Here is a 43,070-nt window from a genome sequence, read left to right on the forward strand (position 1 = left end):
CCCCGGTTGAGGTGGATCATCTGGCGGCTCATGTCGGTGAGGATCAGCGCGCCGAACGGGCGGTCGCCGGCCTCCTTGGCCGCGTGCAGGGCCAGCACGTAGTACTTCTGCGCGCTCGGGTGCATCCCGACGTCGTACGACATCCACCCGGCCAGGTGGGCGAGCTCGGCGGTGAGCCGGAACAGCCGCCGGGTGGTGTCCTCGTTGTACGTCTCCTGGAGCAGGTCGGTGACCTCGTGCAGCTGGCCGACGACGGCCTTGCGGCGCAGCCCGCCGCCGTTCTGGGCGTCCCACTGGCGGAACATGACCGTGGTCTGCTCCAGCAGTTCCAGCTCGGGCTCGGAGAGCCGGCCGGTGAACGCCTCGCCGCCGTTGGCCGCGGTGAGGATCGGGGTGGGGATGCCGGTCGGGCCGGGGGTCAGCCAGCGCTGCATCGGCTCGATCAGCGCGGCGCCGGCGGTCAGCGCCAGCGAGGTGCCGAGGAAGCCCCGGCGGTTGAGCATCAGGTCGCTGCGGGAGTAGTCACTGATCAGCTGGACGGTCTGCGGACCGCTCCACGGCAGGTCGACGCCGCCGCCCACGGTGGAGACCGGGATCGCGGCGCGCAGGCCGAGGTCCTCGATCGAGACCACCGAGCCGAAGCGCTCGGAGAAGAGCTCGGACATGATCTTGGGGATCGGCTCGCGCGGCTGCTCGCCGTCGAGCCAGCGGCGCACCCGGGAGGTGTCGGTGGACACGTGGTGGGCGCCGATCTGCCGGGCCCGTCGGTTGACCTGACGCGCCAACTCGCCCTTGGACCAACCGCTGCGGGCGAACCACGTGGTCAGCTTCTCATTGGGTTGCTTCTCTGCCATGGGAACGTCCCATCCCGCCCGGCCCCTCGCGGGGCCCCCGATCGTGACCGCCCGACGGTTGCGGGCTCTTGCCAGACGTGCCTGCCGTGCGTGCTGCCTGCCGCGCCCGTGGTGGTGCCGTACCGCGCCCTCGCACTGGCGTGCCATCGTCGCGGACGATCCGTCAGATTCCCAACTCCCGCTCTCCGGCGGCCCGGAGCGGGATCCCGACGGCATCCGCGTGCTGAACGTAATGCCCCGCGAGGTGCCCGCGGGAGCGCCCCTGGCGAAACGCCACCTTTCGCCACCCCCAGGAGTGAACCGAAGTCAGGGGGCACACGCTTCACTAGGTAGTCCCGACGGTCCGGCATATGCGGGCCGCCAAGTCGCCCGGACCATCCCGGGGGACCCGGCAGGACCAGCAATCCACCGCAGCCACAGGCGAGTTCAGCGCCCACTCCGGGCGGCAACAGTCTCGCGCACACGACGATCCGGCATCCGCGCCGCCCCCACAAGGCGGCGCCCGAGGCGCACCACCGGAACAGGCGCACGCCACGCGCTGCGCGCCGCCACCGCACTACGCACCACACACCTGACAATCGACACACAGTCACCGTCCCGTAACCATCGGCAACGAGAACCTGTTGGGGGAGGCATGGACAACCTGTTCGGCGAACTTCGACTGGGGAGCCTGCGGCTGGCACCGCTGGGCGCGCGCCGCCGCACCAAGGTCACCGCGTCCCAGGCCGCCGCGGAGTACACCGGCCGCTGGGGCTGGGCGGTCGCCACCGGCGACCCGGCCACCGGCACCCCGGGCTCCGGCGCCACCGCCCCGACCCGCTGTCCCTGCGGAGCCGCCCGCTGCGCCGCGCCCGGCCTGCACCCCGTGCCGGGCGGCGAGGGCCGGGCCCGCACCGGGCGGGCCGAGGCCTCGGTCCTGTTCCCCACCGGCCGGGCCTTCGACGTGCTGGACGTCCCCGAGCAGGCCGGCCTGCAGGCGCTGGTCCGGCTGGAGCGGATGGGCACCCAGGTCGGCCCGGTGCTCTCCGCCCCCACCGGACGGCTGCAGTTCCTGGTCGCCGCCGGCACCGCCCGCCGCCTGCCCGACCTGCTCTACCGGATGGGCTGGGACGACGCGGCGCTCGACCTCACCTGCCACGGCGAGGGCAGCTACGTCGCCGCCCCGCCGACCGTCCTCGGCGGCCTCGGCCCGGTCCGCTGGCTGCGCCGCCCCACCCGCGACAACGCCGGCTGCCCGCCCGAGGCCCGGCTGCTGCTCGGCACCCTCGCCTACGCGTGCCACCGCGGCCGCGAGCGCACCGCCGAGCCGGCCTGGATCGCCTCCTAGCGGGGCCCGCCCGGACCCGGGCAGCCGGAAGGGCCCGCCCCGAGCGGAGCGGACCCTTCGGAAGAGCGGCCTGCGGGAGGCCGGCGGGGAGCCTCAGTCCCCGATCAGCGCGTCCACGAACGCGCCCGGCTCGAACGGCGCCAGGTCGTCCGCGCCCTCGCCCAGACCGATCAGCTTGACCGGCACGCCCAGCTCGCGCTGGACCGCGACCACGATGCCGCCCTTGGCGGTGCCGTCCAGCTTGGTCAGCACGATGCCGGTGATGTCGACCACCTCGGCGAACACCCGGGCCTGGATCAGGCCGTTCTGGCCGGTGGTGGCGTCCAGCACCAGCAGCACCTCGTCCACCGGGCCGTGCTTCTCGACGACCCGCTTGACCTTGCCCAGCTCGTCCATCAGGCCGGTCTTGGTGTGCAGTCGGCCGGCGGTGTCGATCAGCACGGTGTCCACGCCCTCGGCGATGCCCTCCTTGACCGCGTCGAAGGCGATCGAGGCCGGGTCCCCGCCCTCCGGGCCGCGCACGGTGCGCGCACCGACCCGCTCGCCCCAGGTCTGCAGCTGGTCGGCGGCGGCGGCACGGAAGGTGTCGGCGGCACCGAGCACCACCGTGCGGCCGTCGGCGACCAGCACGCGGGCCAGCTTGCCGGTGGTGGTGGTCTTGCCGACGCCGTTGACGCCGACGACCAGGACCACGGCCGGGCCCTCCTCGTGCTTGGTGGAGCGGACGCCGCGGTCGGCGTCCTTGCCGATCAGCTCGACCAGCTCCTCGCGCAGCAGCCCGCGGAGCTCCGAGGGCGTGCGGGTGCCGAGCACCTTCACCCGGGTGCGCAGCCGCTCGACCAGCTCCTGGGTGGGGGCTACGCCGACGTCGGCGGTGAGCAGGGTGTCCTCGATCTCCTCCCAGGTGTCCTCGTCCAGGTGCTCGCGGGAGAGCAGCGAGAGCAGGCCCTTGCCGAGCGAGTTCTGCGAGCGGGAGAGCCGCGAGCGCAGCCGGACCAGCCGGCCGGCGGTGGGCTCGGGAACCTCGACGGCGGGAGCCGCCTCGGCCTCGGATGGCTCGACCTCGACGACCTCGACGGCCTCGGGAGCTTCGGGAGCCTCGGCGGCCGGAGGCTCCGCCGGGAGTTCCACCTCCTCGACGGTGCGCCTGGGCTCCTCGGTCGGCGGCGCGGACTCCTCGCCGACCTGGGGCTCCTGCGGGGTGGGCTTCGGCGCCGTGATGACCGGCGCCTGCGACTTCGGGGGCAGCTGCTGGCGTCGTCTGCCGGAAACGACGAGGCCCGCGATCGCACCGATGGCGATCACGGCGATGACTACGGCAAGGATCACGTATTCCATAACGCCAACCAGTATCCGCGACCGGAGCCCGGATGGACCGCAGCCGGACTACGCCGATACGGTCCGAACCGTCCGCGGCCGCCGTTCCCGGTGCTCCTCCCGCAGCCGCTGGCTGATCACCTGCGAGATGCCGTCGCCCTTCATCGTCACGCCGTAGAGCGCGTCGGCGGACTCCATGGTCAGCTTCTGGTGGGTGATCACGATCAGCTGGGAGCTCTCCCGCAGCTCCTCCATGATCCCGATCAGCCGGCGCAGGTTGGTCTCGTCCAGCGCCGCCTCCACCTCGTCCATCACGTAGAACGGGCTGGGCCTGGCCTTGAAGATCGCCACCAGCAGCGCCACCGCGGTCAGCGAGCGCTCGCCGCCGGACAGCAGCGACAGCCGCTTGACCTTCTTGCCCGGCGGGCGGGCCTCCACCTCGACCCCGGTGGCGAGCATGTCGTCCGGGTCGGTCAGCACCAGCCGGCCCTCCCCGCCCGGGAAGAGCCGGGCGAAGACGCCCTCGAACTGGGCGGCCGTGTCGTGGTACGCCGAGGTGAACAGCTGCTCGACCCGCTGGTCCACGTCCCGGACGATGTCCAGCAGGTCGCGCCGGCTGCGCTTGAGGTCGTCCAGCTGCTCCCCCAGGAACCGGTGCCGCTCCTCCAGCGCGGCGAACTCCTCCAGCGCCAGCGGGTTGACCTTGCCGAGCTGCTGGTACGCCTTCTCCGCGGCCTTCAGCCGCTTCTCCTGCTCGGCCCGGACGTACGGGTACGGCTCCCCCGGCTCCTGACCCTCCTCGGGCGTCGCGGGCGGGACGGGCCGGTCCGGTCCGTACGCGGCGAGCAGCTCGCCGCCGTCGATGCCGAACTCCTCCAGCGCGCGGGCCTCCAGCTGCTCGATCCGCAGCCGCTTCTCCGCCCGCAGCACCTCGTCCCGGTGCCCGGCGTCGACCAGCTTGTCGAGCTCCTCCTTGAGGCCGCGGCCGTGCTCGCGGTGCTCCCGCAGCTCCTCCTCGCGCTCGGCGCGCGCCCGTTCGACGGCCTCCCGCCCGGCGTCCGCGCGGGCCAGCGACACCTCCAGGCAGGCCAGCAGCTGCCGGGCGCCGGCCGCGACGGCGTTCGCCACCCCGGCGTCGTGCTCGGCGCGGCGCCGGCGCTCCGCGGCCCGGTCGCGGGCCTCGCGCTCGGCCCGGGCGGCCCGGTCCAGCTGGTCCGCCCGCCCGGCCAGCGCGCGGACCCGCTCCTCGTGGGTGCGCACCGCCAGCCTGGCCTCCAGCTCGGCCTGCCTGGCGCTGCTCGCGGCCTCCGCCAGCCGCTGCTGCTCGGCGGTGTCCGGCTCGTCCTCCCCCGCGTCCGCCGACTCCTCGGCCGCGGCCAGGCGCTCCGCCAACTCCTCGGCGGTGTCCAGCAGATCGGCCAGGCCCTGCTCGGCGCGCGCGGCGGCGGCCGACAGCCGGTCGGCCTCCCCGGCGGCGGCGCGGGCCTGCCCGCCGAGGCGGCCGAGCGCGCCCGCGACCCGGGCCCGCTCCTTCTCCGCCTGCCGCCGCAGCTCGCCGAGCCGTTCCAGCTCGGCGGCCGACTCCCCGCGCCGGTCGGTGAGTTCGGCCAGCAGCTCGGCCGACTCGGCGCAGCGGACGGTGAGTTCCCCGATCGCGCGGGCCGCCTCGTCCACCGCGGCCTGGGTCTCCAGCAGGCTCGGCGCGCCGCCGGACCCGCCGTGCGCGAAGCCGGCGCCCAGCCGGTCCCCGTCTGAGGTGACGGCGGTGACGACGGGCAGCGCACGGCACCCGGCAGGCTCTGCCGGCCCTGCGGGCTGCCCGGCGACCAGGCGCAGCGCCGCGTCCAGGTCCGCGACCACCGCCACCCCGGCCAGCAGCTGCCGCACGGCGGCGAGCAACTCGGGCGGACCGTCGACGAGTTCGGTGGCCCAGCGGGCCCCGTCCGGCAACTCCCCTGCCCCGTAGGCCACTTCGCCGGCACCGGCGATCAGCAGCGCGGCCCGACCGGCGTCGTCGGCGCGCAGCAGCCGCAGCGCCTCGGCGGCGGCGGTCGGCGATTCCACGGCCACCGCGTCGGCCGCCGCGCCGAGCGCCGCCGCGACCGGCACCTCGTACCCGGCCTCGATCCGCAGCAGCGCCGCGGCCGGGCCGAGCAGCCCGCCCAGCCGCTCCCCCGCCGCCAGCAGCGCGCCGGTGCCGTCCTTGCGGCGCAGCCCCAGCGAGAGCGCCTCGTGCCGTGCGGTGAGCCCGGCCCGCTCGCGCTCGGCGGCGCCGGCCGCCTCCCGGGCGGCGGCGAGCTCCCGTTCGACGGCGGCCAGGCGCTCCCGCGCCTCCCGGTGCCCGGCCTCGGCCTGCTCGTCGTCGCCGGCCGCACCGTCCACCTGCTGCTGGAGTTCGTCCAGCTCGCCCTGCGCGGCCTCGGCTCGGAGCAGCGCCTCGTCCCGGGCCTCGGCGAGCCGTCCGATCTCGGCCTGGGCCGCGGCGGCCTCGGAGCGGGCGGCGGCGGCCTGCCCCTGCAGCCGGGCCAGGCCCTCCCGCCGGTCGGCGATGGCCCGGGCGGCGTCCCGCAGCCGGCGCTCCTCGGCGGCCAGCTCGCGCTCCAGCCCGTCCTTGCGCTCGACCGCCTCGGCCAGCGCGTACCGGGCCTCCTCCAGCGCTTCGGCCAGCGCCGCCTCCTCCTCGCGGATCCCGGCGGCCTCCCGCTCCAGCTCCTGCGGGTCGCGTCCGCGCCGCTCCTCGGTCCGTCCCCCGGCGGCGGCGTGCCGGGCCCGTGCCTCGGCCAGCCCGACGGTGCCGCGGGTGCGCTCGGCGAGCGCGGAGAGCCGGTACCAGGTCTGCCGGGCGGTCTCCAGGCTCGGCCCGAGCTGCCGGACCTGGGCGTCCAGGACGTGCTCGCGCTGCACCGCGCTGGCCAGCTCCTGCTCGACGGTGGTCCGGCGCAGCCGCAGCGCCAGCTCGTCCGCGACCTCGGCCTCGACGGCCCGGCGCAGCGTGGACAGGTCGTCGGCGAGCAGGCGCAGCCGCGCGTCGCGCAGCTCGGCCTGGATCCCGGCGGCCCGGCGGGCGATCCGGGCCTGCCGGCCGAGCGGCCCGAGCTGGCGGCGCAGCTCCGCCACCAGGTCCTGGACCCGGTTGAGGTTGACCTGCATCGCGTCCAGCTTCCGCAGCGCCTTCTCCTTGCGCTTGCGGTGCTTGAGGACGCCGGCCGCCTCCTCGATGAAGGCGCGCCTGCCCATCGGGTCGGCGTGCAGGACGGAGTCCAGCTGGCCCTGCCCGACGATGACGTGCATCTCGCGGCCGATGCCGGAGTCGGAGAGCAGTTCCTGGATGTCCAGCAGGCGGCAGGTCTCGCCGTTGAGCGCGTACTCGCTGCCGCCGTTGCGGAACATCGTCCGGGTGATGGTCACCTCGGCGTAGTCGATCGGCAGGGCGCCGTCGACGTTGTCGATGGTGAGGCTGACCTCGGCGCGGCCGAGCGGGGCGCGCCCGCTGGTCCCGGCGAAGATGACGTCCTCCATCTTGCCGCCGCGCAGCGACTTGGCCCCCTGCTCGCCCATCACCCAGGACAGCGCGTCGACCACGTTCGACTTGCCGGAGCCGTTCGGCCCGACCACGCAGGTGATGCCCGGCTCGAAGCGCAGGGTGGTGCTGGAGGCGAAGGACTTGAACCCGCGCAGCGTCAGACTCTTCAGGTGCACGCGGCCGGTCTCCTCATCGCTCGCCGGGGCCCAGCGAGCGACTGTATCCGGAGTCGGACACGACGAAGGGACGCCACATCAGGGCGTCCCTTGCAAGCTGCGTCCCTTTCGGGGCGGCTCAGTGCACAGCGGCGTCGATCTGCGAGGACCGGGCGGGACTCAGGTGAGAGCCGGCTCCCGCTGATCCAGATCGATGCTGTTGAGCAGCGAGTGCTCGTCAGCGACAGCGGTGAGAGCGTCGTTCTCAGCCTGCATCCGAAGGAGCTCGGCTTCAAGGTCCTGGACGCGCTGCTGGAGCCGTCGCATCTCGGAGAGCATTCGCGGGTCGGGGCCGCCGACGTACCCGAGAAGCGCCTTTGCCATGATGAATGGTCCTCCACGCTGAGTGACCGAACCGGAACGGTTCAGGTCTAGGGGGAAGGGGGACGCACGCGCGGCGCGCCGCCGGAAGTGCTGGCTGGGCACTACGGCACAACCACCGTGAGCTGGGCTCACGGGGGCATGCGCCTGCCGGACTGACGCGGTCGTGTGCGCGGGCTTCCAGCGTCTCACCAAAGACGGAAAGGGTCAACACGATCACCGCACGCTACCGCGCCCCTGTCACCTGCCCGGCGGTGTGGTCACGCCTGGGGGGTCTTCGGGAGGGGTCCACCACGTGCTCGTGGATCATCGTTCGATGCGGAGTCAACCACGAGTCTGCCCGGATGGCAACCTCGTGACACCGCCGGTTCCGGATCTTTTCCCGACGGGCCCGGCGGCGGGCCCGCGGGCGGCGGCTCAGCGGATCTCGAAACCCTCGTAACCAGGGCCGACGGCCGTCCAGATCTCGGTCACGCCGCTGACGTTCCCCGGGGTCCCGGGGCCGCGCAGCCGGGCCAGCAACTGCTCGCAGTCGGCCGCGAGACCCTCCGCGACGACCTGCACCCGGCCGTCGCCGAGGTTGCTCGCGTAGCCGGTCAAGCCGATCTCCAGCGCCCGTGCCCTGGTCCACCAGCGGAACCCGACCTGCTGGACCTTCCCCCGGACCCAGGCGGTGACCCGGACCGGTTCCTCACTGTGGGCGTCGCGACCGTGCATGCCCCGACCCTAGCCGCCCGCGCGCCCGGCCACCGCCCGGGCCGGGCCCCGCACACGGGAGCGGCCCCGCCGGAGGAACCGGCGGGGCCGCGTGGGGTCGAGCGAGCGGGTCGGGCGAGCGGGCCGGGATTACCAGTCCCCGCCGCCTCCGAAGTCCCCGCCGCCGCCGAAGTCACCACCCGAGTCGCCGCCGAAGCCGCCGAAGTCACCACCGTTGAAGTCGGCGCCGGTGTAGTCGCCGCCCTCGTGCTGGTCCTGGTAGCCGTGGTTGTGGCCGCCGTCCATCATCGGCGACGCGTAGGCCGGGGTGCTCATCATCGAGCCGAGCATGGTGCCGACCAGCAGGCCGGGCAGCAGGCCGCCGCCGAAGCTGCTGTAGTAGCCGCCCGCGTACGGGGCGTACGCCGGGCCGGCGTTCCAGTACGGCTGCGGGCCGTACTCGGTGTCCACGGTGCGGACCGCCGGGTCGAGGCCGGCCGCCACCCGGTCCGCGTCGGCCTGGCAGACCGGGACGGAGCGGGCGGAGCCGCCGGCCGGGGCCCAGTCGACGTCCTTGACGGACGGGCCGTGGCGCGGGTCCATGAAGCACGGGGGGCGGCGCTCGGGCAGCGGGCGCCCGCCCCGCCGGGCGCTCAGGGTGGCCAGCGCGAACCGGCCGTCCTCGATCGCCTCGGTGACCTGCTTGACGTCCTCCGGCCGCTTGGCCTCCTCCATCAGGCGCTTGGACTTCTCGTACGCGTCCAGGGCGTGGGTGTAGTCCGTGCGCTGGGCGTCGTCGGCGTCCGCCGCGGCCGGGTCGAAGTCGAGCCGGTCCAGTTCCTCGCCGAAGGCGGTGATGTCCTCGTCGACCACCCGGCGCACCTGCTCCAGCTCGGCCCGGGCCTGCTCCTCCTTGCGCTTCTTGGCGCGGCGGAAGAGGAGGAAGACTCCGGCGCCCGCCAGGGCCACCAGCACGACCGGGATGACCACCCAGGCGATCGAGGTGCTGTGGTTGACGCCCTCGCCCTTGGTCTGCGGGGCCGCCTGGTCCACGAAGTCGTTCAGGGTGGCGTCGATGTCGCCGTTGTGGGCGCGGAAGGCGGCGCCGGAGATCCGCTCCGGGAGGCCGGCGCCCAGCGCGCCGCGGTCGGCCCGGGCCGCGAACTGGTTGCCGCGCCAGATCCCGTAGACGCCGTCGACGCCCACCATGGTCCGCAGGTCCTTGAAGACGGTGTCCTTGCCGTAGGCCGGCGAGTCGGGCACGACGGCGATGAAGATCGGCTTGTCGGCCTTGTCGATCTTCTTGGTCAGGGCGTCCGCCTGGGCCTGGCTGAAGCGGTCGGTCATCGCCGGGTCGACGTAGACCTTGCCCTTCTTGAGGGCGGCGGAGGCGTCGCTCAGCCCGCCCGCGGCCGAGGCGGCCGGCGCCAGCAGGAGCAGCAGCCCGAGCAGCGCCGCCACCAGGGCAAGCGGCCCGGTGCCCCGGGACCGTCGTGCAAGGGTTCTCATGTCCCCGACGCTACCGTGAGCGGCGTCGGAGCACGCCATACCCTTCGCATACTGGTAGGGACGGAACACCCCGCCGTCCGCCGGGTCAGGTCCCCTTCCCGGGGATGATGTTCCCCCCGGCCGACCCTGACGCGGGCGGGGCGGGGGAACCGCCGCAGGCCCCCGGACGTAGGTCCGGGCGGGCCCGGCCCGGCTCCGGGGCGCCGCAGGGGGCGTGCCGACCGTACCGGGCGAACGGGCATAGTGGTCCCGGACCACCGTCCCATTGCCTTTCCTTTACCCAGCCCGTCCTCTACCCACCTCCGATCGGAGCACTTGGTGATCATCGGCCTCGTCACCGCCGTGGCGGCATCCGCCTGCTACGGCACCGGCTCGGTCCTGCAGGCCGTCGGATCCCGCCGTTCCGCCCGGGAGGAGGCCGCCAACGGCGCCACCACCTCGACCACCGAGCACGGCGGACCGAGCCTGTCCTCGACCGCGAAGGCCGCCGTCACCTGGGAGTTCATCCTCGGCACGGTGCTCGACCTGATCGGCTTCGGGCTCGGCGCACTGGCCGCCCGGCTGCTGCCGCTGTTCCTCTCCCAGACCATCATCAGCGCCAACCTGGTGATCACCGCGCTGCTCAGCATCAAGCTGCTGGGCCTGCGGCTCAAGCAGCTGGAGTGGGCCTCGATCGGCGTGCTCTGCTCGGCGCTGGTGCTGCTGGCCGTCTCGGCGGGCCCGGAGGGCGGCCACCACGCGGCGATGTCCTTCCACTGGTGGCTGCTGATCATCACCACCGTGGTGCTGGGCGGCGGCAGCCTGCTGGTGCGCCGGATGGGCGCGAACGGCGCGATCGTCGCCGGTCTGCTCTCCGGCCTCGGCTTCGGCGCCCTGGGCGTCGGCGTGCGCATCCTGAACGGCGTCGACCCGTTCGAGCTCGGCGCCCTGCTGTCCGACCCGGCGCTGTACGCGATCCTGGTCGGCGGCCTCGGCGGCATGTACATCCACACCGTGGCCCTGCAGATCGGCTCGGTGAACGGCGCGACGGCCGCACTGGTGGTCGGCGAGACGGTCCTGCCCGGCGCGGTCGGCGTGATCTGGCTCGGCGACTCCTCCAAGGCCGGCCTGGGCTGGCTCGGCGTGGTCGGCTTCCTGCTCGCGGTGGTGTCCGCGGTCGGGGTCGCCTACTTCGGCCAGGACACCCACGGCGCCCCCGACGGGGCGGACGCCGGGCATCCCGAGCTCGCCGGCCGCAAGTAGGCCGGGTCAGCCCCCGCTGCGGGCCCGCGGCACGCGCTGGCAGCGGGGGCAGAAGTAGCTGGAGCGGTTCATCCAGGCCGCCCGCCGGATCGGGGTGCCGCAGCGGCGGCAGGGCTCGTGCTCGCGGCCGTAGGCGTCGAGGTCCCGGGAGAAGTAGCCGCTCTCGCCGTTCACGTTGACGTAGAGGCTGTCGAAGCTGGTGCCGCCGACGGCGAGCGCCGCGCTCATCACGTCCCGGGCGTTGGCCAGCAGGACGGCGGCCTGCGGGCGGGTCAGCGTCGGCGTCGGGCGGTCGTAGTGCAGCCTGGAGCGCCACAGCGCCTCGTCGGCGTAGATGTTGCCGACACCGCTGATCAGGGTCTGGTCGAGCAGCGCGCGCTTGACGGTGGTGCGCTTGGCGCGCAGCGCGGCCACGAAGGCCCCGTCGTCGAAGCGCGGGTCGAGCGGGTCGCGGGCGATGTGCGCGATGGAGACGGGCGTGCCCTCCGGGTCGCCCTCCTCGGCCTCCTCGACCGCCAGGCCGCCGAAGGTCCGCTGGTCGACGAAGCGCAGTTCGCGCCCGCCGTCGGCGAAGCGCAGCCGGACGCGCAGGTGCGTCTCGTCCGGCACCGACGGGTCCTGGACGAGCAGCTGGCCGCTCATCCCGAGGTGGCCGATCAGCGAGAAGCCCGTGCCGGTGCCCGCCAGGGGCACCCACAGGTACTTGCCGCGCCGCTGCGCGGTGCCGAGGGTGGTGCCGGTCAGCCGGGCCGTGAAGTCGACCGCGCCGGCCGGCTGGCGGCGCACCGCGCGCGGGTGCAGCACCTGGACGTCGGCGACGGTCCGCCCGGCGACCCAGGCGGCCAGACCGCGGCGGACGACCTCGACCTCGGGGAGTTCGGGCACGGGAAGGAGCCTCCTGCTTCGATACGGATCCGCAGGAGGAAAGGCTACTTCGCGATCACGCCCCGGCGGGAAGCCGGTCGGCGTACTTCTCCTTGATCGCGCGCCAGGCGCTCTCGGCGGCCTTCTGCTCGGCTTCCTTCTTGGACCGGCCGACGCCGCTGCCGAAGTCCTCGCCGGCCACCCGGGCCGCTGCGGTGAAGGTCTTCTCGTGGTCCGGACCGGACTCCATGACCACGTACTCGGGAACCCCGATGCCCACCGAGGCGGTGAGCTCCTGCAGGCTGGTCTTCCAGTCCAGGCCGGCGCCCAGCTGAGAGGACTCCTCGATCAGCGGGTCGAACAGGCGGTGGACGAAGTCGGTGGCGGCGTCCAGACCCTGGTCCAGGTAGACGGCCCCGATCACGGCCTCGACGGTGTCGGCGAGGATCGACGACTTGTCGCGGCCGCCGGTGCCCTCCTCGCCCTTGCCGAGGCGGATGAACGTGCCGAGGTCCAGACCCCGGCCGACGTCCGCCAGCGCGCGGGAGTTGACCACCGCGGCGCGCAGCTTGGCGAGCGTGCCCTCCGGGACGTCCGGGTGGACGCGGTAGAGGGTGTCGGTCACCACGAGGCCCAGCACCGAGTCGCCGAGGAACTCCAGGCGCTCGTTGGTGGGCAGACCCCCGTTCTCGTACGCGTACGAGCGGTGGGTCAGTGCACGTACCAGAAGGGCGCGCTCAAGCGTGTACCCGAGGCGCCCTTCCAGGACGTCGTATTCGGTCGAAGCCGGCCCGCCGGCCTTGCCGCCGCCCGAAGAACCCTTCGGGGCGGAGGACGCCTTGCGGGTGGAGTTACCGTCCGACATCGATCCGTACACCCCGCCGATCAGACCGAGAGGACCTGGCGACGGTTGTACGTGCCGCAGCTCGGGCACGCGATGTGCGCGAGCTTCGGCTCGTGGCAGCGGTCGCACGCCACGAGGGCCGGGGCAACGGCCTTCCAGTTGGACCGGCGGTGGCGCGTGTTGCTGCGCGACATCTTCCGCTTCGGAACAGCCACGGCTACTTCTCCTGGTTCTCGGCGAGACCCTCACGGGTGTCGCTGGTCTTGATCCCGTCACCCTCGTCGCCGGGGGCGGCGGAGAGTCCCTGCAGAGCCGCCCACCGGGGGTCGACGGCGTCGTGGTGGTGCGTCGGGTCGTCGCTCAGGCGCGCTCCGCATTCGGAGCACAGGCCCAGGCAGTCTTCCTGGCACACCGGCTGCAGCGGCAGTGCGAGCACCACCGCGTCACGCAGCACCGGCTGGAGGTCGAAGAAGTCGCCCTCCAGGCGGTAAGTCTCTTCTTCCGGGTCCTCGTCGAGGTCCTCGGTCCCGGTGGTCCGGGCGCGATGGCGCTCGTCGGACTCCGGGTAGTAGTACAGCTCCTGGAAGTCCACGTCGACGTCGAACTCGACGGGCTCCAGGCACCGGACGCACTCGCCCTCGACGTGGGCGTCGGCGGTGCCGGTGACCAGCACGCCCTCGACCACGGACTCCAGGCGGAGCTCCAGCTCGATCGGGCTCTTCTCCGGAACACCGATCACATCGATGATCCCGAAGCCCTCGGGAGCCTCCAGGGTCCGGGACACCTTGCGCATCGAACCCGGGCGACGACCGAGCTCGTGCGTGTCGAACACGAGGGGGTCGCGGTGGTCGAGGCGGTTCACGGTGTCCTGACTTCCATTGGAAACGATCGAGAGATTCCCCATACAGGTCGACCTTGCGCGGGCAAGCCGACGGCCGGACATGGGGATGCCGGAGTGGTCAGACTACCGGAGTCTCCCGCCAGGCCCAACTTCGGTCCCGTCAGGAGACTCCGCGACGGTCCGCTCAGCGGCCACCGAGCTCCCGCAACCTGGTCATGTCGATCACGCTGGTGTCGAAGAAGCTGGTCTCGTCCAGGCCCTGCTGCTGCTGCGGCACGGCCGGCGGGGCGGCGGGCGGCTGCGGGTAGTTGTAGCCGTCGTACTGCTGCGCGCCGTAGCCCTGCTGCTGGTGCTGGTGCTGCTGGTAGGCGTAGCCGTCCTGCTGCTGGGCCGGGTAGCCCTGCTGCTGGTAGCCGTCCTGCTGCCCGCCCCACTGGGTGTTGTACGGGTCCCCCTGGGCGGCCGGGTCGTAGCCGCCGCCGTACACCTCCGCGTACTGGCCGCCCTGCTGCTGGGCGGCGGCCGCGTACTGGTCGGCGCCGGGGTCCTGCCAGCCCGCCGCGGCCGGGGTCTGCTCGGGCCAGGTCTGCTGCTGCGGGACGTCCTCGCGGTACCAGGCGATGTCCTCGCCGTCGGCGTCCGTGGCGAAGCCCGCCGCCACCGCCTCGGCCCGCTCCTTGGCCTGCTGCGCCTCGTCGGCGGCGGCCAGGTAGGCGCCCAGCTCGTCGATGGGCCGCTTGCCGAGCAGCTTGTCGCGGCCCTTGCCGACGGCCTCCAGGGTGGCGCTGAGCACGTTCTCCAGCGTGGCCAGCTTCACATCGACGTACTCGTCGACCTCGGGGCTCGGGCTGATCCGCTGCGGCCGGAACTCCTCGCCGTCCGTCTCGCCGTCGTGCTCGGTCTCGAAGACGCCGGAGTCCCCGCGCAGCTTGGTGCGGCCGCGGCCGACCGCGCCGAGCGTCTTGGTCAGCACCACCTCGAAGTTGGCGAGCTTGCTGTCCACGTAGTCGTCGGCCTCGGCCCGCTTGGTGTCGACCTCGGCCCGCGCCTCGGCGAGGATCCGGTCGGCCTGGGACTGGGCCTGGCGGACCACCTCGGTGTCCGAGATCAGCGAGCCGCGCTCGGCGTGCGCGCCCTGGATGATCAGCTCGGCCTCGGCCTGGGCGCCGGCCACCACCTGCTCGTGGTCGGCCATCACCGACTGGGCCTGGGCCAGTTCGGCGGGCAGGGCCGCCTTGAGGTCGTTGAGCAGGCCGATCAGCTCGGCCCGGTTCACCACGCAGGAGGCCGACATCGGCATCGAGCGGGCGTTCTCGACCGCCGCCACGATCTCGTCGACCTTGTTCTGCACGTCCACGGGGCTTCGTCTTTCCGTGTGCCGCCGACGGTCCGGCGGAGGCAGGCCCGGCGCGGTGGACCTCACCGCAGGGCAGGGACTACAGACTGTACGGCCACCTCGGGGCACGGTCACAACACCCGAGCCGAACCGGCCTCCCGGCCATCGGACAAGACGTGACGAACCGGCAGAAAGGGACGTCCTGCCCCCGGGAGGCCGACCGGCCGCCCACCGCTCCGCCTACTGCTCGGCCTTGCGCTCCGCGATCCGCTCGACCAGCCGGCGGTGCACCGTCTCGGGCAGCAGGTGCGAGACGTCGCCGCCGTACGAGGCGACCTCCTTGACCAGCGTCGAGGAGAGGAAGCTGTAGGTCGGCGAGGTCGGCAGGAACAGCGTCTCGACGCCGGTCAGCCCGTGGTTCATCTGGGCCATCTGCAGCTCGTAGTCGAAGTCGCTGACGGCGCGCAGGCCCTTGACGATCGCCGGGATGCCGCGCTCCCGGCAGAAGTCCACCAGCAGGCCGAGGTGCGACTCGACCACGATGTTGCCGTACTTGGCGGTGGTCTCCTCGATGAGCTCGATCCGCTCCTCGATGGTGAACATGCCCTGCTTGTTCCGGTTGATCGCGACCGCGACATGCACCACGTCGTAGAGCTTCGAGGCCCGCTCGATGATGTCCAGGTGACCGTTGGTGATCGGGTCGAACGACCCGGGGCAGACGGCTCGGCGCATGGCGTGTGTGCTCCCTCGTGGGGTGACGGCTCTTGCGGGCCCGCGGCCCGCTACTCCTGCTGGTCGGCCGCGGCGGCGCGACCGTACCAGAGCGTGCCCTCGCCGTAGCGGCGGGAGCGCAGTCCCTCGAAACCCCCGGGCCAGTCGAACTCGCCGCCGCGGGTGCTGCGCTCCACGGTGACGAGTGTGTCCTCCGCCAGCCAGCCCCCGGCCAGGAGTGTGATCAGCATCTCGCGGAGTTCCGCGTCCGTCACGGCGTACGGCGGGTCGAGGAACACAAGGTCGTACGGGCTCTGCGGGGGCGGCCCGGCGATCACCTTCTCCGCCTTCGCGGCCCGCACCTCGGCACCCGGGAGGCCGAGCGTGCGGACGTTCTCCCGGATCACCCGGGCCGCCTGGTTGTCCGCCTCGACCAGCAGGACGTGCTCGGCGCCGCGCGACAGCGCCTCCAGCCCGACCGCGCCCGATCCGCCGAACAGGTCGAGCATCCGGGCCCCGTGCACCGTGCCGCGCAGCGCCTCCAGGGTGGAGAACATCGCCTCGCGGGCCTTGTCGGAGGTCGGTCGGGTGCCCCGGCCGGGCGGTACGGCCAGCCGGCGGCCGCCGGCCGCCCCGGCGATCACGCGGGTCATGGTGGTGGGAGGTCCTTTCGTCGCTGCCCGACCACGCTATCCCGCCCGCCGCACCGGCCCCACACCGAGCGGGTGCGGCCCGGTGGACGGCTCCACCGGGCCGCACCCGCGCACTCGGGTGGTCAGCTCGCCTCGGAACCCACCGACTGGCCCGGGACCGACCCGCCGAGGAGGGCCGGCGAGGCGTAGCGGGACCAGGACAGGCAGCCGTCGGGCGGGCAGAACTCGGGGCGGCGCGGGTCGTGCCCGAGCTCGCGCAGCTTGGTCCGGACGGAGTCGGGCGTACGGCCGAAGCGGGCGGCGATCCGGGCGACGGTCTCGCCGTCGTGGAAGCGCCGGACCAGCTCCTCCTCGTGCTGCGGCACCCAGGGGGCGCCGTGGCCGGGGTACAGCTCGCGCAGCACGTCGCGGTCGGGGATGGGCTCGGAGACGTCGGCGACGATCGCCAGCGCGCGCAGCGCGCGGTTCAGCGCGATCCGCAGCGAGGCGACGTCCTCGACCGGCAGACGGAGCTTGCCCGAGGCGAGCGGCGCGGCCGCCGCCCCCTCGCGCCAGCCGGTGAGGGTGAGGGTGACCTCGCGGTCGTCGTCGCTGGCGAGTTCGATCCGGAAGACCTTGTCGCCCAGCGGGAGCTCGTTGAGATGACGGAATGCCATGGCAGGACCCCCAAGTGTCGTGCCAGGTACGCACCTTGGAGGTGCGCCCTGAACACCTTCATTCTCTCCCGGGGGTCTGACAATCCGGCTCGTCCGAGGGGCCGCTCAGCCCTTCTCCATGTAGGCCGCGCGGTCCTCGTCGAGCAGGCTCTCCAGGGCGGTGCGCAGCTCCGGGTGAGCGGCCAGCTCCGGGTCCTCGGCGACCAGCCGGGTGGCCTCGGTCCGCGCGGTGAGGATGACCTCCTCGTCCTCCAGCACCGAGAGCACCTTGAGCGAGGACTTCACCCCGGACTGCGCCTGGCCCAGCACATCGCCCTCGCGGCGCTGTTCGAGGTCGATCCGGGAGAGCTCGAAGCCGTCCAGGGTGCCGGCCACCGCGTCCAGCCGGGCGCGGGCGGGGCTGCCGCCGGGCATCTCGCTGACCAGCAGGCAAAGGCCCGGTGCGCTGCCGCGGCCGACCCGGCCGCGCAGCTGGTGGAGCTGGGAGACGCCGAAGCGGTCGGCGTCCATGATGACCATCGCGGTGGAGTTGGGGACGTTGACGCCGACCTCGATGACGGTGGTGGCGACCAGCACGTCCACCTCCCCCGCGGCGAACCGGCGCATCACGTCGTCCTTGGCGTCGGGCGCCAGCCGGCCGTGCAGGATCTCCACCCGCAGACCGGCGAGCGGCCCCTTGACCAGCTTCTCCGCGGTCTCCACCACGGAGAGCGGGGGCCGCCGTTCGTCGCTCGCGGCGCCGGCGTCGGCGACCTCCTCGAAGTCCTCCTCGGCCGCCTTCCGCTTCTTCTTCGCGGCCTTCGGATCGGCTGCGGGCTCCTCGTCCCCGATCCGGGGGCAGACCACGTACGCCTGGTGGCCCTTGTCGACCTCCTCGCGGACGCGCTCCCAGGCCCGGGTGAGGAAGTTGGGCTTCTCCAGCGCGGGGACGACGTGGGTGGAGATCGGCGAACGGCCGGCCGGCAGCTGGTCCAGGACGGAGGTCTCCAGGTCCCCGAAGACGGTCATCGCGACGGTGCGCGGGATCGGGGTGGCCGTCATCACCAGCAGGTGCGGCGGCTGCTGCCCCTTGGCGCGCAGCGCGTCCCGCTGTTCGACGCCGAAGCGGTGCTGCTCGTCGACCACCACCAGGCCGAGGTCCTGGAACTCGACCTTGTCCTCGATCAGCGCGTGGGTGCCGATGGCGAGCCCGGCGTCCCCGCAGACCATGTCCAGCAGCGCCTGGCGGCGCGCGGCGGTGCCCATCGAGCCGGTCAGCAGCACCACCCGGGTGGCGTGCTCGGAGCCGCCGAGCATGCCGCCCTCGGCGAGGTCCCCCATCATCTCGACGATCGAGCGGTGGTGCTGCTGGGCGAGCACCTCGGTGGGCGCGAGCAGCACGGCCTGGCCGCCCGCGTCCACCACGGCGAGCATCGCCCGCAGCGCGACCAGCGTCTTCCCGGAGCCGACCTCGCCCTGGAGCAGCCGGTGCATCGGGTGCTCGGTGGCCAGGTCGGCGGCGATCTCGGCGGAGACCTTCTGCTGGCCCTCGGTGAGGGTGAACGGCAGCCGGGCGTCGAAGGCATCCAGCAGGCCGCCCGCCCGGGCCTTGCGCGGCTTGGCGGGCAGTGCGGAGTCCGCGGCCCGGCGCTGGGCCAGGGCGACCTGGAGGACGAAGGCCTCGTCCCAGCGCAGCCGGCTCTGGGCGCGCTCGCGGTCGGCCTGGCTGCGCGGGCGGTGGATCAGCTCCAGCGCCTCGGGCAGCGGGATCAGGTCGTGGCGCTCGCGCAGTTCGGCGGGCAGCGGTTCGCCAACGTCGCCGAGGTGCTTGGTGAGCGCGGTCTCGATGCAGATCGACAGCTTCCAGCTGGGCATCTGCGCGCTGGCGCCGTACACCGGGATCAGCCGGCCGGCGAACTGCTTCGCGGCGTCGGAGCCGGCCTCCTCGTCGAGCAGCTGGTAGTCGGGCGAGACCAGCTGGCGGCTGCGGTTGAAGACGCCGACCTTGCCCGCGAACAGGCCCTGGGCGCCGGCCTTGAGCTCCTTCTGCCGCCAGCCCTGGTTGAAGAAGACCAGCGAGAGCCGGCTGCGGCCGTCGGTGACGACGACCTCCAGGCGGTCGCCCTTGCGGCCGCGGAACGGGATCAGGGTGACCTTCTCGATCCGGGCCAGCACGGTGACGTGCTCGTCGATCTCCAGGTCGTCCAGGCTGGTGAGCTGGCCGCGCTCGACGTAGCGGCGCGGATAGTGGTGCAGCAGGTCCCCGACCGTGCGCAGCTTGAGGCTGTCGGCGAGCACCTTCGCGGTGCGGTCGCCGACGAGTTTGGTCAGTGGTTCATCGAGAGCGCCCATCAGGGCCCTGTTTACACCACGGGACCGACGAACCGGGCCTCGCGCCGCCCGCCGCCGCGCCCGGACGGGCCGCTACTCCACGCCGATGAGCAGCGGCGCCGACTCCTGCCCGCCGTGGAACACCACCGCGTCCACCTCGGGCCGCCCGTGCCGCACGTGCGCGACCAGCCGTTCGGCCAGCGCCTCGTCGGTGCCGTCGCCCAGGACCAGGGTGACGAGTTCGCCGCCCGCGCCGAGCATCCGGTCCAGCACGCTCGCGCCGACCTCCTCCAGGCCGGTGCCGATCACCGCGACGTCGCCGTCGATCAACCCGAGCACGTCCCCGGCCTGGCAGACCCCGGCCATCGTCCAGGACTCCCCCTCGGCGACGGCGAGTTCGGCGTACCGGGTGGCCCCGGCGGCGGAGGTCATGGCGACCACGTCCTCGTCGAAACGGCGGCCGCCCTCGTGCACCGCGAGCGCCGCCAGGCCCTGCACCGGCGAGCGGGTGGGCAGCACGGCGATCCGGACGCCCTCCTCGCGCAACTGGTCGGCCGCGGCGCCGGCGGCGGCGCGCAGCTCCGGGTCGTTGAGCAGCAGGACGACCTCGCGGGCGGCCGAGCGGCGGACGGCGGCGGCGAGTTCGGCGCTGGCCGGCGGCCGGTCCGGGTCGGCGTGCAGGACGACGGCGCCGGCCTGCTCGCACAGCTCGGCCAGGCCCTCGCCGGAGACCACCGAGAGCACCGCGCGCGCCCGCTCCTCGCGCTCGCCGCGCTCGGTGGCGGTGCCGGCCCTGGCGGCGGCCTCGGCGAAGTGCGTGATCCGGATCCGGTGCGGGCGCCCGGCCTCGACCCCGGCCTCCACGGCGGCGCCCGCGTCGTCCACGTGGACGTGCACGCTCCACAGGCCGTCGCCGCCACCGACCACCAGGGAGTCGCCGAGCGCGCCGAGCCGCTCGCGCAGCACGGGGAGCGCCTCGTCGGGGGCGTCCAGCAGGTAGATGACCTCGAACGCGGGGTGGCCGGGGCCCACGGAGGGGGCATCGCGCAGCGATCCGAGCGAATAGTGCGGGCGGGCGGCGGCGAAGGGGGCATCGCGCAGCGATCCGAGCGAAGGGTGGTGGCGGGCGGCGGGTGGGCGGACGTGCGCCTCGCAGCCCGCCACGGCCCGGACGTCCCCGCGCAGCGCGACCGGCCCCATCGGCTGCTGCCCGGCGACGGCGTCGGCGAGCGCGCCGAGGACGGCGACCAGGCCCCGCCCGCCGGCGTCCACGACGCCGTTCTCGGCGAGCACGGCGAGCTGCTCCGGGGTGTGCCGCAGGGCGTCCCGGGCGGCCCGGTAGGCGGTGTCGGCGACCTGCGCGAGCCCGTCCCCGGCCCGGACGGCCTCCCGGGCGGCGACCCGGGCCACGGTCAGCAGGGTGCCCTCGACGGGCTCCGCGACGGCCTGGTAGGCGGAGTCGGCGGCCCGCTGCAGGGCGGCCCGCAGCTGTTCGGCGCCGCCGCCCTCGGCCAGCGTCTCGGCGGTGCCGCGCAGCCACTGGGCGAGGATCACGCCGGAGTTGCCGCGGGCGCCCACCAGCGCGCCGCGGGCCATCGCCCGGACCGCGTCCGCCAGTCCGGGGGCCGGGTCGGCGGCGGGGTCGGCGAAGCGGCTCTCCACCTCGGCGGCGGCGGACTCGACGGTCAGGTAGAGGTTGGTGCCGGTGTCGCCGTCCGGGACGGGATAGACGTTGAGCGCGTCGATCTCCTCGCGGGCCTGGCCGAGCGCGCGCAGGGCGAGCTGGCACCAGCTGCGCACGGCCGGCGCGTCGAGCGTGTGCAGCACCAGGTCTCCTCCGGATGGGACGCCGCGACGGCCCGTGGGGGGCGGCAGCACCTTCGAGGCGGCGGCGAGGGGTGATACCGGCAGGCTATCGGGGGCGGGGCGGGGTGGGCCGTCCGGACCGGCGGCCCGAGCGATCACTCGGCCGGTCATGGTAGTTTCGTGGGACGGAAGCAAGCGTTGTATGCTCTTCCGGTTGCCTGGAACCGTCCAGGCTCACCCCCTTGTCCGGTCTGGTTCACGTGAGTGCTCCGGTGGGTGGGCGGGGTTTTCGAAAGTATCTGATCTGAAGTCTTGGAGTGACTCCTGTGGCTGCCAACTGCGACGTCTGCGGCAAGGGGCCGGGCTTCGGCAACAGCATCTCCCACTCTCACCGCCGTACCCCCCGTCGTTGGAACCCCAACATCCAGACGGTGCGCGCTGTGATTGGGCGGACGCCGAAGCGGCTCAACGTCTGCACCTCGTGCATCAAGGCCGGTAAGGTCTCGCGCTGACGCGCAGACCGGCATGCCGGTCCTCCAGTGAGCCGGTTCATCCTCGGATGGGCCGGCTTCGCTGTTTCCACGGCCGGCAACGCCGTATTCCGGACTCACCGGTGGTGGGCGGACCCTCTCCAGGGGCCCGCCCACGACTGTTTTCCGGGACTCCTCGGCTTCCGGGACTCCTCGGCTTCCGGACTCCTCGGCTTTCCGGACCCCTCAGCGCCAGCGCCAGGCGTGGTCGACCGGCCCGATCCCGGCGCCCAGCGCGAAGCCGCCGGCGATCGCACCGGTGATGTACTCCTTGGCCGAGCCCACCGCCTCCGGCAGCGGCTCGCCCTTGGCCAGGCCGGCCGCGATCGAGCTGGCCAGCGTGCAGCCGGTGCCGTGGGTGTGCCGGTTGTCATAGCGCGGCGCCCGGTACCAGTGGATCTCCTCCGGCCCGCCGTACAGCAGGTCGGCGGCCTCGCCCTCCAGGTGGCCGCCCTTGACCAGCACCCAGCGCGGACCGAGGTCGAGCAGCGCCTTGGCGGCGTCCAGCATCTGCCCCTCGTCCTCGACGGTCCGGCCGGTGAGCTGCGTCACCTCGTGCAGGTTGGGGGTGGCCAGGGTGGCGACCGGCAGCAGCTTCTCGCGGACGGTGCCGACGGCCTCGGCGGCCAGCAGCGCGTCACCGTGCTTGGAGACGCCGACCGGGTCGACCACGACCGGGGCATCCACCCCGGCCAGCAGCTCCGAGACGGTCTCGACCAGCTCGATCGAGGCGAGCATGCCGGTCTTCACGGCCTGCACCCCGATGTCGTCCACCACGCTGCGGAACTGTGCGCGGACGGCCTCGGCGGGCAGTTCCCAGTAGCCCTGGACGCCGAGCGAGTTCTGCGCGGTGACGGCGGTGATCACGCTCATGCCGTGCACGCCGAGGGCGAGCATCGCCTTGAGGTCGGCCTGGATGCCGGCGCCGCCGCCGGAGTCGGAGCCGGCGATGGTGAGCACGCGCGGGGGTGCGGCGGAGGCGCCGGGGGTGCGAGGGGGGAGGACCATGGCCCCAACCTACCTGCGCGGATTCAGAGCACGGCTTCGGATTCCACCCAGCGGCCCTCCGGCACCGTCTTCAGCCGGGTCACCGCGTCGCCGATCGGCAGCAGCTCGATCCCGGTCCGGCGCAGCGCGGTGAAGTGCCCGAACGCGCCCTGGTGGACGGCCTCCACCGCGTGCCAGCCGAAGCGGGTGGCGAGCACCCGGTCGTAGGCGGTCGGGGTGCCGCCGCGCTGGGTGTGGCCGAGGATGACCGGACGGGCCTCCTTGCCGAGCAGGTTCTCCAGCTCGTGGGCGAGCCGGTTGCCGATCCCGCCGAAGGTCCGGTGGCCGTACTGGTCGACCGCGCCGTGGTCGAAGCGCATGGTGCCGGGCATCGGGGTGGCGCCCTCGGCGACGGCGATGATGGCGAACTTCTTGCCGCGGGCGAAGCGGTCCTCGACCATCCGCGCCACCGCCTCGATGTCGAACGGCTTCTCCGGGATGAGGATGCCGTGCGCTCCGCCGGCCATGCCCGCGGTGAGGGTGATCCACCCGGTGTGCCGGCCCATCAACTCGACCACCATGACCCGCTGGTGGGACTCGGCGGTGGTCTTCAGCCGGTCGATCGCCTCGGTCGCGACGTGCACCGCGGTGTCGAAGCCGAAGGTGACGTCGGTGGCGTCGATGTCGTTGTCGATGGTCTTCGGCACCCCCACCACCGGCAGTCCGGCGTCGCTGAACAGCTTCGCGGCGGTCAGCGTCCCCTCGCCGCCGATCGCGATCAGCGCGTCGATGCCGATGTCCCGGGCCAGCACCTTCGCGTTCTCCACCGCCCAGGCGATCCGGTCGCGCCGCACGCGGGCGGAGCCCAGGATGGTGCCGCCGAGGGTGAGCAGCCCGGTGACGTCGTCGTGCGAGACCGTCCGGGTCCGGCTCTCGATCAGGCCGAGGAACCCGTCCAGGATGCCGACGATCTCGTCGCCGTGAACGTCCGTACCCCGGTGCACCACCGAACGGATCACCGCGTTGAGGCCGGGGCAGTCGCCGCCGCTGGTCAGTACACCGATGCGCATGTCAGGTGTGCTCCCGCTCGCAGTGGTTCGGGCCACCCGCGCCGGACGGTGTGGTGGCGGGCGGGCTCGGATGCCGCAAGCCTACGCAAAACACACCCCCGAATCCCGTCCGCCGCACGCCCTGGGCGTCATCTGCCGCGACGGCGTCCAGTGCCCATCAGCCGTACGCCGTACGCCGGTCGGCGACGCCGCCCCGGGCCGGCGGGCGCGCCGGTACCGGGCGGTCGGCGGCGCCGGTTCCCGATCGCCCGGGGGCGGGCGGGCCGGCTCACTCCGCGAAGTGGTCCCAGCCGCCGACCCGGTCCCAGGGCGCGCCGTCCACGGTGACCCGGCCGCTCCGGCTGCCCGTCGGCCGGCCGGTCACCTCGCCCACCACCCGCCAGCGGGCCGGGAGTTGGACCCCGCGCGGGAAGGTCGCCACGATCGCGTGGTCCTCGCCGCCGGAGAGCACCCAGACCAGCGGGTCCACCCCGACGGCCTGGCCGATGTCCGCCATCTGCGCCGGGACGTCGAAGTCCGCGGCCTTCAGGTCGATGTCCACCTCGCTGGCCCGGGCCACGTGGCCGAGGTCGGCGACCAGTCCGTCGCTCACGTCGATCATCGAGGTCGCGCCCAACTCGGCCCCCGCCGGGCCCGCGTGGTACGGCGGTTCGGGCCGCCGGTGCGCCTCGACGAAGGCGCGCGGGGAGCGGAAGCCGCGCTGCAGCACGGTCAGCCCGGCGGCCGACCAGCCCAGCCAGCCGGTCACCGCGACCACGTCGCCGACCTGCGCCCCGGAGCGCGTCACCGCCGCACGCCCCTGCAGGTCGCCGAGCGCCGTGATGGCCAGCGTGACGGTGTCGCCGCGCACCACGTCACCGCCGACCACCGTCGCCCCGGCGACCTGGCACTCGTCGCGCAGCCCGTCCATCAGCTCGGTCGCCCACGTGGTCGGCAGGTCGGCGGGGGCGACCAGGCCGAGCAGTATCGCGGTCGGCACCGCCCCCATCGCGGCCACGTCGGCGAGGTTCTGGGCGGCCGCCTTGCGGCCCACGTCGTAGGCGGTCGACCAGTCCCGGCGGAAGTGCCGGTTCTCGATCAGGACGTCCGTGGTCGCCACCACCCGGCCGTCCGGTGCCCGCACCACCGCGGCGTCGTCACCCGGGCCGAGGTCGACCGCATCGGTGAGCGGTACCCGGGCGGTCAGCTCCCTGATGAGGCCGAACTCGCCGAGCTCGCCCACGGTCCCCTGCATCTGCCGTCCTCTCGCCTTTCATTCCGGATGGCGCTGTCATCCGTTCCGGTCCCCGTCGCGCTCCCCCGCGCGCAGCGTACGCCCTTCGGGGGTGCCGAAGTCTCCCCTCCCCGGCCCGCTGCGCGGTAGCGTGGTGATCAGACTGCCGTTGAGCCCGTTCCATCCCGACGCCTGACCGGGCGACCACGGCGGCGATCCCCGTAACCGGCCGCCGGGAGGTCCTCGTGGTACAGGCATACATCCTGATCCAGACCGAAGTTGGAAAGGCCACCGCGGTGGCCGAGTTGATCTCCGAGATCCCCGGCGTGCTCACCGCCGAGGACGTCACCGGCCCCTACGACGTCATCGTCAAGGCCGAGGCCGAGACCGTCGACGAGCTCGGCCGCATGGTCGTGGCCCAGGTCCAGAAGGTCGAGGGCATCACCCGCACCCTGACCTGTCCGGTGGTCCACCTCTAGCCCCGGCTCCGCGTAGGGCCCGGCTACCATCGGCGGGTGGCCAGAGAACTCCGCGTCCCGAAGGCGCTGACCGCCCTGCCGGCACCGATCCGCTGGCTGGCCCTGCCCGTCGCGCTGACCTGCACGGTCGTCGTGCTGGTCGGCAGCTGGGGCCCGGCCGACGGGAAGATCGAGGTGCCGGAGCCGAGCGGCAAGGCCGCCGACTACTGCCGGGCCCTGGCCGCCGCGCTGCCGCAGGAGCTGCTCGGGCACGCCCGCAAGGACCCGTCGCCAGCCTCGCCCTACGTGGCCGTCTGGGACAGCTCGCCCCGGACGGTCATGCGCTGCGGCGTCGACCGGCCGGAGCAGCTGAACGGGGAGCACGCCAAGGACTGGTCCCCGACCGTCGACGACCTCACCTGGTGGTCGCAGAAGCTCGACGACGGCGGCTACCGCTTCGTGGCGACCATGCGCGCCGCCTACGTCGAGGTGACCGTCCCGTCCGGGGCCGCACGGAACCCCTTCGACCCGGCCGCCGCGCTGACCCCGCTGGTCAAGGCCAACATCCCCGGCTGAGCCGGGCCGTACCGACGTACGGAGGGCGGGCCGGGAGCTCCCGGCCCGCCCTCCGCCGTAAGGGACCGCTAGCGCAGGCCGGTCGAGCGGCGCATCGCCGTCTGCAGCAGCCGGTCGATCAGCTCCGGGTACGAGACCCCGCTGGCCTCCCACATCTTCGGGTAGGCCGAGATCGGGGTGAAGCCGGGCATGGTGTTGATCTCGTTGATCATCCAGGTGCCGTCCTCCAGCAGGAAGAAGTCCACCCGGGCCAGGCCCTCGCAGCCGAGCGCCTCGAAGGCCTCGACCGCCTGGCGCTGGATCTCGGCGAGCTCGTCGGCGGTGAGCTTCGCCGGGATCTGCACGTCGGAGGAGTCGATGTACTTGGCCTCGAAGTCGTAGAAGTCGAAGCCTTCGCCGACCAGGACCTCGCCGGCCACGCTGGCCCGCGGGCCGTCCTCGAACTCCAGCACGCCGCACTCGATCTCGCGGCCGGTCACGCCGGCCTCGATGATCAGCTTGGGGTCGTGGCGACGGGCCTCCTCGATCGCGGCGTCGAGGTCGGCCAGGTCCTTGACCTTGGTGATGCCGATGCTGGAGCCGGCCCGGCAGGGCTTCACGAACACCGGCAGGCCCAGCTCGGCCACCCGCTCGCGCACCGCCGCGCGGCCCGCCTCGGTCTCCCACTCGCGCGGACGCACGATGGTGTAGTGGCCGACCCCCAGACCGTGCGAGGCCAGGATCCGCTTGGCGAACTCCTTGTCCATGCCGGCCGCGCTGGCCAGCACGCCGTTGCCGACGTAGGGGACGCCGGAGAGCTCCAGGAGGCCCTGCAGGGTGCCGTCCTCGCCCCAGGGGCCGTGCAGCAGCGGGAACACCACGTCGACCTCGCCGAGGGCCTTGGGCGCGCTGCCCGGCTCGCTGAGCAGCACCTCCCGGTTGCCCGGCGCGACCGGCAGCGCGACCTGCGCGTCGACGGACTCGGCGACGTGTGCCACGTCCGGCAGCTTGCCGTCGGTGATGGCCATCCGGGCCGGCTCGTCGCTGGTCAGCGCCCAGCGGCCCTCGTGCGTGATGCCGATCGGCAGCACGTCGTACTTGTCGCGGTCGATCGCCCTGAGCACACTGCCCGCGGTGGAGACCGAGATGGCGTGCTCGGAGCTGCGCCCGCCGAAGACCAGTGCGACGCGCGGCTTCGGGGCGGACGGGTTCGGGGAGGACTGTTCGATGCTCATATCGGGTTTGAGACTACCGTGCGACGTGTTTCCGGGACGTCAACCGCCCCGGTGGCCCCCGCCGCCCGGGCCGTCAGCGCCGCCGCTCCGCCTTCGCCGAGCGCGACATCAGCGTCTGCAGCGCCTCCTGGGTCGGCCGCCCGTTGTGCACGACGTCCACCACGGCCTCGACGATCGGCATGTCGACGCCGTTGCGCCGGGCCAGGTCCAGCACCGACTCGCAGGACTTGACGCCCTCGGCGGTCTGCCGGGTGGCCGCGATGGTCTCCGCGAGCGACATGCCCCGGCCCAGGTTCATGCCGAAGGTGTTGTTGCGGGACAGCGGCGAGGAGCAGGTGGCGACCAGGTCGCCCATCCCGGCGAGCCCCGCGAAGGTGTGCGGGTCGGCACCCAGCACCTCGCCGAGCCGGGTGGTCTCGGCCAGCCCGCGGGTGATCAGCGTCGCCTTGGTGTTGTCGCCGAGCCCCATGCCGGCCGCCATGCCGACCGCCAGGCCGATCACGTTCTTGACCGCGCCGCCGAGTTCGCAGCCCACCACGTCGGTGTTGGTGTACGGCCGGAAGTACGGCGTGTGGCAGGCCGCCTGAAGGCGCTTGGCCACCGCCTCGTCCGTGCAGGCGACGACACTGGCCGCGGGCTGCCGGTTGGCGATCTCCTTGGCCAGATTGGGCCCGCTGACCACCGCGACGCGCTCCGGGCCGACCTTGGTGACCTCGTCGATCACCTCGCTCATCCGCTTGGCGGTGCCGAGTTCGATTCCCTTCATCAGGCTGACCAGCACGGTCTGCGGCTCGATCAGCGGCGTCCAGGCGGCCAGGTTGTCGCGCAGCGTCTGCGAGGGCACCACCAGGACCGCGAAGTCGGCGCCGGCCAGCGCCTCGGCGGCGTCGGTGGTGGCCCGCACCGAGTCGGGCAGCCGGACGCCCGGCAGGTAGTCCGGGTTCTCGTGCGTGGAGTTGACGGCGTCCACCAGCTCCTGGCGGCGGGCCCACAGCACGACCTCGCAGCCGGCGTCGGCGAGCACCATCGCGAACGCGGTGCCCCAGGAGCCGGTCCCCATCACGGCGCAGCGGGTCACTTGCCGGCCTCCTCGGTGCCCTTGCCGCGCTCGCCCTTGGCACGCCGGCGCTCGGCCAGCGCCACGGCGGCGCGCTCGCGGGCGGCCTTGCGCATGTCGTAGCGCTCGGCCGGCGGCTGCTCGCCGCGGACCTCGGCCAGCACGGCGGTGATCGCCGTCATGATGTCCTCGGTCGCGTCCGCGAGCACCTGGGAGGTGAGCTCCTGCCCCTGGTACTTGCTCAGGTCCACCGCCGGACCGGCCGCGACGGTCACCCGGTGGCGCGGGAAGAGGTTGAACTTGCCCTTCCCGTACCCGGGCCGGCCGTACGGCGGGATGATCTCGTGCGCGCCCCAGTGGGCGACCGGGATGACCGGCGCGCCGGTCATCAGCGCGACCCGGGCGACACCGCTCTTGCCGGTCATCGGCCACAGGTCCGGGTCCCGGGTGAGCGTTCCCTCCGGGTAGAACTGCACGCACTGGCCGCCGTCGACGGCGTCGATCGCGGCCCGGAAGGCCTGCGCCGCGTCGGTCGACTCGCGGAACACCGGAATCTGACCGGTCTTGCGCAGCATGAATCCGATGAAGGGAATGGAGAACAACGAGGACTTGCCGAGAATTCGCGGCGGGCGACCGCTGTTGTACTGCCAGTGCGCGTAGATCACCGGGTCGATGATCGAATTGTGGTTCACCGCGGCGATGAAGCCGCCTTCCTTGGGAATGTGCTCCCAGCCGCGCCAGTCGGGCTTCACCAGGGCGGTCGTCACCGGCTTCACCAGCACGGCCGCGAAGCGGTACCAGATGCCGTAGTCGGCGTTGCCGAACTTGGCGTACGAGCGGCGGGCCACCCCAGCTCCTTCTCATCCGATGCGGCACGTGGAGTGCCGCGGTCATGGCCTCCCGGGGCCGCGCACCGGTGCCAGCGGTGCCCGGGCCACGGGCGCCGAACAGTGTCGCCCGCCCGCTCACCGGCTGTCGAGCGGCCGCGCCAACCCGCCGGGCCGGCGTGATCAAACGCACGTCCGCACAGTTCGGACGGCCTGGCGAGGGCTCCGGGACCGGCGACACAATGACGCCGATGACCCAGGACACCGTACGCCCCAGCGGGCCCGTCGCGCCCGCCGCACCCACCGCCGGCTGGTCGCTGGTGCTGCCACTCAAGCCGCTCGCGCAGGCGAAGAGCAGACTCGCCCCCTACGCCGGACCGCACCGGGCCGACCTGGCGATGTCCTTCGCGCTCGACACCGTCGGCGCCGCGCTGGCCACCCCGGGCGTCGACCGCGTCCTGGTGGTGACCCGCGACGCGGTGGCCGGTGCCCGGCTGGCCGCGCTGGGCGCGCTGGTGGTCGCCGACGAGCCCGGTGGCGGCCTCAACCGGGCGCTGGCGCACGGCGCGTCGACCGCCCTGGCCCTCGCCCCGGCGGCCCCGCTGGCCGTCCTCTCGGCAGACCTGCCGGCCCTGCGTCCGGCCGAACTGGCCCGGGTGCTGGGCGCGGTGCCGCCGGACGGCCGGGCCTTCCTGCCGGACTCCCCCGGCCTCGGCACCACCCTGCTCGCCTGCACCCCGGGGCGTCCGCTCTCCCCCGCCTTCGGGGACGGCTCGCGCGCCCGGCACGCGGCCGGCGGGGCCCTCGAACTGCGCCTCGCGGACGTGGAGTCGGTGCGCCGGGACGTCGACACCGGTGCGGACCTCGGCGAGGCCGCGGCGCTCGGCCTCGGCCCGCACACCAGCACGCTGTTCGCCCGTCTGAGCCCGCCCTGACGTCGCCCTGAGCCCGCCCTGATGCCGTCCGGCTGCCGCCCCTCTTGTCTGTCCCGGCCCGCGGACCGACCCCGCTCCGGCGCCGCTACCGCGCCGTCCCCGGTCCTGCTCCCGGGGGCGCAGCGACCTGCTCGCTATGCTGCTGACATGCAGGCCACCGCGTTCACCTTCGACCCCGCCACCCGGGCCGGCTCCGTGCTGCTCGACGACGGGACCCCGGTGCCGTTCGACGCGGCCGCCTTCGACGCCGGCGGCCTGCGGCTGCTGCGCCCCGGCCAGCGGGTGCGGATCCGCACCGAGGGCACCGGCGAGGCCCGCCGGGTGGTCTTCGTGACGCTGCAGACCTTCCCCGACCCCGCCGGGCACTGACGCCCGCGGGGCGCCCGCCCGCCGGGTTGCTTCCACCACCGACCGTCCGGTCCCGCGGCCACGACCGCCCGGTCCAGCCGCACGCCGTCGAATCCTGACCGAGCGCCCGGAAACCCGAAGAGCCGCGGCGCCCGGTCTCCGTGCGTTCACGGGAGGGGTGTCGCGGCTCTTCGCCGAAGGCCGTCCGAGGACGGTCGCACGGGACCTACTTGGCAGTGGTCTTGCGCGCGGTGGTCTTGCGGGTGGCGGTCTTCTTCGCCGGAGCCGTCTTCTTGGCCGTGGCGGTCGCCTTCTTGGCGGTGGCCGTGGTCTTCTTGGCGGCAGCCGTGGTGGTCGCCTTCTTGGCAGCGGCCGTCTTCTTGGTCGCGGCCGCCGTGGTCTTCTTGGCGGCGGTGGTCTTCGCGACGGTGGTCTTCGCCGCGGCCTTCTTGGCGGTGGCCGCCTTCTTCGCGGTGGTGGCCGTGGTCTTCTTGGCGGCAGCCGTGGTGGCCGTCTTCTTGGCGGCGGCCTTCTTGGTGGCCGGAGCGGCGGCGGCAGCGGTGGCGGCACGCTTGGTGGCGGCGCGCTTGGCGGCCGGGGTGGCGGCGACGCCGCTCTTGCCCGGGGTGAGGGAGCCCTTGGGGGCCTTCTTCACCGAGGGGCCCTCCTTCGGCAGCTTCTTGCTGCCGCTGACCAGGTCCTTGAAGCCCTGGCCCGGGCGGAAGCGCGGCACCGAGGTCTTCTTGACCTTGACCCGCTCGCCGGTCTGCGGGTTGCGGGCGAAGCGCGCGGAGCGCTCCACCTTCTCGAAGGTGCCGAAGCCGGTGACCGAAACCCGGTCGCCGGCCACGACGGCACGGACCATGGTGTCGAGCACTGCGTCGACGGCCTCTGCGGCAGCCTTGCGACCGCCCAGCTGCTCGGCCACCGCTTCGACAAGCTGAGCCTTGTTCACGTCTTCCCCTTCGGAAACGAGCGCCGGATGATTCCATCCGTTCTTTTCGCACGTTAGGTATGTATCTGCGGACTTTCAATTACCAAACGCGCGAATCACCCTAGTGTCGCAATGGATTTGCGCGTCGGCGACCTCAGCCGAGCGGCGGGCGCCCCTCGTCGAGGTCATGTACAAAGCGACTCAACCGCCTTGCCGCCTCCGGAAGATCGCGCTTGGCGGTCTCGGTGACGATGAGGAGTTGACGGGTGAGAGCGGTCTTTGCATCGGCAGACACGTTCAGCGCATGCACGCGGGCGTGAGCTTGCTTCAACCGCTCGGCCACGAGCGCGTAGAGCGCTGCGACTTCCTGGTCGTCCGGCCCCTCAGCTGGCGCGGAGGTGACGTCCGGCCGATCGTCAATTCGGCGTTCGGATGGCCGGCCCATGGAGTCCTCAGCCGCGGGTTCGCCGCCCGCGTACGGAGGTTCATGGTGCCGGTGCATGTACTGATTGTGCCATCTACCCGCAGTTGTACTTGCGCGGGGCCCTCTTCCGCAAAGCCAAATGGGCAATCCGGGGCGGGCCCCGGCGCTAACTCGTGCTCCGGAACGACGGATGGCCCGGCCCCCCCGAGGGGGGCGCGGGCCACGCGGCGGATCGTCAGAATGCTTGTTCTGAGGGGAACTCAGGCGACCGGCAGAGTACGGGGCTTGAAGGCCGGACGGGTCGCCTCGAAGGCCGCGATGTCGGCCTCGTTCTGCAGCGTGATGCTGATGTCGTCCAGGCCGTTGAGCAGCCGCCACCGGACGTTGTCGTCCAGTTCGAAGGCCGCGGTGACGCCTTCGGCCCGCACTTCGCGCGCCTCCAGGTCGACGGTGATCTCGGCCGAAGGGTCACTCTCGGTGAGCACCCAGAGCCGTTCCACGGTCTCCTGCGGCAGCACGACCGTCAGCAGGCCGTTCTTCAGGGAGTTGCCCCGGAAGATGTCGGCGAAGCGCGACGAGATGACCGCGTGGAAGCCGTAGTTCTGCAGCGCCCAGACGGCGTGCTCGCGGGAGGAGCCGGTGCCGAACTCGGGGCCGGCCACCAGCACCGTGGCGCCCTGCCGCTCGGGCCGGTTGAGGATGAACGACTCGTCCTTGCGCCAGGCCTCGAACAGCCCGTCCTCGAAACCGGACCGGGTGACCTTCTTGAGCCAGTGGGCCGGGATGATCTGGTCGGTGTCCACGTTGCTGCGGCGCAGCGGGACGGCCCGGCCGGTGTGGGTGGTGAACTTCTCCATGGCTCAGGCCTCCACGGCAACGTCGGTGTCCGCCGCGTCGGCGGCGTTCAGGTCGGCGGGCGAGGCGAGGCGGCCCAGGACGGCGGTCGCGGCGGCGACCTGCGGGGAGACCAGGTGGGTGCGGCCGCCCTTGCCCTGCCGTCCCTCGAAGTTGCGGTTCGAGGTGGAGGCGCAGCGCTCGCCCGGGGCCAGCTGGTCGGGGTTCATGCCCAGGCACATCGAGCAGCCCGCGTGGCGCCACTCGGCACCGGCCGCGGTGAACACCTTGTCCAGGCCCTCCTCGACGGCCTGCAGGGCGACCCGGACGGAGCCGGGGACCACCAGCATCCGTACGCCGTCGGCGATCCGGCGGCCCTCCACCAGGGCGGCGGCGGCCCGCAGGTCCTCGATCCGGCCGTTGGTGCAGGAGCCGACGAAGACGGCGTCGACCTTGACCTCGCGCAGCGGGGTGCCGGCCTCCAGCCCCATGTACGCCAGGGCGTTCTCGGCGGCCTGGCGCTCCTGCGGGTCGGCGAAGGAGGCCGGGTCCGGCACGTCGGAGGCCAGCGGGGCGCCCTGGCCGGGGTTGGTGCCCCAGGTGACGAAGGGGCTCAGCTCGCTCGCGTCGATGAAGATCTCGTGGTCGAAGACCGCGTCCTCGTCGGTCACCAGGGTCCGCCAGTACGCGACGGCGGCGTCCCAGTCCTCGCCCTGCGGGGCGTGCGGGCGGCCCTTGAGGTACTCGAAGGTGGTCTCGTCCGGGGCGATCATGCCGGCCCGGGCGCCGGCCTCGATCGACATGTTGCAGATGGTCATCCGGGCCTCCATGGACAGGCTCCGGATCGCCGAACCGCGGTACTCCAGGACGTAGCCCTGGCCGCCGCCGGTGCCGATCTTCGCGATGACGGCCAGGATCAGGTCCTTGGCGGTGACGCCCTCGGGCAGGTCGCCCTCGACGGTGATCGCCATGGTCCGGAACGGGGCCAGCGGCAGGGTCTGGGTGGCCAGCACGTGCTCGACCTGGCTGGTGCCGATGCCGAACGCCAGTGCGCCGAAGGCGCCGTGGGTGGAGGTGTGGGAGTCGCCGCAGACCACGGTCATGCCGGGCTGGGTCAGGCCGAGCTGCGGGCCGACGACGTGCACGACGCCCTGCTCGACGTCGCCGAGCGAGTGGATCCGGACGCCGAACTCGGCGGCGTTCCGGCGCAGGGTCTCCAGCTGCACCTTGGACACCGGGTCGGCGATCGGCTTGTCGATGTCCAGGGTGGGGGTGTTGTGGTCCTCGGTGGCGATCGTCAGATCGGTGCGGCGGACCGGACGGCCGGCCAGTCGCAGTCCGTCGAACGCCTGCGGGCTGGTGACCTCGTGGAGCAGGTGCAGGTCGATGAACAGGAGGTCGGGCTCGCCCTCCGCGCGCCGCACGACGTGGTCGTCCCAGACCTTCTCTGCGAGTGTCCGTCCCATCGGATTCCCTCCAGCCGGCCGCGTTGCCGGCCTTCTCGTGTCGTCGAGGTCAAAGCTGCGCCGCCCTGCCGGGGGCGCTTCGCGCGACCTGCACGCCGGATCGCTGTCCACGATGCGGACACTCGGAGGAGGCCACATCCTGGATGTCTCCCGGGCTGCTGCATCCAGAGTGGCGCTTTTCCGGAAAGATTGAACTTGCGTCTCGCGGAATGAGACTGCAGTCTTAGGGCATGGACAACACTAGCGGCGTCGGCGTTCTCGACAAGGCCGCTCTGGTGCTGAGCGCACTGGAGTCGGGCCCCGCCACGTTGGCGGGGCTGGTCGCCGCCACCGGTCTGGCGCGCCCCACGGCCCACAGACTCGCCGTCGCACTCGAACACCACCGTCTGGTCACCAGAGACATGCAGGGACGTTTCATCCTCGGTCCCCGCCTGTCCGAACTCTCCGCCGCGGCGGGCGAGGACCGGCTGCTCGCCACCGCGGGCCCGGTCCTGACCCACCTGCGCGACGTCACCGGCGAGAGCGCACAGCTCTACCGCCGCCAGGGCGAGATGCGGATCTGCGTAGCCGCCGCCGAGCGGCTCTCCGGCCTGCGGGACACCGTCCCGGTCGGCAGCACCCTGCCGATGAAGGCCGGCTCGGCCGCCCAGGTCCTGCTCGCGTGGGAGGAGCCCGAGCGGCTCCACCGCGGTCTGCAGGGCGCCCGCTTCACCGCCACCGCGCTGAGCGGCGTGCGGCGGCGCGGCTGGGCCCAGTCGATCGGCGAGCGCGAGCCGGGCGTCGCGTCCGTCTCCGCGCCCGTCCGCGGCCCCTCCAACCGGGTGGTGGCCGCGGTGTCGGTGTCCGGCCCGATCGAGCGCCTGACCCGCCACCCGGGCCGGCTGCACGCCCAGGCCATCATCGAGGCCGCGAACCGGCTCACCGAGGCGCTGCGCCGGAGCTGACCCGGCCCTTCCCCCACCCGTCCCTTTCCCCCCACCCCACCCCACCCCTCCCCCACCCGGCCGTCCCCCACCGAAAGCCGAAAGGGCCCCGCTCGGAGTCGAGCGGGGCCCTTCGAAGCATTTCCCGGTGCACAAACAAAAAGACCCCGGAGAACCGGGGTCTTCCATTTTCTGGCTGGGGTACCAGGACTCGAACCTAGACTAAATGAACCAGAATCACTCGTGCTGCCAATTACACCATACCCCAACACAAAGCAAGGGCCGATGGGGCGAGCCCACCGGCTTCCTGCTCTGAAGTACCCCCGACCGGATTCGAACCGGCGCTACTGCCGTGAGAGGGCAGCGTGCTAGGCCGCTACACAACGGGGGCTTCCTGGCGATCCCTTGCGGGATCAGTACCCCCGACCGGATTCGAACCGGCGCTACTGCCGTGAGAGGGCAGCGTGCTAGGCCGCTACACAACGGGGGCTTTCCAGGTGATCCCTTGCGGGATCAGTACCCCCGACCGGATTCGAACCGGCGCTACTGCCGTGAGAGGGCAGCGTGCTAGGCCGCTACACAACGGGGGCTTGATCTTCATTTGTTCTGCGGTACTCATCGTACTGCGCTGGGGTACCAGGACTCGAACCTAGACTAACTGAACCAGAATCAGTCGTGCTGCCAATTACACCATACCCCACCAGAGTTGAACCCTCGTCGGGATCTTCTCAGGCGTTGCGCCTCTCGTTCGGTCCCGGCCGGGGGGCTTTCGCTCCCTCGTCCGTTCCCTCCCGGGCGGCGCAGAAAGAACATTACCCGACGTCTGCCCTGGCTCCAAAATCGATAACCCCAGGCAGCGGCCGGGAGGCCGGCGGATGACCTCCGGGTACGCCGCGGGCCCGGCACGCAGCCGGGCCCGCGGCCTGCTCAGCGGCCCGCTCAGGCGGCCGGCAGGGCGTCCAGGGACGAGCGCAGGCGGCGCAGCGTCTCGGGGCGGCCCAGCAGCTCCATGGACTCGAACAGCGGCGGCGACACCCGACGGCCCGTGACGGCCACCCGCAGCGGCGTGAAGGCGAACTTGGGCTTGATGCCCAGCCCGTCCACCAGCGCCTCGCGCAGGGCCGCCTGGATCGGCTCCGGGGTGAAGTCCGCCAGCTCCTCCAGCGCCTTGATGCTGGCCTCCAGCACCGGGCGGGCGTCGGCGGTCAGCACCTTGGCGGCGTCGTCCGGGTCGACGGCGAACTTCTCCGGCGCCACGAACAGGAAGCCGGCCATGTTCACGATCTCGCTCAGCACGACCATCCGCTCCTGGGTGAGCGGCGCGACCTTGGCGAGCACGTCCAGCTGCTCGGCGGTCGGCTCGGCCGGCAGCAGGTCGGCGGCCTGCAGGAACGGCACCAGGCGGGCGGCGAAGTCCGCCGGGGCCAGCTTGCGGACGTGCTCGGCGTTGATCGCCTCGCACTTCTTCAGGTCGAAGCGGGCCGGGTTGGCGTTCACCTTGGCGATGTCGAAGGCGGCGACCATCTCGTCGATGCCGAAGATGTCCCGGTCCTCGGCCAGCGACCAGCCCAGCAGGGACAGGTAGTTGAGGAGACCCTCCGGGATGAACCCGCGCTCGCGGTACAGGTTGAGCGAGGCCTGCGGGTCGCGCTTGGAGAGCTTCTTGTTGCCCTCGCCCATCACGTACGGCAGGTGGCCGAAGCGCGGGGTGGTGCCGTTGCCGACGCCGATCTCGGCGAGCGCGGCGTAGAGCGCGACCTGCCGCGGGGTGGAGGACAGCAGGTCCTCGCCGCGCAGCACGTGGGTGATGCCCATCAGGGCGTCGTCCACCGGGTTGACCAGGGTGTACAGCGGGGCGCCGTTGGCCCGGACGATGCCGTAGTCCGGCACGTTCTCCGGCTCGAAGGTCAGCGTGCCGCGCACCAGGTCGTCGAAGGAGATGGTCTTGTCGGGCATCCGGAAGCGCAGGATCGGCTCGCGCTTCTCCAGCTTGTAGACGGCGACCTGGTCCTCGCTCAGCTCCCGGCAGTGGCCGTCGTAGCCGGAGGGCTTGCCGGCCGCGCGGGCGGCCTCGCGGCGGGCGTCCAGCTCCTCGGTGCTGCAGTAGCAGTGGTAGGCGTGGCCGGCCTCGTGCAGGCGGCGGGCGACGTCGGCGTAGATGTCCATCCGCTGCGACTGGCGGTACGGCTCGTGCGGGCCGCCGACCTCCGGGCCCTCGTCCCAGTCGAAGCCCAGCCAGCGCATCGCGTCGAGCAGCTGGTCGTACGACTCCTCGGAGTCGCGGGCGGAGTCGGTGTCCTCGATCCGGAAGACCATCGTGCCGCCGTTGTGGCGGGCGTAGGCCCAGTTGAAGAGGGCGGTCCGGACCAGGCCCACGTGGGGGTTGCCGGTCGGGGACGGACAGAAGCGAACCCGGACGGCCGGGTCAGTGTTAGCCACGCTTGATCACCTTGTTGGTGAGAGTGCCGATGCCTTCGATGGAGACGGCGACCTCGTCGCCGACGTTGAGGGGGCCCACCCCTGCGGGCGTGCCGGTGAGGATGACGTCGCCGGGCAGCAGCGTCATGGCCTCGGAGATGTGGACGATCAGCTCGGCCACCGAGCGGACCATCAGGGAGGTGCGACCGGTCTGGCGCAGCTCGCCGTTGACCGTGCAGGTGACGGCGAGGTCGCTCGGGTCCAGGTCGGTCTCGATCCACGGCCCGAGCGGACAGGAGGTGTCGAAGCCCTTGGCCCGGGCCCACTGGCCCTCGCGCTGCTGGACGTCCCGGGCGGTCACGTCGTTGGCGCAGGTGTAGCCGAGGATCACCTCGGGCACCCGGTCCAGCGGCACCTCGCGGCACATCCGGCCGATCACCACGGCGAGTTCGGCCTCGTGCTGGACGTCCGAGGAGAACGGCGGGTACGCGATGTTCTCGGTCGGGCCGATCACCGAGGTGGACGGCTTGAAGAAGGTCAGGGGGACGTCCGGGACGTCGTGGCCCAGCTCCTGGGCGTGCGCCGCGTAGTTGCGGCCGACCGCCACGATCTTGTTCGGGAGCATCGGGCTGAGCAGCCGGACGTCCTGGAAGCGGTAGCTCTCGCCGGTGGGCTGGGGTTGGCCGAACGGGTGGCCGGCCAGCGCGTGGACGACCAGCGAGTCGGGCTGGGAGGGGTCGCCCTCCACCACGCCGAAGGAGACGCTGCCGGCGGCAGGGCTCCCTTCCCGGACGGAAAACCTGGCAATGCGCACGGCTGGGCTACCCCTCGCTTCGTCGGCCGCCCGGGGCGCGTCGCGCCCGGGCGCTGGTGGGCGCCCCGCCCGCGTGGGCGCGGCCCCGTCAATCGGCCTCCAGGCTATCGCGTGGGGGCCCGGCTGACCGCTTTGCCCCTGTTCAGCCCGGTCGGGGCGGAAGCGCCAGGACACCCCACCCGAGCACCCCGCACCGCCCCGAGCCGGATCCGGACGGCAGAGGGCGCCGCCGCCACGACAGTTCGTGGCGACGGCGCCCTCCGGGGAACGCGCCGGGTCCGGCGCACCCGGTCGGACGTGCCGGGGTCCGGCGTGCCGGGTCAGTCCGCCGGCACGACGACCGGCGCGACCATCAGCTGGGTGCGGCGCGGGTTGGCGGTGCTGGCCGGCAGCTCGGTGCCGTAGGTCAGGACGTCCTGGGGCTTGCGGGCACCCGGGATCTTGCTGAAGTCCTCGACCGAGGCCAGCGTCGTCCGGCGCGGGTTCGCCGTCGGGCGGCAGGACAGCGTGGACTTGTTGGCCTTCTTCGCCTGGGACATCGAGAGCACCTCGTGGTCGTGGCCGGGCGGATCCGCAGCGGATCGGCGCCGGCCTGAATGATTCCGATTGATTCGGAGGGGTTCTGGGCAGGCTGATCGGGGCCGTGCTCCGGAGCAGCCAGGTTACGAGATCTCTTTCCACAGAGACCGTGACCAAAGCTACACATTAGTCTGTGATTTTGATCACAAAATGCAGAGCAAAAGGCAGATAAGCGACATATCGCCGCATCGGAATTTTCCGACATTCGACAGGTATCGGGCATTCCGGAAGGTCTATGACTCTTTTCGATCTACGGTCCGGTTGGCATGTATCCGGCGAGTGTCCGAAAAATGCGGTATTCCGGTCCGGTTACCGCACAGTCAGTGAGATCGCACAAGCGGTCGGTAGCGCCGGGCGTCCGGTTCCTGCGGCCCTTGTTGGGATTCCCCGGCTGTGCTGGAATGCGACGGACCGTGGGTAGGGAGTGGTCCACCCCGGTGACCCGCTCTCCCGGACCGGCCGGGGAGCGGATGGAAACTCGACACCGTCCAGGCCGTGGCGACGCGGCGGGACGCCCGGTCCAGAGGTTGCGACGCCAGTGCAGGGACGTTTCAAAAGGGGTAGCGGCGCCGCGGGTAACCCGGAGTCGCGCGAGCCCATGGCAGCCCCCCAGCAGGCGGCGGCGCCCGGTGGCCCGGCAGAGCCGATCACACCCGAGGCCCTCGGCCGCCCCGAAGGGGACGGCCAGGAGCGGACGTCCACCCGGGACAGACTCCGAACCTCGCTGACCCGACGCCGGGCGACCGGTCTGAACCGGCTCGCGATGCGCAACTGGCGCATCCGGACGAAGCTGATCGCGCTGCTCGCCCTCCCCGTCCTGGTCTCGCTGGTCCTCGGTGGCCTGCGCATCCAGACCTCGATGGAGAACTCGCAGCAACTCGCCCAGATGGCCAACCTGTCCGATCTGGCCAAGAAGGCGACCAACCTCGCGGACGCGCTGCAGACCGAGCGCGACATCAGCGCCGGCCCGATCACGCACGACCCGAACGGCCAGCTGGACGACGACATCGTCGCCGCCCGCAAGGCCACCGACGACCTGAGCCGCACCTTCACCGCGTCCTCCGACAAGTTCGAGAACCTCGAACTGTCCGGCGGAAAGGCGCTGCTGCTGCAGATCCGCCGCGACCTGAACTCGGTCGCGGACACCCGCGGCGCGCCGTACCAGGTCAACCAGAACATCCAGTCGACGATCACCGCCTACGACGTGATCATCCGCGACCTGCTGTCCATCACCCAGGACATCGCGCTCGCGTCGAACAACAAGGACCTGGTCGTCTCGACCCGCGCGCTGCAGCAGTTCTCGCTCGCCAAGAACGCGACCTCGCAGCAGCGGGCCCTGATCAGCGCGGCGCTCGCCAACCCCAAGGGTCCGGACCTCAGCCTCAGCGACGAGTCCTTCGGCATCCGCCTGCGCCTGTCGTACGAGAACGCGATCGCCAGCTTCAACAACATCTACACCGCGCACGACCTGGACAACCTGCGCAGCCAGCTGAGCTACAACGGCGTCGTCGCCGACGCCGACCGCTACGCCGGCACGGTCCTCACCCAGGGCGGCATCCACCAGACCGAGCCGGTCACTTACAAGGACTGGTACGAGAAGGCCAGCGCCAAGATCAACGCCGAGAAGCGGATCGAGGCCAAGCTGATCGAGAACCTCGACGGCAAGGCCCAGGACCTGCAGTCGCAGGCCGACACGGACGCCCTGATCATCGGTGTCGCGGTCGCCCTGGTGCTGCTCGTCGCCCTCGGTGGCGCCGGTCTGATCGCCCGCTCGATGGTGCGCTCGCTGACCCGTCTGCAGGCCGCGGCCGAGGACGTCGCCGAGCGCCGACTGCCCGAGCTGGTCAAGACGCTCTCCGAGAGCGACCCGCACGACGTCGACACCACGGTCGAACCGGTCGCCGTCGACTCCGCGGACGAGATCGGCCACGTGGCGCACGCCTTCGACATGGTGCACAGCGAGGCCGTCCGCCTCGCCGCCGAGCAGGCCCTCCTGCGAGGCAACATCAACGCGATGTTCACCAACCTCTCGCGCCGCAGCCAGGGCCTCATCCAGCGCCAGCTGTCGCTCATCTCCGAGCTGGAGAGCCGCGAGGCGGACCCGGACCAGCTGGCCAACCTCTTCAAGCTGGACCACCTCGCGACCCGCATGCGCCGCAACGGCGAAAACCTCCTCGTCCTCGCCGGTGAGGACCCGGGCCGCCGCTGGACCAGGCCCGTTCCGCTCGTCGACGTGCTCCGCGCCGCCGCCTCCGAGGTGGAGCAGTACGAGCGCATCGAACTCGCCGCGGTGCCGTCGGCCGAGGTCGCCGGCCGCGTCGTCAACGACCTCGTCCACCTGCTCGCCGAGCTGCTGGAGAACGCCACCTCGTTCTCCAGCCCGCAGACCCGCGTCCGGGTCACCGGCCACGCGCTGCCGGACGGCCGCGTGCTGGTCGAGATCCACGACACCGGCATCGGCCTGAGCCCCGACGACCTCTCCGAGATCAACGAGCGCCTCGCCAACCCGCCGACGGTGGACGTCTCGGTCTCCCGCCGCATGGGCCTCTTCGTGGTCGGTCGCCTCTCGCTGCGCCACGGCATCCGCATCCAGCTCCGCCCCAGCGACTCCGGCGGCACCACCGCGCTGGTCATGCTCCCGGTGGACGTCACCAACTCCGGCGAGCGCCGCGGCGCCGGCCGCCCCGGCCCCGCCCAGGGCAAGCAGCAGCGCGGGGTCACCCCGACGCCGCGTCAGCAGCGCCAGATGCCGCCCGGCCGTCAGGGCGGTCCGGCCGCGCTCGGCCAGGGCCCGGCCGGCGGTGCCCCGCAGGGCGGCCGCCCGCAGCTCGGCCAGGGCGGTCCGGCCGCTCCGGCGGGTCCGGGCGCGCAGGCAGGTCCGGGGGCGCAGGCCGGTCCGGGTGCGCCCGGCGGCCGCGCCGGCGGTCTGCCGACCCGCCAGGTCGGCAAGGCGCTGCGCGAGAACCCGGTCGTGCCGAACCAGGGCCAGGGCCAGGGCCAGGGCCGACGCGGCCAGCAGCCCGCGCAGCCCAAGCAGGCACAGCAGCAGCAGCCGCAGCAGTCGCCCCAGGGCGGGCTGCCGCAGCGCACCCCGGGCCGTCAGGGTCCGCCGCAGGCCGGCCAGGACGGCCTGCCCCGCCGCGGCCGCCAGCAGCAGCCCGGCCAGCAGCAGCCCGGTCAGGAGCGGCCGCGCCCCGGTGGCGAGTTCGACGGCGCTCCCGGTCCCCGGACCGGCGAGCAGCCCCAGCACGGCCGCCCCGGCGGTCCCGGTGCTCCGCAGCAGGGCGCCCGTCCGGGCAACCGTCCGCAGGACGGCCTGCCGCAGCGCGCCCCCGGCCGTCAGGGTCCCGGTGCGCCGGGCGGCCCCGGTGCGCCGGGTGCTCAGGGTGCCCCCGGCCGACCCGGTGCCCAGGGCCCGCGCCGTCCGCAGCGCCCCGGCCCGGACGCGCCGCAGCGCGACCGCCAGCCGCAGCAGCCGCAGCAGCAGGCCCCGCAGCAGCCCCAGCCGCTGCCGTCGGCCGAGCCGGCGCCGGTGGAGAGCACCCAGCAGTTCGCCCGCCCGCGCTTCGAGGCCAGCCAGATCGATCCGCGCGACCCGCTGGGCCTCGGCCTGGTCGAGCCGGTGCTGCCGAACGTGCCGAACCCGGCGCGTCCGGAGCCGGTGCGCCAGGAGCAGGCCCCGCAGCAGCTGCCGTACCAGGAGCCGATGGCACTGCCGACCGGCCCGTCCGCGGCCGCCGGCCAGCAGCAGGGGCAGGGGCAGGGGCAGGGGCAGGGTCAGCCGCGGTCCTACCAGCCGCGACGTCCCGGCACCTCCTCGCCGGAGTTCCTGGAGCAGGCCCCGCAGCAGCAGGCTCCCCAGCAGCAGGCCCCGCAGCAGCGGGCTCCGCAGCAGCAGCCCCGCCAGCAGCAGCCCCAGCAGCCGCGCCAGCCCCAGCCGCAGCAGGCCCAGCCGCAGCAGCCGCAGCAGCCGGGTGCCGACGACGCGCCGTGGCGCCCGTCCGCGAACGACGAGCGCTGGCGCCGGGCCGAGCAGGTCCGCGAGCCCTCGACCAACGGCGTCACCATGTCGGGCCTGCCCCGACGGACCCCGCAGGCCAACCTGGTCTCCGGCACCGCCGAGGCCTCGCCGCTGACCGGTCCCCAGGTCTCCCGGGCCCCCGAGGAGGTCCGCGGCCGACTGACCAACCTGCGCCGCGGCATCCAGCAGGGCCGCCGGGCCGGGGCCGAACAGGCCGCCAACCCGCCGGGGCTCCAGCATGGTGCCCAGCAGCCCGGATTCGATAGTTTCGGTGGCCGGAGCGACGGCAACGGCGCAGATCACCAGGAGCGTTGAGTTGAACCAGATGAGCCAGGCCGCACAGAACCTGAACTGGCTGATCACCAATTTCGTGGACAACACCCCCGGGGTGTCCCACACCGTGGTGGTCTCCGCGGA

The 43,070-nt window shown here is 72.9% G+C and carries 38 protein-coding genes, 5 tRNA genes and 1 pseudogene (1 of these 44 only partly in view); 10 read left to right on the plus strand and 34 right to left on the minus strand.

What is annotated here, in order from left to right; all coding sequences use genetic code 11:
• On the minus strand, window positions 1-854 hold the 5' portion of the coding sequence (locus ACIGG8_RS30210; RefSeq protein WP_396551904.1) for a hypothetical protein. Its footprint begins 601 nt before the window's first position; only the first 854 of its 1,455 coding nucleotides appear in the window; the start codon lies at window positions 852-854; the stop codon falls past the left edge of the window.
• A 634-nt stretch (window positions 855-1,488) separates the two neighbouring features.
• On the opposite strand from ACIGG8_RS30210, the gene ACIGG8_RS30215 reads away from it, so the two are divergent.
• Window positions 1,489-2,181, plus strand: coding sequence for a bifunctional DNA primase/polymerase (locus ACIGG8_RS30215; protein WP_350524597.1), 693 nt, complete (start codon window positions 1,489-1,491; stop codon window positions 2,179-2,181).
• A gap of 93 nt (window positions 2,182-2,274) precedes the next feature.
• Here ACIGG8_RS30215 and ftsY read toward each other — a convergent pair whose 3' ends face one another.
• The 5 genes from ftsY to ACIGG8_RS30240 all read right to left on the minus strand — a co-directional run bounded on the left by ftsY (window position 2,275) and on the right by ACIGG8_RS30240 (window position 9,762).
• Window positions 2,275-3,519, minus strand: a complete 1,245-nt coding sequence (gene ftsY, locus ACIGG8_RS30220) for a signal recognition particle-docking protein FtsY (protein ID WP_396551905.1) — start codon at window positions 3,517-3,519, stop codon at window positions 2,275-2,277.
• 48 nt (window positions 3,520-3,567) lie between these two features.
• Window positions 3,568-7,197 carry a chromosome segregation protein SMC gene (gene smc, locus ACIGG8_RS30225; RefSeq protein WP_396551906.1) on the minus strand — a complete coding sequence of 1,210 codons (3,630 nt, stop codon included), beginning with the start codon at window positions 7,195-7,197 and terminating at the stop codon, window positions 3,568-3,570.
• 159 nt (window positions 7,198-7,356) lie between these two features.
• On the minus strand, window positions 7,357-7,560 hold the full coding sequence (locus ACIGG8_RS30230; RefSeq protein ID WP_045702518.1) for a hypothetical protein: 204 nt from the start codon (window positions 7,558-7,560) through the stop codon (window positions 7,357-7,359).
• Between the two features lie 414 nt (window positions 7,561-7,974).
• On the minus strand, window positions 7,975-8,274 hold the full coding sequence (locus tag ACIGG8_RS30235; RefSeq protein WP_350524600.1) for an acylphosphatase: 300 nt from the start codon (window positions 8,272-8,274) through the stop codon (window positions 7,975-7,977).
• Window positions 8,275-8,403: 129 nt separating this feature from the next.
• Window positions 8,404-9,762, minus strand: coding sequence for a hypothetical protein (locus ACIGG8_RS30240; RefSeq protein ID WP_396551907.1), 1,359 nt, complete (start codon window positions 9,760-9,762; stop codon window positions 8,404-8,406).
• A 318-nt stretch (window positions 9,763-10,080) separates the two neighbouring features.
• On the opposite strand from ACIGG8_RS30240, the gene ACIGG8_RS30245 reads away from it, so the two are divergent.
• On the plus strand, window positions 10,081-11,004 hold the full coding sequence (locus ACIGG8_RS30245; protein ID WP_396551908.1) for a hypothetical protein: 924 nt from the start codon (window positions 10,081-10,083) through the stop codon (window positions 11,002-11,004).
• Window positions 11,005-11,010: 6 nt separating this feature from the next.
• Here ACIGG8_RS30245 and mutM read toward each other — a convergent pair whose 3' ends face one another.
• The 10 genes from mutM to ACIGG8_RS30295 form a co-directional block, all read right to left on the minus strand.
• Window positions 11,011-11,889 (minus strand): bifunctional DNA-formamidopyrimidine glycosylase/DNA-(apurinic or apyrimidinic site) lyase, encoded by an 879-nt coding sequence (gene mutM, locus ACIGG8_RS30250; RefSeq protein WP_396551909.1) that lies wholly within the window; start codon window positions 11,887-11,889, stop codon window positions 11,011-11,013.
• 55 nt (window positions 11,890-11,944) lie between these two features.
• On the minus strand, window positions 11,945-12,733 hold the full coding sequence (gene rnc, locus ACIGG8_RS30255) for a ribonuclease III (protein ID WP_350524604.1): 789 nt from the start codon (window positions 12,731-12,733) through the stop codon (window positions 11,945-11,947).
• 20 nt (window positions 12,734-12,753) lie between these two features.
• Window positions 12,754-12,927, minus strand: a complete 174-nt coding sequence (rpmF, locus tag ACIGG8_RS30260) for a 50S ribosomal protein L32 (protein ID WP_030275709.1) — start codon at window positions 12,925-12,927, stop codon at window positions 12,754-12,756.
• A 2-nt stretch (window positions 12,928-12,929) separates the two neighbouring features.
• On the minus strand, window positions 12,930-13,574 hold the full coding sequence (locus ACIGG8_RS30265) for a YceD family protein (protein WP_396551910.1): 645 nt from the start codon (window positions 13,572-13,574) through the stop codon (window positions 12,930-12,932).
• A gap of 163 nt (window positions 13,575-13,737) precedes the next feature.
• Window positions 13,738-14,910 (minus strand): ATP synthase F0 subunit B, encoded by a 1,173-nt coding sequence (locus ACIGG8_RS30270; protein ID WP_396551911.1) that lies wholly within the window; start codon window positions 14,908-14,910, stop codon window positions 13,738-13,740.
• A 219-nt stretch (window positions 14,911-15,129) separates the two neighbouring features.
• Complete coding sequence (gene coaD, locus ACIGG8_RS30275) at window positions 15,130-15,621, minus strand: pantetheine-phosphate adenylyltransferase (RefSeq protein ID WP_350524607.1); 492 nt, start codon at window positions 15,619-15,621, stop codon at window positions 15,130-15,132.
• Window positions 15,622-15,671: 50 nt separating this feature from the next.
• Window positions 15,672-16,253, minus strand: coding sequence for a 16S rRNA (guanine(966)-N(2))-methyltransferase RsmD (gene rsmD / locus ACIGG8_RS30280; protein ID WP_350524608.1), 582 nt, complete (start codon window positions 16,251-16,253; stop codon window positions 15,672-15,674).
• A gap of 122 nt (window positions 16,254-16,375) precedes the next feature.
• A complete protein-coding gene (locus ACIGG8_RS30285) occupies window positions 16,376-16,909 on the minus strand; it encodes a hypothetical protein (protein WP_350524609.1) in 534 nt (177 codons plus the stop codon).
• 105 nt (window positions 16,910-17,014) lie between these two features.
• The gene (gene recG, locus ACIGG8_RS30290) at window positions 17,015-19,240 is read right to left on the minus strand and encodes an ATP-dependent DNA helicase RecG (RefSeq protein ID WP_396551912.1); all 2,226 of its coding nucleotides are present in this window, start codon (window positions 19,238-19,240) and stop codon (window positions 17,015-17,017) included.
• Between the two features lie 72 nt (window positions 19,241-19,312).
• Entirely contained in the window at window positions 19,313-21,046 is a 1,734-nt protein-coding gene (locus ACIGG8_RS30295) for a DAK2 domain-containing protein (RefSeq protein WP_396551913.1), read from the minus strand.
• Between the two features lie 305 nt (window positions 21,047-21,351).
• Between ACIGG8_RS30295 and rpmB the strand changes: the two genes are divergently transcribed.
• On the plus strand, window positions 21,352-21,537 hold the full coding sequence (rpmB, locus tag ACIGG8_RS30300; RefSeq protein WP_014138233.1) for a 50S ribosomal protein L28: 186 nt from the start codon (window positions 21,352-21,354) through the stop codon (window positions 21,535-21,537).
• A gap of 204 nt (window positions 21,538-21,741) precedes the next feature.
• Here rpmB and thiD read toward each other — a convergent pair whose 3' ends face one another.
• The 3 genes from thiD to ACIGG8_RS30315 all read right to left on the minus strand — a co-directional run bounded on the left by thiD (window position 21,742) and on the right by ACIGG8_RS30315 (window position 24,846).
• The gene (gene thiD / locus ACIGG8_RS30305) at window positions 21,742-22,563 is read right to left on the minus strand and encodes a bifunctional hydroxymethylpyrimidine kinase/phosphomethylpyrimidine kinase (RefSeq protein WP_396551914.1); all 822 of its coding nucleotides are present in this window, start codon (window positions 22,561-22,563) and stop codon (window positions 21,742-21,744) included.
• A gap of 23 nt (window positions 22,564-22,586) precedes the next feature.
• The gene (locus tag ACIGG8_RS30310) at window positions 22,587-23,612 is read right to left on the minus strand and encodes an ATP-dependent 6-phosphofructokinase (RefSeq protein WP_350524613.1); all 1,026 of its coding nucleotides are present in this window, start codon (window positions 23,610-23,612) and stop codon (window positions 22,587-22,589) included.
• 268 nt (window positions 23,613-23,880) lie between these two features.
• Window positions 23,881-24,846 carry a thiamine-phosphate kinase gene (locus ACIGG8_RS30315; RefSeq protein ID WP_097236123.1) on the minus strand — a complete coding sequence of 322 codons (966 nt, stop codon included), beginning with the start codon at window positions 24,844-24,846 and terminating at the stop codon, window positions 23,881-23,883.
• Window positions 24,847-25,070: 224 nt separating this feature from the next.
• Between ACIGG8_RS30315 and ACIGG8_RS30320 the strand changes: the two genes are divergently transcribed.
• Both ACIGG8_RS30320 and ACIGG8_RS30325 read left to right on the plus strand, forming a co-directional pair.
• The gene (locus tag ACIGG8_RS30320) at window positions 25,071-25,304 is read left to right on the plus strand and encodes an Lrp/AsnC ligand binding domain-containing protein (protein ID WP_350524614.1); all 234 of its coding nucleotides are present in this window, start codon (window positions 25,071-25,073) and stop codon (window positions 25,302-25,304) included.
• Between the two features lie 36 nt (window positions 25,305-25,340).
• A complete protein-coding gene (locus ACIGG8_RS30325; protein ID WP_396551915.1) occupies window positions 25,341-25,859 on the plus strand; it encodes a DUF3515 domain-containing protein in 519 nt (172 codons plus the stop codon).
• 68 nt (window positions 25,860-25,927) lie between these two features.
• On the opposite strand, the gene ACIGG8_RS30330 is transcribed toward ACIGG8_RS30325, so the two are convergent.
• The 3 genes from ACIGG8_RS30330 to ACIGG8_RS30340 all read right to left on the minus strand — a co-directional run bounded on the left by ACIGG8_RS30330 (window position 25,928) and on the right by ACIGG8_RS30340 (window position 28,978).
• Entirely contained in the window at window positions 25,928-27,073 is a 1,146-nt protein-coding gene (locus ACIGG8_RS30330; protein WP_396551916.1) for a D-alanine--D-alanine ligase family protein, read from the minus strand.
• Between the two features lie 73 nt (window positions 27,074-27,146).
• Window positions 27,147-28,151, minus strand: a complete 1,005-nt coding sequence (locus tag ACIGG8_RS30335) for an NAD(P)H-dependent glycerol-3-phosphate dehydrogenase (RefSeq protein ID WP_396551917.1) — start codon at window positions 28,149-28,151, stop codon at window positions 27,147-27,149.
• On the minus strand, window positions 28,148-28,978 hold the full coding sequence (locus ACIGG8_RS30340) for a lysophospholipid acyltransferase family protein (protein WP_396551918.1): 831 nt from the start codon (window positions 28,976-28,978) through the stop codon (window positions 28,148-28,150). The genes ACIGG8_RS30335 and ACIGG8_RS30340 overlap by 4 nt, the downstream gene beginning before the upstream one ends.
• A 230-nt stretch (window positions 28,979-29,208) precedes the next feature.
• Here ACIGG8_RS30340 and cofC point away from each other — a divergent pair, with 230 nt between their 5' ends.
• Entirely contained in the window at window positions 29,209-29,892 is a 684-nt protein-coding gene (gene cofC / locus ACIGG8_RS30345) for a 2-phospho-L-lactate guanylyltransferase (RefSeq protein WP_396551919.1), read from the plus strand.
• A 147-nt stretch (window positions 29,893-30,039) separates the two neighbouring features.
• Window positions 30,040-30,261, plus strand: coding sequence for a hypothetical protein (locus ACIGG8_RS30350; RefSeq protein ID WP_396551920.1), 222 nt, complete (start codon window positions 30,040-30,042; stop codon window positions 30,259-30,261).
• Window positions 30,262-30,466: 205 nt separating this feature from the next.
• Here ACIGG8_RS30350 and ACIGG8_RS30355 read toward each other — a convergent pair whose 3' ends face one another.
• The 4 genes from ACIGG8_RS30355 to leuC form a co-directional block, all read right to left on the minus strand.
• On the minus strand, window positions 30,467-31,195 hold the full coding sequence (locus tag ACIGG8_RS30355; RefSeq protein WP_350524621.1) for an HU family DNA-binding protein: 729 nt from the start codon (window positions 31,193-31,195) through the stop codon (window positions 30,467-30,469).
• A 133-nt stretch (window positions 31,196-31,328) separates the two neighbouring features.
• The gene (locus ACIGG8_RS30360; protein WP_380658828.1) at window positions 31,329-31,676 is read right to left on the minus strand and encodes a hypothetical protein; all 348 of its coding nucleotides are present in this window, start codon (window positions 31,674-31,676) and stop codon (window positions 31,329-31,331) included.
• Between the two features lie 182 nt (window positions 31,677-31,858).
• Window positions 31,859-32,455, minus strand: coding sequence for a 3-isopropylmalate dehydratase small subunit (gene leuD, locus ACIGG8_RS30365; protein ID WP_350634176.1), 597 nt, complete (start codon window positions 32,453-32,455; stop codon window positions 31,859-31,861).
• 3 nt (window positions 32,456-32,458) lie between these two features.
• Window positions 32,459-33,898, minus strand: a complete 1,440-nt coding sequence (leuC, locus tag ACIGG8_RS30370; RefSeq protein ID WP_396551921.1) for a 3-isopropylmalate dehydratase large subunit — start codon at window positions 33,896-33,898, stop codon at window positions 32,459-32,461.
• 230 nt (window positions 33,899-34,128) lie between these two features.
• Here leuC and ACIGG8_RS30375 point away from each other — a divergent pair, with 230 nt between their 5' ends.
• Window positions 34,129-34,842 carry an IclR family transcriptional regulator gene (locus ACIGG8_RS30375; protein ID WP_030246527.1) on the plus strand — a complete coding sequence of 238 codons (714 nt, stop codon included), beginning with the start codon at window positions 34,129-34,131 and terminating at the stop codon, window positions 34,840-34,842.
• Between the two features lie 172 nt (window positions 34,843-35,014).
• Here ACIGG8_RS30375 and ACIGG8_RS30380 read toward each other — a convergent pair.
• The 8 genes from ACIGG8_RS30380 to ACIGG8_RS30415 form a co-directional block, all read right to left on the minus strand.
• A tRNA-Gln gene (locus ACIGG8_RS30380) sits at window positions 35,015-35,089 on the minus strand.
• 50 nt (window positions 35,090-35,139) lie between these two features.
• Window positions 35,140-35,212, minus strand: a tRNA-Glu gene (locus ACIGG8_RS30385).
• A 26-nt stretch (window positions 35,213-35,238) separates the two neighbouring features.
• A tRNA-Glu gene (locus ACIGG8_RS30390) sits at window positions 35,239-35,311 on the minus strand.
• Between the two features lie 27 nt (window positions 35,312-35,338).
• Window positions 35,339-35,411: transfer RNA gene (locus ACIGG8_RS30395), tRNA-Glu, on the minus strand.
• Between the two features lie 38 nt (window positions 35,412-35,449).
• A tRNA-Gln gene (locus tag ACIGG8_RS30400) sits at window positions 35,450-35,521 on the minus strand.
• 239 nt (window positions 35,522-35,760) lie between these two features.
• Window positions 35,761-37,260, minus strand: coding sequence for a glutamate--tRNA ligase (gene gltX, locus ACIGG8_RS30405; protein WP_396551922.1), 1,500 nt, complete (start codon window positions 37,258-37,260; stop codon window positions 35,761-35,763).
• Window positions 37,253-38,053, minus strand: coding sequence for a fumarylacetoacetate hydrolase family protein (locus ACIGG8_RS30410; RefSeq protein ID WP_396551923.1), 801 nt, complete (start codon window positions 38,051-38,053; stop codon window positions 37,253-37,255). The genes gltX and ACIGG8_RS30410 overlap by 8 nt, the downstream gene beginning before the upstream one ends.
• Window positions 38,054-38,373: 320 nt before the next feature.
• The gene (locus tag ACIGG8_RS30415; RefSeq protein ID WP_396551924.1) at window positions 38,374-38,592 is read right to left on the minus strand and encodes a hypothetical protein; all 219 of its coding nucleotides are present in this window, start codon (window positions 38,590-38,592) and stop codon (window positions 38,374-38,376) included.
• A gap of 638 nt (window positions 38,593-39,230) precedes the next feature.
• Here ACIGG8_RS30415 and ACIGG8_RS30420 point away from each other — a divergent pair.
• A complete protein-coding gene (locus tag ACIGG8_RS30420) occupies window positions 39,231-42,968 on the plus strand; it encodes a nitrate- and nitrite sensing domain-containing protein (protein ID WP_396551925.1) in 3,738 nt (1,245 codons plus the stop codon).
• A 10-nt stretch (window positions 42,969-42,978) separates the two neighbouring features.
• Window positions 42,979-43,070 (plus strand): annotated as a pseudogene (locus tag ACIGG8_RS30425) (roadblock/LC7 domain-containing protein); the annotation flags it as partial.

Origin of the sequence: Kitasatospora sp. NPDC085464, assembly GCF_044541955.1 — a bacterium.
Classification (GTDB): Bacteria; Actinomycetota; Actinomycetes; order Streptomycetales; family Streptomycetaceae; genus Kitasatospora.

Coding starts and splice junctions, on each gene's coding strand:
- ACIGG8_RS30215 (WP_350524597.1), top strand. CDS start 1,489: ATGGACAACCTGTTCGGCGAACTTCGACTGGGGAGCCTGCGGCTGGCA.
- ftsY (WP_396551905.1), bottom strand. CDS start 3,519: ATGGAATACGTGATCCTTGCCGTAGTCATCGCCGTGATCGCCATCGGT.
- ACIGG8_RS30230 (WP_045702518.1), bottom strand. CDS start 7,560: ATGGCAAAGGCGCTTCTCGGGTACGTCGGCGGCCCCGACCCGCGAATG.
- ACIGG8_RS30235 (WP_350524600.1), bottom strand. CDS start 8,274: ATGCACGGTCGCGACGCCCACAGTGAGGAACCGGTCCGGGTCACCGCC.
- ACIGG8_RS30240 (WP_396551907.1), bottom strand. CDS start 9,762: ATGAGAACCCTTGCACGACGGTCCCGGGGCACCGGGCCGCTTGCCCTG.
- rnc (WP_350524604.1), bottom strand. CDS start 12,733: ATGTCGGACGGTAACTCCACCCGCAAGGCGTCCTCCGCCCCGAAGGGT.
- coaD (WP_350524607.1), bottom strand. CDS start 15,621: ATGCGCCGAGCCGTCTGCCCCGGGTCGTTCGACCCGATCACCAACGGT.
- rsmD (WP_350524608.1), bottom strand. CDS start 16,253: ATGACCCGCGTGATCGCCGGGGCGGCCGGCGGCCGCCGGCTGGCCGTA.
- ACIGG8_RS30285 (WP_350524609.1), bottom strand. CDS start 16,909: ATGGCATTCCGTCATCTCAACGAGCTCCCGCTGGGCGACAAGGTCTTC.
- recG (WP_396551912.1), bottom strand. CDS start 19,240: ATGGGCGCTCTCGATGAACCACTGACCAAACTCGTCGGCGACCGCACC.
- thiD (WP_396551914.1), bottom strand. CDS start 22,563: ATGGTCCTCCCCCCTCGCACCCCCGGCGCCTCCGCCGCACCCCCGCGC.
- ACIGG8_RS30310 (WP_350524613.1), bottom strand. CDS start 23,612: ATGCGCATCGGTGTACTGACCAGCGGCGGCGACTGCCCCGGCCTCAAC.
- ACIGG8_RS30315 (WP_097236123.1), bottom strand. CDS start 24,846: ATGCAGGGGACCGTGGGCGAGCTCGGCGAGTTCGGCCTCATCAGGGAG.
- ACIGG8_RS30330 (WP_396551916.1), bottom strand. CDS start 27,073: ATGAGCATCGAACAGTCCTCCCCGAACCCGTCCGCCCCGAAGCCGCGC.
- cofC (WP_396551919.1), top strand. CDS start 29,209: ATGACCCAGGACACCGTACGCCCCAGCGGGCCCGTCGCGCCCGCCGCA.
- ACIGG8_RS30350 (WP_396551920.1), top strand. CDS start 30,040: ATGCAGGCCACCGCGTTCACCTTCGACCCCGCCACCCGGGCCGGCTCC.
- ACIGG8_RS30360 (WP_380658828.1), bottom strand. CDS start 31,676: ATGCACCGGCACCATGAACCTCCGTACGCGGGCGGCGAACCCGCGGCT.
- leuD (WP_350634176.1), bottom strand. CDS start 32,455: ATGGAGAAGTTCACCACCCACACCGGCCGGGCCGTCCCGCTGCGCCGC.
- leuC (WP_396551921.1), bottom strand. CDS start 33,898: ATGGGACGGACACTCGCAGAGAAGGTCTGGGACGACCACGTCGTGCGG.
- ACIGG8_RS30375 (WP_030246527.1), top strand. CDS start 34,129: ATGGACAACACTAGCGGCGTCGGCGTTCTCGACAAGGCCGCTCTGGTG.
- ACIGG8_RS30415 (WP_396551924.1), bottom strand. CDS start 38,592: ATGTCCCAGGCGAAGAAGGCCAACAAGTCCACGCTGTCCTGCCGCCCG.
- ACIGG8_RS30420 (WP_396551925.1), top strand. CDS start 39,231: ATGGCAGCCCCCCAGCAGGCGGCGGCGCCCGGTGGCCCGGCAGAGCCG.